The sequence below is a fragment of the Cryobacterium sp. M96 genome (genome assembly GCF_002929845.1).
Taxonomy (GTDB): domain Bacteria; phylum Actinomycetota; class Actinomycetes; order Actinomycetales; family Microbacteriaceae; genus Cryobacterium; species Cryobacterium sandaracinum.
In genome coordinates this window covers 168,263-224,144 of the sequence record NZ_PJJS01000054.1, presented here as the reverse complement: position 1 = coordinate 224,144, position 55,882 = coordinate 168,263, and the positions used below count along the sequence as shown (strand labels likewise).

55 protein-coding genes, 2 tRNA genes and 1 riboswitch (2 of these 58 cut by a window edge) are annotated in these 55,882 nt (G+C 68.1%); of the genes, 21 read left to right on the top strand and 36 right to left on the bottom strand.

Going from position 1 to position 55,882, the window contains the following annotated elements; all coding sequences use genetic code 11:
* Positions 1–163 carry the start of a hypothetical protein gene (locus tag CXY79_RS15150; protein WP_104103304.1) on the bottom strand. The gene continues 515 nt to the left of window position 1, outside the view, so 163 of the gene's 678 nt are visible here — the first part of the coding sequence; the start codon lies at positions 161–163; the stop codon falls past the left edge of the window.
* Between the two features lie 78 nt (positions 164–241).
* Here CXY79_RS15150 and CXY79_RS15145 point away from each other — a divergent pair, with 78 nt between their 5' ends.
* Together CXY79_RS15145 and CXY79_RS15140 are read left to right on the top strand one after the other, a co-directional pair.
* Positions 242–1,117, top strand: coding sequence for an acyl-CoA thioesterase II (locus CXY79_RS15145; RefSeq protein WP_233191540.1), 876 nt, complete (start codon positions 242–244; stop codon positions 1,115–1,117).
* A 63-nt stretch (positions 1,118–1,180) separates the two neighbouring features.
* Positions 1,181–1,594, top strand: coding sequence for a ubiquinol-cytochrome c reductase iron-sulfur subunit (locus CXY79_RS15140; protein WP_104103301.1), 414 nt, complete (start codon positions 1,181–1,183; stop codon positions 1,592–1,594).
* Between the two features lie 22 nt (positions 1,595–1,616).
* Here the strand turns inward: CXY79_RS15140 and CXY79_RS15135 are convergent, their stop codons facing one another.
* The 5 genes from CXY79_RS15135 to msrA all read right to left on the bottom strand — a co-directional run bounded on the left by CXY79_RS15135 (position 1,617) and on the right by msrA (position 5,901).
* Positions 1,617–2,111 carry a thioesterase family protein gene (locus tag CXY79_RS15135; protein WP_104103299.1) on the bottom strand — a complete coding sequence of 165 codons (495 nt, stop codon included), beginning with the start codon at positions 2,109–2,111 and terminating at the stop codon, positions 1,617–1,619.
* 8 nt (positions 2,112–2,119) lie between these two features.
* Positions 2,120–3,802, bottom strand: a complete 1,683-nt coding sequence (gene ettA / locus CXY79_RS15130; protein ID WP_104103296.1) for an energy-dependent translational throttle protein EttA — start codon at positions 3,800–3,802, stop codon at positions 2,120–2,122.
* Positions 3,803–3,807: 5 nt separating this feature from the next.
* On the bottom strand, positions 3,808–4,341 hold the full coding sequence (locus CXY79_RS15125; protein ID WP_233191539.1) for a hypothetical protein: 534 nt from the start codon (positions 4,339–4,341) through the stop codon (positions 3,808–3,810).
* 123 nt (positions 4,342–4,464) lie between these two features.
* Complete coding sequence (locus CXY79_RS15120) at positions 4,465–4,947, bottom strand: single-stranded DNA-binding protein (protein ID WP_104103293.1); 483 nt, start codon at positions 4,945–4,947, stop codon at positions 4,465–4,467.
* Between the two features lie 432 nt (positions 4,948–5,379).
* A complete protein-coding gene (gene msrA / locus CXY79_RS15115; protein WP_104103290.1) occupies positions 5,380–5,901 on the bottom strand; it encodes a peptide-methionine (S)-S-oxide reductase MsrA in 522 nt (173 codons plus the stop codon).
* A 17-nt stretch (positions 5,902–5,918) separates the two neighbouring features.
* Between msrA and CXY79_RS15110 the strand changes: the two genes are divergently transcribed.
* The 4 genes from CXY79_RS15110 to CXY79_RS15090 all read left to right on the top strand — a co-directional run bounded on the left by CXY79_RS15110 (position 5,919) and on the right by CXY79_RS15090 (position 8,976).
* Positions 5,919–6,926: an aldo/keto reductase gene (locus CXY79_RS15110; RefSeq protein WP_104103287.1), complete on the top strand. Its 1,008-nt coding sequence runs from the start codon at positions 5,919–5,921 to the stop codon at positions 6,924–6,926.
* Between the two features lie 5 nt (positions 6,927–6,931).
* On the top strand, positions 6,932–7,888 hold the full coding sequence (locus CXY79_RS15800) for a DMT family transporter (protein WP_158250310.1): 957 nt from the start codon (positions 6,932–6,934) through the stop codon (positions 7,886–7,888).
* Between the two features lie 76 nt (positions 7,889–7,964).
* The gene (locus CXY79_RS15095) at positions 7,965–8,204 is read left to right on the top strand and encodes a DNA mismatch repair protein (protein WP_104103281.1); all 240 of its coding nucleotides are present in this window, start codon (positions 7,965–7,967) and stop codon (positions 8,202–8,204) included.
* A 73-nt stretch (positions 8,205–8,277) separates the two neighbouring features.
* Positions 8,278–8,976, top strand: coding sequence for a hypothetical protein (locus CXY79_RS15090; protein ID WP_104103279.1), 699 nt, complete (start codon positions 8,278–8,280; stop codon positions 8,974–8,976).
* A 64-nt stretch (positions 8,977–9,040) separates the two neighbouring features.
* On the opposite strand, the gene nadE is transcribed toward CXY79_RS15090, so the two are convergent.
* The 3 genes from nadE to CXY79_RS15075 form a co-directional block, all read right to left on the bottom strand.
* A complete protein-coding gene (gene nadE, locus CXY79_RS15085) occupies positions 9,041–9,862 on the bottom strand; it encodes an ammonia-dependent NAD(+) synthetase (protein ID WP_104103276.1) in 822 nt (273 codons plus the stop codon).
* Between the two features lie 55 nt (positions 9,863–9,917).
* Positions 9,918–9,990 (bottom strand) — tRNA-Arg (locus CXY79_RS15080).
* 41 nt (positions 9,991–10,031) lie between these two features.
* Positions 10,032–10,292 carry a thioredoxin family protein gene (locus CXY79_RS15075; RefSeq protein WP_104103273.1) on the bottom strand — a complete coding sequence of 87 codons (261 nt, stop codon included), beginning with the start codon at positions 10,290–10,292 and terminating at the stop codon, positions 10,032–10,034.
* A 91-nt stretch (positions 10,293–10,383) separates the two neighbouring features.
* Here CXY79_RS15075 and orn point away from each other — a divergent pair, with 91 nt between their 5' ends.
* From orn to CXY79_RS15050, 5 genes are all read left to right on the top strand, one after another.
* On the top strand, positions 10,384–11,004 hold the full coding sequence (orn, locus tag CXY79_RS15070) for an oligoribonuclease (protein WP_104103271.1): 621 nt from the start codon (positions 10,384–10,386) through the stop codon (positions 11,002–11,004).
* A 42-nt stretch (positions 11,005–11,046) separates the two neighbouring features.
* Positions 11,047–11,122 (top strand) — tRNA-His (locus CXY79_RS15065).
* A gap of 160 nt (positions 11,123–11,282) precedes the next feature.
* Entirely contained in the window at positions 11,283–12,167 is an 885-nt protein-coding gene (locus CXY79_RS15060) for an ABC transporter substrate-binding protein (protein ID WP_158250309.1), read from the top strand.
* 42 nt (positions 12,168–12,209) lie between these two features.
* Positions 12,210–12,560, top strand: a complete 351-nt coding sequence (locus tag CXY79_RS15055; protein WP_104103265.1) for a metallopeptidase family protein — start codon at positions 12,210–12,212, stop codon at positions 12,558–12,560.
* A gap of 23 nt (positions 12,561–12,583) precedes the next feature.
* Complete coding sequence (locus CXY79_RS15050; RefSeq protein WP_104103261.1) at positions 12,584–13,885, top strand: D-alanyl-D-alanine carboxypeptidase family protein; 1,302 nt, start codon at positions 12,584–12,586, stop codon at positions 13,883–13,885.
* Between the two features lie 44 nt (positions 13,886–13,929).
* Here CXY79_RS15050 and CXY79_RS15045 read toward each other — a convergent pair whose 3' ends face one another.
* From CXY79_RS15045 to CXY79_RS15025, 5 genes are read right to left on the bottom strand one after another with little or no spacing between them, the layout of a single operon-like run.
* Positions 13,930–14,190, bottom strand: a complete 261-nt coding sequence (locus CXY79_RS15045; protein ID WP_104103259.1) for a hypothetical protein — start codon at positions 14,188–14,190, stop codon at positions 13,930–13,932.
* Positions 14,191–14,217: 27 nt separating this feature from the next.
* Positions 14,218–14,841, bottom strand: coding sequence for an ATP-binding protein (locus CXY79_RS15040; protein ID WP_233191538.1), 624 nt, complete (start codon positions 14,839–14,841; stop codon positions 14,218–14,220).
* The gene (locus CXY79_RS15035) at positions 14,828–15,610 is read right to left on the bottom strand and encodes an energy-coupling factor transporter transmembrane protein EcfT (protein ID WP_104103257.1); all 783 of its coding nucleotides are present in this window, start codon (positions 15,608–15,610) and stop codon (positions 14,828–14,830) included. Before CXY79_RS15035 ends, CXY79_RS15040 begins: the two co-directional genes overlap by 14 nt.
* Positions 15,607–17,130, bottom strand: a complete 1,524-nt coding sequence (locus tag CXY79_RS15030; protein WP_104103254.1) for an ABC transporter ATP-binding protein — start codon at positions 17,128–17,130, stop codon at positions 15,607–15,609. Before CXY79_RS15030 ends, CXY79_RS15035 begins: the two co-directional genes overlap by 4 nt.
* Before the next feature lie 10 nt (positions 17,131–17,140).
* Positions 17,141–17,773 (bottom strand): ECF transporter S component, encoded by a 633-nt coding sequence (locus tag CXY79_RS15025; protein WP_104103251.1) that lies wholly within the window; start codon positions 17,771–17,773, stop codon positions 17,141–17,143.
* A gap of 37 nt (positions 17,774–17,810) precedes the next feature.
* A riboswitch (TPP riboswitch) is annotated at positions 17,811–17,920 on the bottom strand.
* A gap of 360 nt (positions 17,921–18,280) precedes the next feature.
* Between CXY79_RS15025 and nhaA the strand changes: the two genes are divergently transcribed.
* Positions 18,281–19,654: a Na+/H+ antiporter NhaA gene (gene nhaA / locus CXY79_RS15020; RefSeq protein WP_104103249.1), complete on the top strand. Its 1,374-nt coding sequence runs from the start codon at positions 18,281–18,283 to the stop codon at positions 19,652–19,654.
* 440 nt (positions 19,655–20,094) lie between these two features.
* On the opposite strand, the gene CXY79_RS15015 is transcribed toward nhaA, so the two are convergent.
* Together CXY79_RS15015 and CXY79_RS15010 are read right to left on the bottom strand one after the other, a co-directional pair.
* A complete protein-coding gene (locus tag CXY79_RS15015; protein WP_104103246.1) occupies positions 20,095–20,427 on the bottom strand; it encodes a hypothetical protein in 333 nt (110 codons plus the stop codon).
* Between the two features lie 54 nt (positions 20,428–20,481).
* Positions 20,482–21,852 carry a DNA polymerase IV gene (locus tag CXY79_RS15010; RefSeq protein ID WP_104103243.1) on the bottom strand — a complete coding sequence of 457 codons (1,371 nt, stop codon included), beginning with the start codon at positions 21,850–21,852 and terminating at the stop codon, positions 20,482–20,484.
* Positions 21,853–21,882: 30 nt separating this feature from the next.
* Here CXY79_RS15010 and CXY79_RS15005 point away from each other — a divergent pair, with 30 nt between their 5' ends.
* A complete protein-coding gene (locus CXY79_RS15005; RefSeq protein WP_104103241.1) occupies positions 21,883–22,446 on the top strand; it encodes a TIGR03086 family metal-binding protein in 564 nt (187 codons plus the stop codon).
* A 562-nt stretch (positions 22,447–23,008) separates the two neighbouring features.
* Here the strand turns inward: CXY79_RS15005 and CXY79_RS14995 are convergent.
* From CXY79_RS14995 to CXY79_RS14970, 7 genes are all read right to left on the bottom strand, one after another.
* On the bottom strand, positions 23,009–23,173 hold the full coding sequence (locus CXY79_RS14995; protein ID WP_199186771.1) for a hypothetical protein: 165 nt from the start codon (positions 23,171–23,173) through the stop codon (positions 23,009–23,011).
* Between the two features lie 534 nt (positions 23,174–23,707).
* A complete protein-coding gene (locus CXY79_RS14990) occupies positions 23,708–24,724 on the bottom strand; it encodes a VIT1/CCC1 transporter family protein (protein WP_369828004.1) in 1,017 nt (338 codons plus the stop codon).
* An 86-nt stretch (positions 24,725–24,810) separates the two neighbouring features.
* Positions 24,811–25,125: a hypothetical protein gene (locus CXY79_RS15795; protein ID WP_134400921.1), complete on the bottom strand. Its 315-nt coding sequence runs from the start codon at positions 25,123–25,125 to the stop codon at positions 24,811–24,813.
* Positions 25,125–26,630, bottom strand: a complete 1,506-nt coding sequence (gene gatB / locus CXY79_RS14985; protein ID WP_104103236.1) for an Asp-tRNA(Asn)/Glu-tRNA(Gln) amidotransferase subunit GatB — start codon at positions 26,628–26,630, stop codon at positions 25,125–25,127. Before gatB ends, CXY79_RS15795 begins: the two co-directional genes overlap by 1 nt.
* Positions 26,630–28,204: an Asp-tRNA(Asn)/Glu-tRNA(Gln) amidotransferase subunit GatA gene (gatA, locus tag CXY79_RS14980; RefSeq protein ID WP_104103234.1), complete on the bottom strand. Its 1,575-nt coding sequence runs from the start codon at positions 28,202–28,204 to the stop codon at positions 26,630–26,632. The genes gatB and gatA overlap by 1 nt, the downstream gene beginning before the upstream one ends.
* Positions 28,205–28,207: 3 nt before the next feature.
* Positions 28,208–28,504 carry an Asp-tRNA(Asn)/Glu-tRNA(Gln) amidotransferase subunit GatC gene (gene gatC / locus CXY79_RS14975; RefSeq protein ID WP_166784587.1) on the bottom strand — a complete coding sequence of 99 codons (297 nt, stop codon included), beginning with the start codon at positions 28,502–28,504 and terminating at the stop codon, positions 28,208–28,210.
* A 38-nt stretch (positions 28,505–28,542) separates the two neighbouring features.
* Entirely contained in the window at positions 28,543–29,871 is a 1,329-nt protein-coding gene (locus CXY79_RS14970; RefSeq protein WP_104103231.1) for an alpha/beta hydrolase, read from the bottom strand.
* Positions 29,872–30,169: 298 nt separating this feature from the next.
* Here CXY79_RS14970 and CXY79_RS14965 point away from each other — a divergent pair, with 298 nt between their 5' ends.
* Together CXY79_RS14965 and CXY79_RS14960 are read left to right on the top strand one after the other, a co-directional pair.
* Positions 30,170–30,715: a PadR family transcriptional regulator gene (locus CXY79_RS14965; RefSeq protein ID WP_104103228.1), complete on the top strand. Its 546-nt coding sequence runs from the start codon at positions 30,170–30,172 to the stop codon at positions 30,713–30,715.
* Positions 30,712–31,506 (top strand): alpha/beta fold hydrolase, encoded by a 795-nt coding sequence (locus CXY79_RS14960; RefSeq protein WP_104103225.1) that lies wholly within the window; start codon positions 30,712–30,714, stop codon positions 31,504–31,506. Before CXY79_RS14965 ends, CXY79_RS14960 begins: the two co-directional genes overlap by 4 nt.
* A gap of 1 nt (position 31,507) precedes the next feature.
* On the opposite strand, the gene ligA is transcribed toward CXY79_RS14960, so the two are convergent.
* From ligA to CXY79_RS14935, 5 genes are all read right to left on the bottom strand, one after another.
* Positions 31,508–33,793: an NAD-dependent DNA ligase LigA gene (gene ligA / locus CXY79_RS14955; protein WP_104103549.1), complete on the bottom strand. Its 2,286-nt coding sequence runs from the start codon at positions 33,791–33,793 to the stop codon at positions 31,508–31,510.
* Complete coding sequence (gene mnmA, locus CXY79_RS14950; protein WP_134374238.1) at positions 33,786–34,955, bottom strand: tRNA 2-thiouridine(34) synthase MnmA; 1,170 nt, start codon at positions 34,953–34,955, stop codon at positions 33,786–33,788. The genes ligA and mnmA overlap by 8 nt, the downstream gene beginning before the upstream one ends.
* 155 nt (positions 34,956–35,110) lie before the next feature.
* Positions 35,111–35,350 carry a hypothetical protein gene (locus tag CXY79_RS14945; RefSeq protein WP_104103220.1) on the bottom strand — a complete coding sequence of 80 codons (240 nt, stop codon included), beginning with the start codon at positions 35,348–35,350 and terminating at the stop codon, positions 35,111–35,113.
* Positions 35,350–35,682, bottom strand: coding sequence for a winged helix-turn-helix domain-containing protein (locus CXY79_RS14940; protein WP_233191536.1), 333 nt, complete (start codon positions 35,680–35,682; stop codon positions 35,350–35,352). The genes CXY79_RS14945 and CXY79_RS14940 overlap by 1 nt, the downstream gene beginning before the upstream one ends.
* Before the next feature lie 127 nt (positions 35,683–35,809).
* The gene (locus tag CXY79_RS14935) at positions 35,810–36,994 is read right to left on the bottom strand and encodes a cysteine desulfurase family protein (protein ID WP_104103217.1); all 1,185 of its coding nucleotides are present in this window, start codon (positions 36,992–36,994) and stop codon (positions 35,810–35,812) included.
* Positions 36,995–37,089: 95 nt separating this feature from the next.
* Between CXY79_RS14935 and glgX the strand changes: the two genes are divergently transcribed.
* Complete coding sequence (gene glgX / locus CXY79_RS14930; protein WP_104103214.1) at positions 37,090–39,132, top strand: glycogen debranching protein GlgX; 2,043 nt, start codon at positions 37,090–37,092, stop codon at positions 39,130–39,132.
* Positions 39,133–39,178: 46 nt separating this feature from the next.
* A complete protein-coding gene (ybaK, locus tag CXY79_RS14925) occupies positions 39,179–39,673 on the top strand; it encodes a Cys-tRNA(Pro) deacylase (RefSeq protein WP_198411422.1) in 495 nt (164 codons plus the stop codon).
* A gap of 58 nt (positions 39,674–39,731) precedes the next feature.
* On the opposite strand, the gene glgP is transcribed toward ybaK, so the two are convergent.
* The gene (gene glgP / locus CXY79_RS14920; RefSeq protein ID WP_104103207.1) at positions 39,732–42,305 is read right to left on the bottom strand and encodes an alpha-glucan family phosphorylase; all 2,574 of its coding nucleotides are present in this window, start codon (positions 42,303–42,305) and stop codon (positions 39,732–39,734) included.
* Positions 42,306–42,385: 80 nt separating this feature from the next.
* On the opposite strand from glgP, the gene CXY79_RS14915 reads away from it, so the two are divergent.
* Both CXY79_RS14915 and glgB read left to right on the top strand, forming a co-directional pair.
* On the top strand, positions 42,386–44,461 hold the full coding sequence (locus CXY79_RS14915) for a maltotransferase domain-containing protein (RefSeq protein WP_174843138.1): 2,076 nt from the start codon (positions 42,386–42,388) through the stop codon (positions 44,459–44,461).
* A complete protein-coding gene (gene glgB / locus CXY79_RS14910; protein WP_104103204.1) occupies positions 44,458–46,803 on the top strand; it encodes a 1,4-alpha-glucan branching protein GlgB in 2,346 nt (781 codons plus the stop codon). Before CXY79_RS14915 ends, glgB begins: the two co-directional genes overlap by 4 nt.
* Before the next feature lie 203 nt (positions 46,804–47,006).
* Here glgB and CXY79_RS14905 read toward each other — a convergent pair whose 3' ends face one another.
* Entirely contained in the window at positions 47,007–48,008 is a 1,002-nt protein-coding gene (locus CXY79_RS14905) for a tetratricopeptide repeat protein (RefSeq protein ID WP_104103201.1), read from the bottom strand.
* Positions 48,005–49,828 (bottom strand): hypothetical protein, encoded by a 1,824-nt coding sequence (locus CXY79_RS16090; RefSeq protein WP_158250307.1) that lies wholly within the window; start codon positions 49,826–49,828, stop codon positions 48,005–48,007. The genes CXY79_RS14905 and CXY79_RS16090 overlap by 4 nt, the downstream gene beginning before the upstream one ends.
* A gap of 230 nt (positions 49,829–50,058) precedes the next feature.
* Here CXY79_RS16090 and CXY79_RS14895 point away from each other — a divergent pair, with 230 nt between their 5' ends.
* Both CXY79_RS14895 and CXY79_RS14890 read left to right on the top strand, forming a co-directional pair.
* Positions 50,059–51,681 carry a hypothetical protein gene (locus CXY79_RS14895; protein WP_104103195.1) on the top strand — a complete coding sequence of 541 codons (1,623 nt, stop codon included), beginning with the start codon at positions 50,059–50,061 and terminating at the stop codon, positions 51,679–51,681.
* 20 nt (positions 51,682–51,701) lie between these two features.
* On the top strand, positions 51,702–52,751 hold the full coding sequence (locus CXY79_RS14890; protein WP_104103192.1) for an AI-2E family transporter: 1,050 nt from the start codon (positions 51,702–51,704) through the stop codon (positions 52,749–52,751).
* 12 nt (positions 52,752–52,763) lie between these two features.
* On the opposite strand, the gene CXY79_RS14885 is transcribed toward CXY79_RS14890, so the two are convergent.
* The 5 genes from CXY79_RS14885 to CXY79_RS14865 form a co-directional block, all read right to left on the bottom strand.
* Positions 52,764–53,492, bottom strand: coding sequence for an alpha/beta hydrolase (locus tag CXY79_RS14885; protein WP_104103189.1), 729 nt, complete (start codon positions 53,490–53,492; stop codon positions 52,764–52,766).
* Between the two features lie 28 nt (positions 53,493–53,520).
* Positions 53,521–53,817: a hypothetical protein gene (locus tag CXY79_RS14880; protein ID WP_104103184.1), complete on the bottom strand. Its 297-nt coding sequence runs from the start codon at positions 53,815–53,817 to the stop codon at positions 53,521–53,523.
* 39 nt (positions 53,818–53,856) lie between these two features.
* Positions 53,857–54,465, bottom strand: coding sequence for a lytic transglycosylase domain-containing protein (locus CXY79_RS14875; RefSeq protein ID WP_104103181.1), 609 nt, complete (start codon positions 54,463–54,465; stop codon positions 53,857–53,859).
* A 140-nt stretch (positions 54,466–54,605) separates the two neighbouring features.
* The gene (locus CXY79_RS14870; protein ID WP_104103179.1) at positions 54,606–55,154 is read right to left on the bottom strand and encodes a DivIVA domain-containing protein; all 549 of its coding nucleotides are present in this window, start codon (positions 55,152–55,154) and stop codon (positions 54,606–54,608) included.
* 46 nt (positions 55,155–55,200) lie between these two features.
* Positions 55,201–55,882, bottom strand: partial view of a phosphatidate cytidylyltransferase gene (locus tag CXY79_RS14865; protein WP_233191535.1) — the 3' portion only. Its footprint extends 314 nt past the window's final position; the window shows 682 of its 996 coding nt (coding positions 315–996); its start codon lies beyond the right edge, outside the window; it ends in the stop codon at positions 55,201–55,203.

Sequence of the window (55,882 nt, the reverse complement as noted above, 5' to 3'; positions counted from 1 at the left end):
AGTCGAGGAGACCGCGCGGGTAGAGGATCGCGGTGTAGACAGCGAGCACCCCCGCGGCCTGAATGAGGCGCACGGAACCGTCCTCCACCCGGCTAGCGCGGGAGAGGTAGACCTGGAGGTCGCGAAGGGACAGGGACTCTGGGAGAGAAAATGACTTACTCATCTGCTCCTAAACTACCAAGGTACGGCGCGCGTCACACCGGTGCGCGCGTCTGCTCCGCCACGCGCCTGAGGAGGCCACATGGACTTGCCGATGGAGGGCCTTCTAACCGCCCTGGACCTCACCGACACGGGCGCCCGCACCAGCGAGGACATCTTTACCGGGCCGTCGCAGTGGATGCCGCTCGGCCGCGTTTTCGGCGGGCAGGTGCTCGCCCAGTCACTGGTCGCCGCGATGCGCACGGTTCCCGACGACCGCCATGTGCACTCGATGCACGGCTATTTCCTGCGCCCCGGCGACGTGGGCCAGCCGATCACCTTCTCCGTCGATCGCATCCACGACGGCCGCTCCTTCTCCACCCGCCGCACGCAGGCCTATCAGGACGGGCATCCGATCCTGTCGATGATCGCCTCGTTCCAGGACGGTGATGAAGGCCTCGAGCACCAGATCGAGATGCCAACCGATATGCCCGACCCGGAGTCCTTGCCGACGGCGGCGGATGCTTTGGCCCAGGTCGACCACTCCATCGCCCGCTACTGGGCGAACGAGCGTCCGTTCGACATGCGGCACCTGCCGTCGCCGATCTACCTCAAGGTGGACGGCGAGCACACCTCTCGCCAGGCCGTGTGGATGAAGACCATGGGCCCGTTGCCCGACGACCCTGACCTGCACCGCGCCGCGCTGGCATACGCCAGCGACTACTCGATCATGGAGCCTGTCATGCGTCGCCACGGCGTGGCCTGGGCCACACCCGGGCTCAAGGTTGCGAGCCTGGACCACGCCATGTGGTTCCACCGCTTCGGCCGGGTCGACGAGTGGATGCTCTACGTACAGGATTCCCCGACCGCCCAGGGTGGACGCGGGCTCTCCACCGGCAGCATCTACAGCCGGGCGGGCCTGCTTCTCGCCACGGTCGCGCAGGAGGGCATGCTGCGCGTGCCCACGAACGCAGAGTAGCCTCTCTCACATGCTCTGAGCGTCTCTGAGCATCTCTGAACGCCCGCCCGATCGAGGAGAACCATGACGAACGCCACCGACATCTCCCGCCGCACCGCGCTCCTGCTCGGCACCGCTGGCACCGCCGTCGCACTGGTCGGCTGCAGCACCGACGGCGCCGCAGATTCCGGCACCGGCAACATTGGCCCGGTGGAGTTAGCCAAGCTCGCCGACATCCCCGTGGGCGGTTCGATCGAGGCCTCCCTCGATGGCAAGCCCATCCTGATCAGCCAGCCCACGGCCGGCACCGTGGTGGCGTTCAGCGCGATCTGCACCCACCAGGGCTGCGTGGTCAAAGCGGTAAAGGACGAGTTCGACTGCCCCTGCCACGGCTCGAAGTTCGACCGTGCCACCGGCGAGGCCCTCGCCGGACCGGCGACCGAACCGCTGGCGTCGGTGAAGGTCACCGTCACCGGCGACGCCGTCACCGCCGGCTGAGGCGGACTGCGTCCGGGCCGGCCTACTCAGCCGGCAGGGACGCGCGCCGGGTGAATCGGATGGGTTCGTCTACGTATGGAGCCCAAGCGGCGCGCTCGACCTCGTTGATCTTGCGCGGCCGCTCGGTCGCGGCGTCCACCAACACGATTGTGGTGCTCGCCTGCGCGAAGAGAACCGCTGGCTCCAGGCCGATCGGAGTCCAGACCTCGTAGCAGACCTCGAGGCTGGCGCCACCGAGCTTGCCGAGCCAGAGACGGATGTCCAGAGGCTGCCTCAGATACGGAATCGGAGCCAGATACTCGGCCTCCATCCGCGCGATCAGGGTCAGCGTCGCCGCGCCCGGGCGCCCGTCCAGCACGGCGGTGCCGGCGAACGCCCCGGGGCCGTCGCCGTCTTCATCCGGCCAGAACGCCTGGATGCGCGCATCCTCGAGCACACGCAACAACTCGGCGTTGTTGACGTGGCCGTAGGCGTCCAGATCCGACCAGCGCAACTTCACCGGCACGCGCAGCTTCACCGCGGGTCCTAGTCGCGGGTCAGCTTGCGGTACGCGGACCGGTGCGGTTTCGCGGCATCCGGGCCAAGGCGTTCGATCTTGTTCTGCTCGTACGACTCGAAGTTGCCCTCGAACCAGTACCAGTTCGCCGGGTCTTCGTCGGTGCCCTCATAGGAGAGGATGTGCGTGGCGATTCGGTCAAGGAACCACCGGTCGTGGGTGATGACCACGGCGCAGCCGGGGAATTCAAGGAGCGCGTTCTCGAGCGAGCCGAGGGTTTCGACGTCCAGGTCGTTGGTGGGCTCGTCGAGCAGCAGCAGGTTGCCGCCCTGCTTGAGGGTGAGCGCCAGGTTGAGGCGGTTGCGCTCACCACCGGAGAGCACGCCGGCCTTCTTCTGCTGGTCGGGACCCTTGAAGCCGAATGTGGACACGTAGGCCCGCGACGGGATCTCGGTCTTGCCGACCTGGATATAGTCCTGGCCGTCGGAGACGACCTCCCAAAGCGACTTGTTCGGGTCGATGCCCGCGCGGCTCTGGTCGACGTAGGAGATGTCGACCGTCTCGCCGATCTTCAGTTCACCCAGGTCCAGTGGCTCGAGTCCGACAATCGTCTTGAACAGCGTGGTCTTGCCCACGCCGTTGGGGCCGATGATGCCGACGATGCCGTTGCGCGGGAGGGTGAAGGAGAGATCCTCGATGAGGACCCGGTCGCCGAAGCCCTTCTTGACCTTCTTGGCGTCGATGACCTGGGCACCGAGGCGCGGGCCGACGGGAATCTGGATCTCTTCGAAGTCAAGCTTGCGGGTGCTTTCGGCCGCTGCCGCCATCTCTTCGTAGCGGGCGAGACGCGCCTTCGACTTTGCCTGGCGGCCCTTCGCATTCGAGCGCACCCATTCGAGCTCGTCCGCGAGGCGCTTGGCCATCTTCGCGTCCTTCTTGCCCGCGATGAGCAACCGTTCCTGCTTCTTCTCGAGGTAGGTCGAGTAGTTGCCCTCGTAGGGGTACAGGTGGCCGCGGTCGACTTCGGCGATCCACTCGGCCACGTGGTCGAGGAAGTACCGGTCGTGGGTGACGGCGAGAACGGCGCCGGGGTACTGGGCCAGGTGCTGCTCGAGCCAGAGCACGCTTTCGGCGTCGAGATGGTTGGTGGGCTCGTCAAGGAGGAGCAGGTCGGGCTTCTGCAGCAGCAGCTTGGTCAGCGCCACGCGGCGCTTCTCACCGCCGGAGAGGTCGGCGACGGAGTAATCGCCCGGCGGGGTGCGGAGGGCGTCCATGGCCTGCTCCAGCTGGGAATCGAGGTCCCAGGCGTCGGCGGCGTCGATGGCCTCCTGCAGCGTGCCCATTTCGGCCAGCAGTGCGTCGAAGTCCGCGTCGGGTTCGCCGAGCGCGAGGCTGATCTCGTTGAACCGGTCGACCTTGGCCTTGATCGGGCCGACGCCCTCCTGCACATTCTCGAGGACCGTCTTGGTCTCGTCGAGTTCGGGCTCCTGCATCAGGATGCCGACCGAGTAGCCGGGCGAGAGCTTCGCCTCGCCGTTGCTGGGGGTGTCCAGCCCGGCCATGATCTTCAGGATCGTGGATTTTCCGGCGCCGTTCGGCCCCACGATACCGATTTTGGCGCCGGGGAAGAACGACATGGTGACGTCGTCGAGGATCAGTTTGTCGCCGACCGCCTTGCGAGCGCGGACCATCGTGTAGATAAATTCAGCCATAGTGCTTACCAGTCTATTTGCCGCGTGGCCCCGACCAGACACGTTCCGGATGCGAGGATCGCCGTGACCGCGCTGTGGTACCCGCCCGTGGCCGGTCCGTTCTGCCCGATCAGGCATTCGCCGTTGAACCGAACGGAGAACTGGATAGAGTCCGCTGGGAGGTCGATGTTGGTCTCGTCGAAGGTAACCTCCATTTGGGCCCGGTCGAAGCCGGAGGCCCCCAGCGCGTCCACGAATGCCCGCCCGCCGGCATTCTCGTCAGCGGTGACGACCGCCGTGGCGACGCTGTCGAAGTAGGCCAGGTTCGCCGCGGCATCCTTCTCCGGCTGTAGCTGCGGCGCGGGTATGGGCGCCGCGCTCGCGGTCGGACGAGCCGACGCCGACGCCGTGGCCGTGCTCGAGGGAGTCGCGGCCGGTGCCGCCGAGCAGGCCGCGAGGCTGACCGTGACGGCCAGCCCGAGCAGCAACGCGCTACCGGTGCGTGGGGAACGGATGCCGGTTCGACGTCTCCGGGTTTCCCGATCTGATGGTGCCGGCACGTGGTCCTTCCGCGACCGCGGTGCGGTCAGACCTCTGAGTCTGCCAGATGCCCCGTGTCCCCGAGAGTCTATTCCGGTCACTGTCCCGGTGACTGTGCCGGACACTGTGCCGAGTTGCCGCCATCAGGAATCGACCCCGACTAGCGCCGCGGACTCTGCCTCGTCGCGCATCGGGGGTGCGTCGTCAGTATCGGCAGGTAGGAAGCCGTCCGTGGGCTCGGTCGGATGTGGCGCCGACGCTGCGCCGGGCGGCGGCGAGCGCGTGTAGACGGTGCTGCACCAGGCCAGGTCGTGCCCGACGGTCTCTGCCTCGACCTCGACCGAGGTACCGTTGCGGTCGGCATTTTCCCACGGCCGGATGCGCAACCGCCCCGCCACGACTACGTGCTCACCCTTCTGCACCGAGCGCTCCACGTTGTGGGCGAGCTGCCGGAAGGAGGACACCGTGTACCAGTTGGTCTCGGCGTCAACCCAGGTCTGTTTCACACGGTCAAAGCGACGCTGGCTTGATGCCAGCCGAAACGACGTGATGGCCAGCCCCGAACTGGTCACGAGGTGACGGGGCGTGGTGGCCACGATTCCGGTCACGGTGATGCTGTCGCTCATTACGGTCTCCCTCATCCTGTGAGCCCCGGACGAATGCCCGGAACACGCGACCTGGAGCGACGGCTCGTGCCCGTCTCCGCCGCCCCAGATCGCGTACTCCGAGTGTGCGGCGGCAGGACGACGCGCGGCCGCGGCATCCGGAACCTGTGCCGAATGACCGCCCCCCGCAGCTGGGGAGGGCTGGGCTCGCTTCTGACGGAGAGGGTCCGGGTGCGCGCCGCGGTCGGTGTCGAACCAATTCGACGGAGATTCTCCTGTGAAAGCGCTCTTTCCCAGTTTCTAGTGCCGCTTTGGGCAAAATCTCCGTCGAATTCGTTTGGCTCCGGGTTTCCGCACGGCGGTCTCGGCGGCGCTGGCACGGCAGCTAGAAAACCCGTTCATTTCGCCGCGCTGGGCGATACTCGCCGCCTACGAATACACGAACTCGCGCTGCTAGAGGAGGTATTCGGCGTGGGACTTGCGGATCTTGTTCACCTTGGGCAGCGCGACGGCCATGCAGTAGCCCTGACCTGGGTTTTTGGCGAAGAAGTCTTGGTGGTGGTCCTCGGCCACGAAGTATTCGCCGAGCGGATCGATCGTGGTGACGACGCCGCCGCCCCACCATTCGGCGGCGCGAGTGCGAGCGGTTTCGAAGAGCCGCTTCTGCGCGTCGTCGGCATAGAACATCGCCGACCGGTACTGGGTGCCCACGTCGGCGCCCTGGCGGTTCAGCTGGGTCGGGTCGTGCAGCGAGAAGAACACGTCGAGGATGACGCTGGCCGGGATGACCTCCGGGTCGAACGTCACGGCGATGGCCTCGGCGTGGCCGGTACGGCCCGTGCACACCGACTCATACGTTGGCCGTTGAGCCCCTCCCCCGGTATACCCGGAAACCACCTCGCTCACGCCACGCAGCACCCGATACACGGCATCGAGACACCAGAAACATCCACCTGCGACCACAAAAGTTTGCACACCCCTAGAGTAACGGCATGACCTTCGTGCCAGCTCCGAACCGCTATGCCGACATGACCTACCGACGCGTCGGACGGAGCGGCCTCAAACTGCCGGCGCTGTCTCTCGGCCTCTGGCACAACTTCGGCCACGAGCGCCCGATCGAGACCCAACGCGCCATCCTGCGCCGTGCCTTCGACCTGGGGGTCACCCACTTCGACCTGGCCAACAACTATGGTCCTCCTCCCGGAGCCGCCGAGACCAACTTCGGCCGCATCTTCGCCGAAGATTTCCGGGCCTACCGCGACGAGATGATCATTTCCAGCAAGGCCGGCTACGACATGTGGCCGGGCCCCTACGGCGACTTCGGTTCTCGCAAGTACCTGCTCTCCTCCCTCGACGCGAGCCTGGGCCGGCTCGGCGTCGACTACGTCGACATCTTCTACTCCCACCGGCCGGACCCGGAGACTCCCATCGAGGAGACCATGGGCACGCTGGCGTCGGCGGTGCAGCAGGGAAAGGCCCTCTATGTCGGCATCTCCAGCTACACCCCCGAGCAGACGCGGGCCGCGGCGGCGGCGCTGGCCGAGCACAAGATCCCCCTCCTGATCCACCAGCCGCGTTACTCGATGTTCGACCGCCACATCGAAGACGGGCTCTTCCCCGTGCTCGACGAGCTCGGCATGGGCAGCATCGTCTTCTCGCCGCTCGCACAGGGACTTCTCACCGACCGCTACCTGGACGGCACCGTTCCGGCAGGCTCGCGGGTCGCGACGAGCGATTTCCTGTCGGAAGACGTTCTCACCGACACCTACCAGGGCCGTGCCCGCGCCCTGAACGAGATTGCCGCCGCGCGCGGCCAGACGCTGGCCCAGCTGGCGGTCACCTGGATCCTGCGCCAGCCGTCGGTGACCAGCGTGCTGGTCGGCGCGAGCAGCCTGAACCAGCTCGAGCAGACCGTGGCGGCCCTGGATGCCCCGCCTCTCACCCAGATCGAAATCGACGAGATCGAACCGTACGCCGTGCACGGCACCGGTCTGGGCTGAGCGAAGTGGGCTATCTCTACGCTCTCCTCGCGTCGCTGCTTTTCGGCCTCAACGGCAGCACCACCAAGGTGATCGTGGATGCGGGCCTGTCCCCGGCTCAGCTGACCTTCTTCCGGGTCACGGTCGTCGCCCTCCTGGCCGGCGGTCTGTTGCTCGTGACCAACCGGCGGGCGTTCCGCATCAGCCTGCGCCAGCTCGCGGTAATGGCCATCCTGGGGGTGGCCGGGGTCGCCCTGATCCAGTGGTTCTACGCAGTGGCGATCAGTCTGCTGCCGGTGGGCATCGCGCTCATGCTCGAGTACACCGGGGTGCTGATCGTCGCCCTGGTCGCCCGGTTCGTCTTCAAGGAGCGGGTCAAATCCCGCATCTGGCTGGCCATCGGCTGCGTTCTGATCGGCATGGCCGTCGTCGCCCAGATCTGGGCCAGCACCCTCTCTGAACTGGGTGTGCTGGCGGGAATCCTCGCCGCAATCTGCCTGGCAGTGTATTTCCTGGTCGGGGAGCGGCAGGTCGCCGCGACCTCGCCACTGGCCGTGTCGTTCTGGTCCATGCTTTTCGCCAGCGCGTTCTGGCTCGTGTTCAGCGCCTGGTGGCAGGTCGAGCCGCAGACCCTGGTTCAGGATGTCGCGTTGAACGGCAACCTCGGGGCGGTGTCTCTCCCGCTGTGGCTGCTGACGCTGTGGAACGGCGTGTTCGGCTCCTTCGCCCCGTATCTGTTCTCGTACATGGCGCTCGGCCGACTGACTGCCACGGCGGCCGGCATCGTGTCTGCCTCGGAGGTGATCTTCGCCTTCGCGTTCGCGTTCCACTGGCTCGGCGAGTCCCTCGACGGGCTGCAGATGGCGGGGGTGGTCCTTGTGCTCGCGGGCATCGTCGTCGCCCAGACCGCACGTCCGAACCGGGTTGTGGACCTCGACCTGGCCAGCCAGGACATGGTTTTGCTGAACGGACCTCTGCGGTAGCGCCGAAACCACTGTCGGTGGCTCTCCGTAGCCTGAGGGGACCCTCACCCGCGTACGGTCGATCTCGGAGAATTCCATGTCCACACCAGCGTCCCCACTTCCCCGACTGCCGGTCATCCGCGGTCTGCAGTTTGTTCCCGTGAAAGACGGCCTCTGGCGGGTCTCGAACCGGTCCGGCATGGTGCTCGGGCACATCGAGCGGCGCACCGAGGTCGACGGCGACCACTTCGCTGCGCGGCGCCTGCTCGCCGCCACCCGCACAATGAACGTCGGTTCGTTCTGGCGCATTGACGACGCGGCCGACTGCTTCCGCTGACTGCGCGCACCTCCCCGCAGGGCACGCCGCGCCGCTCCCGGAGATCGGGACGAGACGCCGGTAAAGTGCGCTCATGCAGTGGTGGAATAGTTTCGTATCCTGGCTCACGGCAGCCAGCAATCAGTCCATGGTTTTCAGCGCCGTGGTGCTCATCGTCTCGATCGTCGTCGCCAGCCTTCTGGCGGCGGTGATCTCCCGCGGGGCGATCAAACGCCTCTTGGCGCAGAACGACCGGGCTCTCAAGGCGGCCGTGATCGGCACCCTCGTGGATGCCGCGACCGAGGCATCCGTCTGGAACTCGCTCACGCCGCAGGAGCAGGTCATGGCGGACCGCGCGGTGGGCCAGGCCGACGTGCAGCTGCGCCTCCTGCCGATCAAGGGTTCGGGCGTCGCCGCGAACTGGGCCGCGCATCAACTCGCTGAGCTCAAGCGCACCTCGGCCACGTTCGGGTACCAGCTCGAGCCCGCGCTGCTCGAGTTCCGCGACCGCCTGGTCGAATGGCAGGACAAGCCGGGCCGCACCCGCAAGATCTTCCAGAGCGACCTCGACCGGTGGAAGGTCTCCAAGAACAGCACCGAGAAGAACCTCCTCGCCGAGCAGGATGCCTGGACCGCCCAGCAGCACCACGACCAGTTCACCGCCGCGCCGGCCGCGCCCGTGCCTGCCCCGCTACAATATGCGTCTGGAACGGCCTCGGCGTCGACGGAGACCCAGCGCCTCCTCGACGACGTGCAGGCACTGGAAGTGCGCCCCACCCCGCTCCAGAGCTAGACGTCCGTGAGCCGCCGCCGCGCTCCCGAGCGAGGCGGCGGCGGCGGCTCACAGCTCTCACGAGTCAGCGCCACCACTCGTCGAACATCGATGCCGGGACCTGGCGCTTGTGCTCGGTGCCGAGGTAGCGGTTCTCGATCGTCTCGGCGACGAGATCGTCGACGGGCAGCCCTTCCAGGAAGTCGTCGATCTGCTCGTACCGCAACCCCAGGTTGGCCTCGTCGGTCTGGCCGGGGTTGTCGTCGAGAAGGTCGGCAGTCGGCGCCTTGAGGTATAACCGGTCCGGCGCCCCCAGCTCGACCAGAAGCGCTCGCCCCTGACGCTTGGTCAGTCCGGTCAGCGGCAGGATGTCCGTGCCGCCGTCGCCGTACTTGGTGAAGAATCCCGTGACCGCCTCGGCGGCGTGGTCGGTGCCCACGACCAGCAGGCCGGCCGAGCCGGCGAGGGCATACTGGGCGACCATGCGCACCCGGGCCTTGACGTTTCCCTTGTCGAAGTCCGGCAGCGGGCGGCCCGTCGCATCGGCGAATTCCGCTTCGATACCGTCGACGGCCCGCTTGATGTCGAAGGTGACGGTCGACGCAGGACGAATGAATTCCAGGGCGAGCTGCGCGTCCTCCTCGTCCCGCTGCACCCGGTACGGCAGGCGCACGGCCTGGAAGATGGCCGAATGTCCCGCCTCGGCGAGCTGCTCCACGGCCAGCTGACACAGACGGCCGGCCAGGCTGGAATCCTGACCCCCGCTGATGCCGAGCACGAGGCCCTGTGCCCCCGTTCGGACCAGGTAGTCCGCGAGGAACTGCACTCTGCGGCGAACCTCGGAGGATGCATCGATATGGGGGGACACGTTCAGCTCCGCGATGATTCGCGCCTGTAGTTCTCGCATTTCCCGAATCTACCAAACCGAGGGTAGAGCAACAGGATTCACGGGTGTTGTGCGGTGCCCCCGGTAGGAATCGAACCTACGACAAGCGGATTAGAAGGCCGCTGCTCTATCCACTGAGCTACGGGGGCGAAGAACGATCAACAATACCGCAGACCCGGCCCGCCGGCGCTCAAACGGCCTTCGCGGCCGCCACGAGCACCTGGGCGAGTGTCGGCACACCCGTGGCCCGGAAGACCTCGATCCCGGCCGCGTCCCGGATGATCACCGTGGGGGTGATCCGGATGCCGTCGGCCTCGGCTTCCGCGACGTCCCGCACCACGTCGAGCTCACGCACGGTCGCCTGGGGCACGAGGCGTTCGACCTCGGCCAGGACTGCCCGGGTCTGCATGCAGGGCTCACAGAAGGCGGAGGAGAAGTACGTCAATTCCATGCGAGGTAGTCTACGGAGCGAACGTCTCAGTCGCACCGCTGCCGGGATCAGCGCAACAGGGCCGGTCGGCGTCCGCCGTTAGACTCGGCACATGAAAAAAAGTAGTGACCGGTTGGTGTGGATTGACTGCGAGATGACCGGTTTGGACATTGATTCCGACGAGTTGGTGGAGATCGCTGTAGTGATCACCGATTACGACCTGAACATCATCGACCCGGGACTCGACCTCATCATCAAGCCGAATCAGGCGTCGCTGGAGAACATGAACGACTTCGTGCGCAACATGCACGAGACCAGCGGGCTGATCAACGAGATCCCGAACGGAATCAGCGCCGCCGAGGCCGAGACCCTGGTGCTGGAATACGTACTGCAGTTCATCCCGGCCGAGCAGAGGGCTCCGCTGGCGGGAAATTCCATCGGCACCGACCGGGCCTTCCTGATGAAATTCATGCCTCGCCTCGACGCCCAGCTGCACTACCGCAACGTCGACGTGTCCTCGATCAAGGAACTCGCACGCCGCTGGTACCCGCGGGTTTACTTTAACGCCCCCGCGAAAGACGGCGGACACCGCGCCCTGGCTGACATCCTCGAATCCATCCGCGAACTGGCGTACTACCGCCAAACCGTGTTCGTGGCCGACCCCGGGCCGTCCAGCCAACAGGCGAAGAACAGCGCGGCCGAAGCCGTGAACATTTTCGCTGCGAACATGTAATACACTTGTCAAGTTGCCTTCTCTGTGAGAAAGCAGCGCATGGTGGGTATAGCTCAGCTGGTAGAGCATCCGGTTGTGGTCCGGAAGGCCGCGGGTTCAAGCCCCGTTACTCACCCCAATTGAAACACGCAGAAACAGTCCATCGAACGCGCGACCGGGCCCTCGGATTCGGCCGCGCGTTCGCATTTCCGGCATCGAAACGCCGCACCGAAATGGTGTCCTCGCCTCGGCCTCCCCGCGGTCCAACGGCGTCCGGGACAGCTGAAAGGGATCTCTCCATGCGTGCTCGTTTCGCCCTCCCCGCCGTCGCTGCGGTGGCCGCCCTCCTGCTCACCGGCTGCGTCGACAACACTGTGCCGGTTCCCGGAGCCGACGCCACCGCGCCCGCCAAGACCGTGACCGAAGATGCCGCCGCCTCGGCGCTGCTCCCGGAGAAGGTCCGCGCCTCCGACACGCTCGTGATCGGAACGAGCCCGAATTACTCCCCCAACGAGTTCAAGGACGATTCCGGCAACCCGATCGGCTGGGGAGTCGAACTCGGCGCCGCGGTTGCCGCGAAGTTGGGTCTGACCGCCGACTACAAGGTCGCGAATTTCGACACCATCATCCCGAGCATCATCGGCGGCGAGATGGACCTGGGAAACTCGTCCTTCACCGTCAACCTGAAGCGCCAGGAGCAGGTCGACTTCGTCAACTACTACACGGCCGGCATCCAGTGGGCCTCCGCCACCGGCACCACCGTCGACCCCGACGACGCCTGCGGCCTGAAGATCGCCGTGCAGTCCACCACCTACGAGGACACCGACGAAATCCCGGCCAAGAGCGCCGCCTGCGTCGCCGCCGGAAAGCCCCCGATCGACAAGCTCAAGTTCGACACCCAGGACCTGGCCACGAACGCCACTGTGCTCGGCCAGGCCGACGCCTTCAGCGCAGACTCCCCGGTCACCCTCTACGCGATCCAGCAGACCGCGGGCAAGCTGCAGAAGGCCGGCACCTCCTTCGACGAGGCACCGTACGGCATGGCCGTGGCGAAGGACTCCGGGATGGCAGCGGCCGTGCAGGCTGCCCTGCAGTCCATGGTCGACGACGGCTCCTACGGCGAGATCCTCAAGACCTGGGGCGTCACCGACGGCGGCCTGAGCACCATCACGATCAACGGCTGACCGGCTCCCTGAGAGGCTGAACGAATGTGAGATGCTGAACGGATGCCGCAGCCGACTCACGAGGAGTTCGAGCGTCTCGTCGTCGACGAGCTCGACCTCCTGCCCGACGACATGGTCGACGGCCTGGACAACGTGATCTTCGTGGTCGAGGACCGACCCGAAGACGGCACGATGGACACCCTCGGGCTCTATGACGGGGTTGCCCTGACGGAGCGCGGGCAGTACGGCTTCGGTGAGATGCCGGACCGGATCGTGCTCTACCGGGAGCCGCTGCTGGACCTCTGCGCGGATCTCGAGGAGTTGCGCGACCAGGTGCACATCACTCTGGTGCATGAGATCGCCCATTTCTACGGCATCGACGACGACAGGCTGCACGACCTCGGCTGGGGATGACCAACCACCGTTAGCCTTGCGTCATGAGTAGATCCCGGCCTGCCCGCGTCATCGGCGCCACGGTCGGCGCCCTCGTCATCCTGTCCGTCGGCGTCTACGGGCCGGCCACCCTACTGGGGCCGTTGCCTGAGGCCACCGCCACGCTGGTCACGCCGGCGGCCGGCGAGTCGGTTCCGTTCCCGCCCGCGCTGCCGGCCACCGGCGGCAGCGCCGTCATCGGCCTGGCCACGGTCACACCCGATCCGGCCTTCCCGGAGACGACGGCGCTGGACGCCGACGCTCTCGCCACCACCCTGCCTCTCGCCGTGGCCGGCACGGCCGAACCGCTGCCGATGGCCGCGGCGACGAAGATCGTGACCGCCCTGGTCGTGCTCGACGCGAAACCGCTGACCCTTGGTGAGACGGGGCCTCAGATCCCGATCACGGCCGCGGATTACCAGGACTACATCGACTACGGCAATTCCGGTGCCCGCACCGTCGTGGTCTTCCCGGGCGAACTGTGGACCGAGACCGAGCTGCTCCAGGCGATGATCCTCGGCTCCAGCAACAATCACGCCGACACGCTGGCGCGTTGGGCCTTCGGCTCCCTCGACGCCTACAGCGCCGCCGCCAACGCCTGGCTGGGCAAGCAGGGCCTCGACGGCACTCGTGTCGCCGACGCCACCGGGCTCAACGACGAAAGCGTCGGAACGGCCACCGACCTTGCCCGGCTGGCCGGCCTGGCCGCCGCCGACCCGGTGATCGGTGCCATCCTCTCCCAGCCGGCCTCCGCCCTGGTGGGCCAGCGCGGCGTGGACAACACCACGGCGTTCCTGGCCGAGGAGGGCGTCACCGGCATCACCCGCAGCTACACGGACGGGGCGGGCGTCTGTTTTCTCTTCACCGGTCAGGTGCAGGGCCCGGACTCGACCTACACCTTTGCCGGTGCCCTGCTCGGCGAACCCGATTACGACACCCTGACCAGTGACGTCACCGTCCTGATGGAGAGCGCCCGCGCCGGGGTACGCGAGCTGCCAACCCTCGCCCAGGGTGACGCCTACGTGGAGTTCAGCACACCGTGGGGGGCCGAGGCCTCCGGAACCGTGCGCACGGCCACGACGACGTACGGCTGGCTGGCCCAGGCGCCGGGCGACGCGGAGGTGATCCTGGAGACGGTGTCGACCGGCCGGGCGGGCAAGACCGTCGGCCGGGTCACGGTGGAGACCGGGGGCACCGAGGTGACGTCGACGCTGGTGCTCGACCGCACGATCAGCGCGCCGGGCCTCGGTTGGCGGCTCCTGCACCCCGTGCCGATGATCTCGGCGCTGATCGCCGCGGACCGCTAGCGGCGAAAGGCTGCCGCGACCGCCCGCCGGCTACTGGTCTGCGGCTACTCGCGCTCGCCGGTCGGCAGGAACGGGTCGCTCTCGCCCGCGTCGAACCGGTAGCGCACGTGCACGCGGCCCTGCACATCGCGCACGTCCTCCTCGTCGTACCAGAACAGCGTTTCGACCCCCTCGACGGCGGCCATCATGCTGACCCGGGCGTCATGTTTGCCCTGGATCAGCACCCGGGTGTCGACCTGGCCCGCGAGGGGACCGTCAATGAATTCCGCGGTGTAAACGACATTTTCAGCACCTTGATCAGCCATACCTCCAACCTAGTCCCGGGCACCGACTTACGGGCGACGGATGTCCGGGGTCCCGGCCAGCCGGATCGTCGCCTGCCGCTCGGGCGCCTCCCGCTCTCGGTAAGCGTCCCAGCCCGCTTCCCACTGGTCCCAGTGCGACCGGAACAGTTCGCCGTCCCGGGCGAGGGCCCGCTGCTTGCGGATGCGGTCGTCGGCGGCCAGCCAGACCCGGATGTCGCTGAGTGGCGCGTGGGCGGCCGCCAGGGTTCCGCAGCCCTCCACGATCAGCGGGCGGGCCGGGTCGACCGGGTGCCATTCTGCCGACTCGCGCCGCTCCCAGTCATAGCGCCGCCAGGCGGCGGGCCGGCCCAGTCTTCTCGGGGCGAGCACCTGTTCGCGCAGGTGCGTGACGGCGGCGTCCAGCCCCTGCCAGCCGGGGTAGATGTCGTCCAGCCGCACCAGGGTGGGCCGGAGCGGTCCCGGCCAGGCGACGACGAGCGCGTCGGCGAGGGTGCTCTTGCCGGCGCCGCTCGGCCCGTCGATGAGAACGACGGGCGCCACCCCGGCGGCGGCAAGGTCGCGGAGCACGGGGGCCAGCAGCATCCGTCGGTCACCGACCGGATCGGGGGCGGCCGGTTCGAGGGCGGCCGTGGGCAGATCAGGTGAGGACAAAGTTCCAGCTTCCCGTCGCCACGGAGACGCTCACCGAGAGCAGGGCCACGGCCAGACCGATGCCGACCAGGGCCACCTCGCGCCCCCGGAAGCTGGAGGGGCGGGCCCAGGTGCGCCGCACCGGGGCGCCGAACCCGCGGGCCTCCATCGCCGTCGCGAGTTTGCTGCCGCGCCGGATCGACAGCACCAGCAGGGCGAAGGCCTGGCTGAGCAGCCGGCGCAGGACGCCGCGGTCCGCGATGCCGCGGGCCCGCCGGGCCAGTTCGAGGGAGCGCCAGTCCTCGAGGAACAGGCCGACCAGGCGCAGCCCGGCCAGACCGCCAAGCACGAAGCGGGCCGGCAGTTTCACGACTTGGCCGAGGCCGTCGGCCAGGTCGGTGGGGTCGACGGTCACGAAGAGCACGACCGACGGCAGTCCGATGGCGAGGATGCGCAGGGTCGTGGCGATGGCCAGCTCGAGTGATCCCTCGGTCACGTTCACCAGCCCGAAAGACCAATAGACCGCCCCGGCCGCCTGCCCGTAGAGCAGGGTGGTGACGCCGGCGGTGGGTGCGGCGATCCAGACCGGCAGGGTGCGCACCGCGAAGGCCTTCAGGGACAGCCCGGCCCAGAAGAAGAGCACGAACTCGCAGGCGAGGGCGACGACTGCGGAGACCCAGTCGATGGTGAGGATGAGCACGCCCGCCAGCAGCAGCGCGGCGGCCAGCTTCGCGACCGGGTTGATCCGGAAGATGGCCTGGGTTCCCCGGGCAGGCGTCAGCACGCTCACCGGGACACCGCCGCCCGCGGCGTGACGCTGCGGCCGGCCCGCCCGGTCAGATGGTACTCCCGGTCAGCCAGGGCGACCACGAAGTCGGTGTCGTGCGAGACGGCGACCACCGCGGTGCCCTCCCGCAGGAGTTCGTCGAGCAGGGCCACGATCTCCCGCCAGGTGCGCAGGTCCTGGCCGAAGGTGGGCTCGTCGAGCATGAGCAGTCGTGGCTGGGTGGCCAGCACGGTGCCCACCGACAGCCGACGTTTCTCTCCGCCGGAGAGGGTGAACGGGTTCGCCTCGGCCAGGTGGTCCAGGCGCAGGCGCTGCAGCACCTCGTCGACCCGGGCATTGATGTTCGCCTCCGGCCGTTTGAGGGCGCGCGGCCCTACGGCGAGTTCGGCCCGCACGGTGGCGGCCACGAACTGGTGCTCCGGGCTCTGGAACACGGTGCCGATGCGGGTGAGCAGCTGGCGGGACTTCCAGCGGATCGGTTCCTCGTCGGCCCCGCCGGCGAACTCCGGGCTCGCGAGAACCGCTCCCCCGGCCGGTTTCAGCAGGCCGGCGAGGGTGAGCATCAGGGTCGATTTGCCGGCGCCGTTCGGTCCGGTGACTGCCAGAGCGGTGCCGGCGTGCACCGTGAGGTCGATGTCCCGGGCGAGCACGCCGACGCGCGTGCGCGCGACCGCGAGGCCGGGCGTGCGGAGCAGAGGGACCGAGCCGGGCGCCGACGCCGAGCTGGTCTCGCGCCGCGATGCAGTCAGGCCGTTGCCCCGCCCGGGCACCCAGACACCCGCGGCCGCGAGCCGTTCCCCCTGCCTGGTCAGCACGTCGTCGGGATGGCCGTCGGCCAGCACTCCCCCGGCCGCGTCGAGCACGATCACCCGGTTCACAAGGTTCTGCCAGACGGCGACCCGATGTTCGATCACGATGAACGTCGCCGCGGAGTTCTCGAGCACGCGGGCAACGGAATCGCGCACATCCAGCACGCCTCCAGGGTCGAGATTCGCTGTAGGTTCGTCGAGCAGCAGCAGCCCCGGCCGCATCGCCAGCACCCCAGCGAGGGCGAGGCGCTGCTTCTGTCCACCCGACAGCGACGACGTCGGATGGCTGAGCGGCAGGTTCAGGCCGACCATGTCCAGGGCGTCGCTCACCCGGCGCCAGATCTCTTCGCGGGGCACCCCCAGGTTCTCGCAGCCGAAGGCGACGTCGTCGCCCACCCGCGCCAGGATCACCTGGGAGTCAGGGTCCTGCAGCAGCAGCCCGGCCTGGCCGCGCGCTGCGGTCGGCTCGGCGCCGTTTACAAGCAGCTGACCGCGCTGCTCGCCCTCCTCGTCGCCGCCGAGAACCCCGGCGAGGGCGTGCAGCAGAGTGGATTTGCCGGCCCCGGAGGCGCCGAGCAGCAGCACGCGCTCGCCCGGCTCGATTCTCAGGTCGAGGCCGTTGACGGCCCAGCCCCGCCGCCCGGCATGCCGCCATCCCCAGCCGCGGGCCACGACGGACGCTCCCGAGACGGATGCCGCTGCTGCCGGTGTCATCGCCGTCCCCCTAGACCTGGGTGCGGTTCGATCGCCCGGCGGCGAACCGCGACAGTGCCCCGGTGCGGGCGAGGCCACGCATGGCCAGCCAGGACAGCAGTCCGGCCACGACAATGCCGGAGACGATCGAGGAGGCGGTGTAGATGGTGATGAAGGGAACGGCCGATCCGGGGTACCAGAGCAACAGGTCGTTGACGGCGAGGGCAAGGCCGGCACCCGCGCCGGCGAGCAGGGCCACGACGAGGCGGTAGTTGGCGTAGAAGAACAGCGCGAAGACCAGCTCCGCGCCGAGACCCTGCACCAGGCCGGAGACCAGGATGGTGGCTCCCCAGGCGGTGCCGCCGACCAGAGTCGACACGACCGCCGCCAGCAGCTCGGTGTAGAGCGCGGCGCCGGGTTTGCGGATGATGAGGCCGCCGAGCACGCCGGCGAACAGCCATCCGCCGCCCAGGAGAGCCTGCAGGCCCGGCAGCAGCGGGGTGAGCAGGCCGCTGAGCGGGTTGTACGCCTGGTTCCAGACGACGAAGATGAGCCCGCTGGCCACGCCGATGACACTGGCGATGACGATGTCGACGACCCGCCACCGGAAGTTACGCGGCTGGCGGGACGTGGTGGAGGTGAGAAGAGTTGTTGTAGCGTGCACTGGTCGTGCCCTTTCCGTAGATGGTTCCAGGGCACGGGAACGAGAAAATTTGCCTCCCTGCGCTGGCATGATCCAGATCAGGTTCGACGGTCGAAGCTTCAGAAGCTTCCTCTCAGCCCGGTTGACCGGACTCCCGTGTTCGATTCAAGTATAGACCTCGGCCTAGACTCGCGGGATGGAGTCCTCGCCTCGCCCCCGCATCACTGTCGGGCGCGAATGACGTTCACCGTTCCCCTGATCCTCGCCGGGCTGTTGCTTCTGTTGCTGCGCCACTTCATTTTGCGGCGACGACGGATGCGACGCGGGCTACCCGTGCGCGGACCCTGGCACATCCCCCGCAGCTGGCGGGAAGGGCCGGGCTCCCGCCAGCGGCTGGGACGCTGGCGGTGTAGCTGGCGCGGGCGGCGTTGACCGCCCGAACGCGGTACGCTCGACGTGGTGTGTCGGGAAGTCTGGTCGACAGCAATGTCCGTGTGCCACAAAATCCTGATTGACTGAGGCTCGTCCATGCCGAAACCATCACCTCTTCCTCCCACCCCGAAACTTAACGTCTTTCGCCGCAGCAGCTATCCCGAGTACCTGCACGTCTCGACGATCCTGCGCAAAGAGACCGTGGGCGGCGCTCTCCTGCTGGTGGCGACGGTTCTTGCGCTGACCCTGGCCAACACCGGGGCCTCCGATTTCTACTATGCGGTGCGGGACTTTCAGATCGGCTACGAGCCGTGGCACCTCAATCTGAGCCTCGGCGCGTGGGCCGCCGACGGACTCCTGGCGATCTTCTTCTTCATTGCCGGGCTCGAACTCAAGCGTGAGTTCGTCGCCGGCGATCTGCGCACCTTCAGCCGCGCGGTCGTCCCGGTCGCCGCGGCCGTCGGCGGCGTCATCGTTCCGGCTGTGATCTTCACCGCGATCGTGTTCAGCTCGGGGCCGGAAATGTTACGAGGCTGGGCCATCCCCACCGCCACCGACATCGCCTTCGCCGTGGCCGTGCTCGCCGTGATCGGCTCCAAACTGCCCAGCGCTCTGCGCATCTTCCTGCTGACCCTGGCCGTGGTCGACGACCTGCTCGCCATCGCCATCATCGCCTTCTTCTATTCCGGCGACCTCCAGCCTGTTCTGCTGCTGCTCGCCATCGTGCCGCTGAGCCTCTTCGCCTTTCTGGCGCATACGCACTCCTATCTGTTCGGCACCACCAGGTGGGCCGCGGGCGCCGTTCTGCTGCCGCTCGGCCTCGCCACCTGGGTTCTCGTGCACGGCTCCGGCATCCACGCCACGGTGGCCGGAGTGCTGCTCGGCTTCGCCGTGCCCGTGCTGCGCAGCCGACGTGGCGGCGGACCCGACGCCGGCCCGGGCCTGGCGCAGAACCTCGAGCACCGCATCCGCCCGCTCTCGGCCGGTTTCGCCGTGCCGGTGTTCGCGTTCTTCTCCGCCGGGGTCACGATCGGCGGCGTGTCAGGCCTGACAACGGCCCTCACCGACCCGGTCGCGATCGGAATCGTCGTCGCCCTGGTGGTGGGCAAGCCGGTTGGCATCATGCTCGCCACCTGGCTGGTCACCAAGACCACCCGGGGCGCCCTTGACCCGGACCTGGCCTGGGTGGATGTGATCGGCGTCGCCATGCTCGCCGGTGTCGGCTTCACGGTGTCGCTGCTGATCAGCGAGCTGGCTTTCGGGCAGGGTAGTCCGCACGACGAACACGCCAAGGTGGCTATCCTGACCGGTTCGCTGCTGGCGGCACTACTCGCGACCGTGGTGCTGCGGAGCCGCAACCGGCACTACGGGCGCATCGCCGCCAAAGAGGCGCTCGACGCCGACAACGACGGCGTCCCAGACGTGTTCGGGGCCGATCCGGCTCGCGACGAGCGGTTCGGCGGGCACTGACAGGGCCGGAGCGCACCCAGCCGCTCAACTCCCTCAGCCGGAGTGTCTGCTGGTCGTCACGGGCGGAACGCCGTGCCCGGCACCGAACCAATTCGACGGAGATTCATCGATCAACACCCGTTTTTGAGCCCAAATGCGCTGTTCAGGGCACAATCTCCGTCGAATTCGTTCGGGACGGATGTGCCGCAGGTCCGCGGACTCGAAAGACGCGGCGGTTAGAGCCTACGTTCATCCACCGCGTCGCTGTCCGCGGGAAAACGCGCGTCGGAATCGGGAACAAGCGCAACGGAGCCCGCGATCCGCGAACCCCCCTCAACCTCGGTTATGGAGACTCACTCATCGAGCTGGCCGGCGGGCACTGATAGCGCCGGAGCGCAGTCAGCAGCCCGACATCCTCAGTCGGAGTGGCTGGGCGACCGGGCGGCTGGGAGCCTTCGCTGCTAGCGTTTGAGCGCGCGGACTACGCGGGAGACCGCCTTGCCGGCCACCCAGAGGAACGGGATGCCGACCGCGAGCAACGAGATGACGTTGGGCTCGAAGCGCACCGTCGTGCCCGATTTGACGTAGGCGCCGATCGGCAGGGATGCCCCGCCGCCCCCGCCGCCGGACCCGCTGCCGGTGACGGCGGAGTCACCCTCGCCACCGCCGAAGCCGTAGTAGACGAGAGCAACGGGAATCAGGGTGACGCCGTCCACCTGGACCGGATCACCGTAGGCCGACCTGACGCCGGCGGTACGAGAGATATCTGCGAGCTTCTCTGGAAGGCTAGTCATGGATTCAGGCTACCCCCTGTCTGGTTTGCGGTTGCCTGATCAGAGGGGGCCTGATCAGGGTGTGTCCGGATCCAGCAGCGACGCCGGGCGCACCGTGCCGCGCCCGAACCTTGCGGTGACCGAGTCCACGGCCCGTTCGGCTCCCCGCCAGTCGTCGTCGGGGTCCCAGAGACCGGTGCCAGTGCCGTCGCCACCGCTGAGCTGCTCAACGCGCACGCCGATGAGGCGCACCCGGATGCCGGAGGCCGCCAGAGCCTCGAAGCTGGCAGCCACCTCCTCGTAGATCCGGCGTCCGACGCTGGTCGGTTCCGACAGGGTGCGGGAGCGGGTGACGGTGCTGAAGTCGGTGTAGCGCACCTTGAGCACCACGCAGCGGCCGACGAGGCCTGCGCGGCGCAGCCGGGCAGCCACCGCAACGGACTGCCGCAGCAGTTCGCTACGGAGCCGGGCGACATCCGTCACGTCGTATTCGAAGGTGACCTCGTGGCCGACACTTTTCTCCTCGTGCTCCACCGTGACCACCCGAGGGTCCCTCCCCCAGGCAAGCTCGTGCAGCTTGCGGCCCGACGCGTCGCCCACGCACTTCTGCAGCACCGCGAGCGGGGTGCGGGCGAGGTCACCGATCTGACGCAGGCCCTGCCCGAGAAGCGCCTGCTCGGTCGTGGCGCCGACCCCCCACAGGGTGCCGACGGGCAACGGATGCAGGAATGCGAGGGTCTCGTCGGCGGGGATCACGAGCAGGCCGTCGGGTTTCGCTCGGCCCGACGCCATCTTGGCGACGAACTTCGTGCTCGCCGCGCCGACCGAGCAGGTGAGCCCGGTTTCGGCCTTGACCCGGGCCCGGATCTTCGCGCCGATCTCGGCCGGGGTGCCGTGCAGGCGCCGGGCACCCGCCACGTCGAGGAAGGCCTCGTCGATGCCCAGCTGCTCGACCAGCGGCGTGAACTCTTCGAAGATGCGCATCACCCGGTCGGAGTATTCCTTGTACCGCCCCATGTGCGGTTCGAGCACCACCGCCTCCGGGCAGCGCCGCAGGGCGAGCGCCATGGGCATGGCCGAATTGACGCCGTAGCGCCGGGCCACGTAGTTCGCCGCCGTGACCACCGAGCGCCCGGACCGGTGCCCCACGATCACCGGGCGGTGCACCAGTTCGGGGTGATCGAGAAGTTCGACTGACGCGAAGAACGCGTCCAGGTCGATGTGGAGCAGGGTCGCGGTGCTGTCGTCGACCGCGCCTGTCGAGACCGTGCGATCGCTGCCGTCCTGCCTGCTCATGCGTCGTGCCTGCTCATGGAGAGACCCTAACCCGGACCGGCGACAGGCCGCGACCGATTCCGCGACGGGAGAACGTAAACAGCGCCGGGGCGGAATGCACGGTGACGGAATGCACGGTGACCGATGCCGGTTGTAGCGTTGCAGGGGCATCCGTTCCACCCGTTCTACCGAGGGAGTCCCATGACGCATGACTGGCTTGCGCTGCAGAAACAGGCCGCCGAAGAGTTCGGGGCCCGCGTCGACATGATCACCGACTGGGCCGCCGCCACACCGGACACCGAGTGGACCGTGACCGAGTTGGTGCGCCACGTGGTGCTGGAACAGCAGTGGGTCCCCGCGCTGCTGCGCGGCCTCTCGGTGCTCGACGCCCGGCGCTCACTCACCCCGCTGGGCCCGGACCTCGCGAAGGAATGGGCCATCTATTCGGCGCTGGCGGCCGCAGCCTGGGCAACGACCCCGGCCGACGCACCGGTGACCCTGTCGTATGACACGGTAGCGGCATCCGACTACCTGCGCGAGCAGGTCTCCGACGTCACGATCCATTCCTGGGACTTGGCGCGGGCAACGGCCGCCGACGAGTCCCTCGACCCGGCCCTGATCGAGGCGGTCTGGACGGTGTTCGAGCCCCAGCGGGACACCCTCGAGGCCAGCGGCCTCTTCGCCTCCCCGATACCATCCGACGAGAACGCGCCGCTGCAGACGCGGCTGCTCGCCCTGACCGGCCGGGATCCGCGCCGGCCGTAGCCCGCGGGCTGCACCTGCCAGGCGTGGGGCTAGCGGCTCTCCTTTTTCCGAGCCGGTAATGCGTTGGGCGATGTAGATCGAAACGATCGACACCAGCACCAGCACCAGCACCACGGCGATGACGTTGACGATCGGTACCTGGCTGGGGCGAAACAGGTTGTCCAGAATCCAGATCGGCAGGGTCTTGATGCCCGCCCCCGCGGTGAAGGTCGTCACCGTCTGGTAGAGCGAACCGGAGCACGGTGATGATGTTATCGAGCGTCCAGGACCGTGTGGTGGTGCCCGTGAAGCTGTCGACCGTCCACAGAGAGGTGATCAGCGGGGTGGCGAGGGCAACGAGGGCAACGAGGGCAACGAGGGCAACGATGTAGATCAGGCCGAGCCAGAGCAGAGGGGTGGACAGCATCAGCGTCAGGCGAAGCCGCGGATGCCGGCTCAGCGTGATCGAACCCCGCCGGGCGAGCGTGTCCCGGTGCGGCGGCACCGGCATCCGTTGCCCCGGCGACGCCGTGTCACCCGTCATGATTCCTCCGATTCGGCTCGGCCGGATGGGGATGCCGCGCTAACCCTTGATCTCCTGCCAGGCGGTCGTCCAGTCGGAGTAGTCGGTGCACTTCCCATCGGTGCGGCCGTCGAGGCAGTCCTCAATGGGAGTGGACCAGTACCAGATCTGCGCCGCGTACTCCTCGTCGCCGGCGTGGGAGATCTCGCACTGGTCGGGGCTCACCGTGAAGTCGCAGGGGCTCTGGTTGCCGCCCAGCCCGGAGCACCCGTCGCGGCCGTAGTCACTTACTTCGGAGATTGTCGCAACACGCCGCCCAGACCGGCGTTTCCCCAAAAATCTCCGTAATACCGTGAGGACGGATGCGGGTGGCGCGCCCCATCACGGATGCCCGAAGCAGGCCCCGCAGCGAGCACCACTCCTCCTCCGCAATATGAGTTTGATCGGGTTATCCACAGGGCGCTGACGGTCGCCGACCTGGGGCATCGAATGTCAGTGGGTACCCGTAACGTCTCCCTCATGAAGCCCATATATAGCGAGCAGTCCGAGACCCGGTGGAGCTTCGTGCCCCTGCCCGGCAGAACCCTGCAGTGGACCTCACCGACCGGGCGCACCCTCCTCAGCGAACCGGCCACGAACATCCGTGCACCGGAAAAAGGGCCGAATCGGAGCCGGCCGTGCGGCAGGCGCACACGAAGCAACCGGCGCCGTTCTGAGCGGAATTGCGGCCACCTCAAGCACGGCGGCTCGGGAGCAGCGTTAGGCGATCGAGGTTCCGAAGAGAAGACCCAGCAGATAGGTGACGCCGGCGGCACCGAAACCGATGATGAGCTGACGGATGGCGCGCCGCCAGGGCGGCCCGCCCGAGAGCAGCCCGACGATGGCGCCAGTGGCCAGCAGGGCGAGCCCCACGAGCACGGCTGCCGCGATGACCGCGGTGATCCCGTCGAGGCCGAACAGATACGGCAGCACCGGCAGGATCGCCCCGGAGGCGAAGAAGCAGAAGCTCGACGTGGCCGCTCCGATTCCCGTGCCGATGGCTTCGTGCTCGTCGACCGCCGGAGCCAGGCCGCCGGTCTTCTTGACGTCGACCGGGCCGGTCGCGATGGCCACCGTGCGCAGAACCTCGCGTGCATGGATCTCCGCTTTCTCCGGGGGCATCCCCTGCGCGCGATAGACCAGGGTCAGTTCGTTCGCAGCCAAATCGAGATGGGCCAGCACGTTCCGGGAGGCCGGATTCGGCGTTGAGGCTTCGAGCAGCTCACGCTGGGACCGTACCGAGACATATTCGCCGGCACCCATCGAGAGTGCCCCGGCGAGAAGACCGGCGATACCGGTGAAGAGGATCGTGGCGGCGGGCACTCCGGTGGCGCCGATGCCCAGCACCAGGGCCAGGTTGCTGACGAGGCCGTCGTTGATCCCGAAGACCGCGGCTCTGAACGTGCCAGCCAGCCGCTGCCGGCCGCGAGCGGCCAGCCCACGCACGACCTCCTCGTGGATGCGCTCGTCGGCGGCCATGGTGTCTGTGGCGTCGGCATCGGCGTCATACGGGGAGCGGGCCTCGGCACGCTGGGCGAGGGCAAGCACGAAAACCGATCCGAACCTGCGGGCCAGGAACCCCAGGAAACGGGTGCGGATCGCGCCCCGGTGTGGGGCTCCGACCTGGTCACCGAGAAGGTGCCGCCAGTGCTGTTCGTGGCGCCCCTCGGCGTCGGCCAGAGCCAGCAGGATCTCGCGTTCCTCGCCGCTACGGCGTCCGGCGAGGTCGCGGTACACCGTCGCTTCGGCCCGTTCGTCTGCCAGGTAGCGGCGCCAGCGACGGATGTCCCGCGCGGTGGCCGGGCGCTTCTGCTCCACGACGGTTACGCCTCGGGGGCGGCTTCGAGCGAACTCTGCGCCACCCGAGCCGACGCGTGCGGGCCAGAACCGTCGAGACCGTAGAAGGGTTCGTCGAATTCCACGATCCATACGGTTTCCCGTCCGGAAACGGGGGCGTACAGGGCCGCGCCCTGGAGTTCTCCGGCCGCCACAATCACGCCGCTCGGGTCTTCGGCGTCGGCGTCCGGATACCGACCACGGTCCAAGCGCACCACGACCTGCGCTCCCACACCGAGGGCACCCGGCTGGGAACCGGGGTACCCGTCGGCGGCAGGTTGGCGCGTGTTCCCGAGGCCCATTACTCGGCCGCTCCGGCACGCTCGAGCACGAGCTCGCGCACGCGCGCGGCATCCGCTTGTCCGCGCATGGCCTTCATAACGGCGCCGATCACGGCTCCGGCCGCCTGAACCTTGCCGTCGCGGATCTTGGCCAGAACATCGGGCTGGGCGGCCAGAGCCTCATCGATCGCCGCGATCAGCGCGCCATCGTCCGAGACGACCGCGAGACCGCGGGACTCGACGACCTCGAGCGGAGTGCCCTCGCCGCCGATGACGCCCTCGAGCACCTGCCGGGCCAGGCGGTCGGTGAGCGTTCCGGCCACGACGAGTTCGATCAGTGCGGCGACCTGCGCCGGCTGCACAAGCGAGTCGGCGGACACACCGGAGGCGTTCGCAAGGCGGGCAACCTCGCCGGTCCACCACTTGCGGGCGGCCTGGGCTGCGGCGCCGGCTGCGATGGTTGCCTCGACGACGTCGAGGAGGTCGGAGTTGACGACATCCTGAAATTCGAGGTTGGCGAAGCCCCATTCGGCCTGAAGCCGCTTGCGGCGGGCGGCCGGAGGCTCCGGCAGGGTGGCGCGGAGTTCTTCCACCCATTCCCGCGACGGGGCCACGGGAACGAGGTCGGGCTCCGGGAAGTACCGGTAGTCGTCGGCGTCGGACTTGGGCCGGCCGGCCGAAGTGATGCCGGTGTCCTCATGCCAGTGCCGGGTCTCCTGAGTGATGGTTCCACCGGCGTGCAGCAGGGCCGCCTGACGCTGGATCTCGTACCGCACGGCCCGCTCGACCGAACGCAGCGAGTTCACGTTCTTGGTCTCGGTGCGCGTACCGAGCACATTCGAGCCGCGCGGGCGCAGGGACACGTTCGCGTCGCAACGCACGTTGCCCTCTTCCATCCGGGCGTTGGAGACGCCGAGCGCTTTCACGATCTCGCGGATGGCGGCAACGTAGGTGCGGCCGATCTCGGGTGAGTCCGCCTCACCGCCCTCGATCATCTGGGTGACGATCTCGACCAGCGGCACTCCGCCGCGGTTGTAGTCGACCAGCGAGTAGTCGGCACCCTGGATGCGACCGGTCGCCCCACCCACGTGGGTGAGCTTGCCGGCGTCGTCCTCCATGTGGGCGCGCTCGATGTCGACCGTGACCAGGCGTCCGCTTTCGAGTTCGATCGTGAGCTGACCGTTGAACGCGATCGGCTCGTCGTACTGCGAAGTCTGGAAGTTCTTCGCGGTGTCCGGATAGAAGTAGTTCTTGCGGGCGAACCGCGAGTATTCCGCGATCTCACAGCCGAGGGCGAGCCCTAAACGGATGCTCGATTCGATGGCCTTCGCGTTCACCTGCGGCAGCCCTCCGGGCAGACCCAGGCAGGTGGGGCAGGTGTTGGTGTTGGCACCCTGGCCGAATTCGTTTGCGCAGCCGCAGAACATCTTTGTTTTGGTGTTGAGCTCGACGTGCACCTCAAAGCCGAGCACCGGCTCGAACAGCTCCAGGGCCTTGTCGTAGTCCATCAGTTCGGCCTTCTTCATCAGACGGCTCCCTCTGTGCTCGTGAACGCTGTGCTTGTGGCTGTGCCGGCGAACATTTCTCTCCGCGCCAGTTCCGGCGCCCGGCTGAGGAGGGTGTGCCCCCAGGATGCTTCGAGCAGCGCCTCGACGGCGGCTCCGAAGCTGTAGAGACGAGCATCCATTTTCGCGGGCGCCATGATCTGAAGGCCGACCGGCAGGCCGTCCTCGGGCGCGAGTCCCATCGGCAGGCTCATGCCGGGGACCCCGGCAAGGTTGGCCGGGATCGTGGTGACGTCGTTGAGGTACATGGCCATCGGGTCGGCCATCTTCTCGCCGAACTTGAACGCGGTGGTCGGCGCACTCGGCGACACCAGCACGTCGACCTTCGAGAAGGCCGCGTCGAAGTCGCGCTGGATCAGCGTGCGCACCTTCTGCGCACTGCCGTAGTAGGCGTCGTAGTAGCCGGCACTGAGGGCGTAGGTGCCGAGAATGATGCGGCGCTTGACCTCGGGGCCGAAGCCCGCGTCGCGCGTGGCCGCCATGACCCGTTCGCTGGTCAGCGGGCCGTCTTCCGGGTTGACCCGGATGCCGAAGCGCACCGAGTCGAAGCGCGCCAGGTTGCTCGACGCTTCCGCCGGGAGGATCAGATAGTAGGCAGCGATCGCATACTCGAAGCTGGGGGCGGAAATCTCGACGATCTCGGCGCCCGCCGCGGAAAGCAACGTGAGGGTCTCGGTGAAGCGCTGCGCAACTCCGGCCTGAAATCCGTCGCCGCTCAGCTCCTTGATCACGCCGACCCGCACCCCCGTGAGCGCCCCGTCGGCGAGGCCGGCGCGTGCGGCGGCCGCCATCGAGGGCCAGGTGTCCGTGAGCGACGTCGAGTCGAGCGGGTCGTGCCCGCCGATCACGTCGTGCAGCAGGGCGGCGTCGAGCACCGTGCGGGTCACCGGGCCGACCTGATCGAGCGAGGATGCGAGAGCGATCGAGCCGTAGCGGGACACACCGCCGTAGGTGGGCTTGACGCCGACCGAGCCGGTGACGGCGGCCGGCTGGCGGATCGAGCCGCCGGTGTCGCTGCCGAGCGCCAGCGGCGCCTCGAAGGAGCTGACCGCGGCCGCGGAGCCACCGCCGGAGCCGCCGGGGATCCGGTCGTAGTCCCACGGGTTGTGCGTCGGGCCGTAGGCGGAGAATTCGGTCGACGAGCCCATCGCGAACTCGTCCATGTTGGTCTTGCCGAGCAAAATCAGCCCGGCGTCGCGCACGCGCCTGACCACGGTGGCGTCGTACGGGGGGATCCAGCCCTCGAGGATCTTGGAACCGGCGGTCGAGGGCATGTCGATGGTGGCGAGCACGTCCTTGATGGCGATCGGAACCCCGGCGAGCGGCCCGAGCACCTCGCCGGCGGCACGCCGGGCGTCGACGCGGGCTGCGGCGGCGAGCGCGGCCTCACCGGCCACGTGGAGGAACGCGTGCACACCGGTGTCGACGGCCGCGATCTGGTCCAGGTGAGCCTGGGTCACCTCGACGGAGCTGATGGACCGTTCGACAAGCAGACCCGAGAGGTCGGCGGCGGACAGCTTGATCACGTTGGTCATGGATTACTCCTCGTCCAGGATTGCGGGCACGCGGAACTTGTCGCCGTCCCGGTCGGGAGCCCCGGAGAGCGCCTGTTCGACCGTGAGCGAGGGGACCACCGTGTCGGCGCGGAAGACATTGGTCAGCGGCATCGGGTGGCTCGTCGCCGGCACATCCGGCGTGGCCACTTCGGCTACCTTCGCGACCGAGTCAACGATCTGACCGAGTTCAGTCGTGAGGCGGGCGATCTCCTCCGAGCTGAGGTCGATCCGGGCAAGGTTGGCCAAATGGGCAACCTGCTCGGCCGTGATTTCAGACATGTTGCTCCGTACGATCGTCGAGGGTGGATTCCCCAATTCTATTCGGAGCCGTCGGTGACAAGATCCGCGTTGCCGGTTCCGATCAACGCCATGTTGTGCAGGGACTCGCTTCCAGCGTCGAAGTAGGCGTTGTGGCCGACCGATCCGTTCAGCCAGGAGCCGGTGATCCGATCGTTCCCGCCGGACACGCCGAGGGTGTTCGCGCCGTACGACTCCGCACCGGGATCGCTGCCGAAGAAAGCGCTGTTCACGGTCGGGTCCCAGTCGGCGCTGCCCACATAGACACTGCCCGGCGCGACGCTCAGGCTGGCGACGGACTGCACCTGGCTGCCCGGGGACCCCACCAGTACCAGGGCGTCCACCCCGAACGTGCCGCGGGCCAGCGCCGTGAGCGCCACGGTCGACCCGTACGAGTGCGCGAGCACCGAAACGAAGGGCCGACGCGTGCCTCGGTCGGCCGCGATGCCCAGAGCCGACTGCTCCAGGAAGTCGGCGCCGACCTCCGCGAGGCCCGTCCCGCCCACGGTGAACACAGTGGGGGCCTCGTAGCCGATCCAGGCGATCGTGGCGACGCCGGCGGCGCGGATGCCGCCGGTCTGGGCATGCCCGGACGGCGCCCCCCCGCGCAGCACCGCGATCTGTTCCGTGTACACGGCGTCTGCGGTGTCGGCCCAGTTGACGATCTGCTGCTCGACGGTGTAGTTCATGCCGGGTACCAGATAGGTGACGAATGCGGCGGTGTCCGGGTTGCCGAGGGCGATCGCGGCACGCCCGCCGCCTGCGGGGTCGAGGAGGATCAAGGAACGGCGCGGGGCGCCGTCGGGGGTGCTCAGTGCCGCCTTGACCTGGGTCAGGACGGCGAGTTCTCGGTTGAGCAGCGTGCGCTCGCTGTCGTCGGTCGCGTCGGCCAGCCGCTGGGTGACGTCGGCCAGGCTCTGCGTGAGGTAGCGGGCGTTGGCCCTGCCCCGCTCCCGGAAGGGGACACCCTCCAGGTTGCCCACGAGCTTGGGTGCGGCAGCCAGCAGCGACGACCGCTCGGAGGCGCCGAGTTCCGTCCAGAGGCCGGCCACCGCGGAGGCTGCGGGCGGCGCCGTCAACAGGGCGTCGACCTGGCCGGGGGACTGCTCCACGAACGCGGCCATGTCGGCCACGGAGAGAGTGGACAGCCCGGCCAGCAGGTTGGCTCCGGTCAGTCCCCGCACGGATTCGACGGTGGCGACCGTGGCGGACTTCGGCACGGATGCGATCGGCTGCGCGGACACCCGCGGGTCGCCGGCGCCGGGCCCCGCGACCGAGGTGCCGGTGCGCGCCGACAGGTTCAGCCACAACGGTTCCGCCGCGGCGGGTTCGGCGCCCCGGTTCGGCACCGGCTGGCCCTGGACTGTGGTGCTGAGAGCGTGCGCGCCAGAGGTCTCACTGACTCCATTGAGAGCCAGGGAGAGCGTTAGAACCGCCGCTTCTAACAGCAAACCTGGGCACGTCCCCTCACGAACACCGAGTAGCAAAACAACCCGGCCCCTAACAGACAAGCATTGCGTCTCCAGACTACTGAAACGGATGGTGCGGCCGTGCCCCCACAGTGGGTCTGGGAGACCCCCGATCGAGGGTCAATCGCGCCAAAGTTGATACTTGCATAAACCTATATAGGTGTGATCCAATATAAACATGTCGTTGAAAATCGCCCTCCTCGGGATCCTGGACCTCGCACCGATGACGGGATACGACCTCAAAAAGAGCATCGAGGCATCCGTCGCCCATTTCTGGTCCGCCGACCAATCCCAGATCTACCGCACGCTGGCGGCACTGGTCTCCGACGGTCTCGCCGACGTCGAGGTCATTCCGCAGGAGGGACGCCCCGACCGGCGCGAGCACCACATCACCTCGGCCGGCCGGACGGCCCTGGGCGACTGGCTGCGGGCGCCGCTGGAACCCGAAACCTCGCACGACGCGTTCCTGATGCGGCTGTTCTTCGTCGGCACCCTGGGGGTGCCGGCTACCCGGGCACTGCTGCGGGCGCGGCGCGGTCAGGCCACCGCGATGCTGGCCGCACTGCGTTCCGTCGCCGAGCAGGAGCAGGCCCACCGCGAGCCCGACGATCGTGCCCCGGACGACCTCGGACGCAGGCTGCGCTTCGCAACGCTGCGGAACGGAATCCTCCACGCCGAGGCGGAACTCGCGTGGCTGGTCGAGACGAAGGAGGCCCTCGGATGAGCCGTCCCCGCCAGCGCCTGAAATTCCGCTATCCCCTGCAGCACGGCGTTGACACCACGGGGACCGACACGATCATGTTCCTGCACGGCGGCAGCGTCGCGTCGTGGTCCTGGAGACCGCAGGTGGAGGGAATGCCAGACCGGCATCTGCTCACCCCCGACCTGCCCGGTTTCGGCGCCCGGGCCGGAGAGGACTGGCTTTCCCTCGGTCAGACCGCCGACGATGTGGCCGGCATCATCGCCGCTCACGCGTGCGGCGGCCGGGCCCATCTGGTGGGGCTGTCCCTGGGCGGCCTCGTGGCCACGCACGTCATGGCCCGGCACCCGGGACTGCTGCACTCCTGCCTGGTGTCCGGCGTGCCGCTCACCGGGGTGCACGGCACGGCCCGGTTCCTGAGCACGATGCAACTGCGGCTCTGGGACAGCCCCTGGTACTGGCGGGCCCAGGCGAAGGCTTTCGGCCTGCCCGCCGACGCGGTCGACCTGTTCGTGGAACACGGACTGAGCCTCCGAACCGACAACGCCCGGCGCGTCTTCGCCGAGGTGAACCGCGGCGGCGTCCCGGAGAGGCTGCAGGACTACCGCGGCCCCCTGCTGGCGGTGGCGGGCGAACGGGAGTCCCGCCTCGTCCGGGACAGCTTTCCCGCGCTGCTCGCCCATTTGCCGCAGACTCGCGCCTGGACCGCACCCGGCATGCACCATGTCTGGAGCATCGAGGATGTGAACCTGTTCACCCGGATGGTGCTCGGTTGGGTCGACGCGTCAGAGGTGCCGGGTGAGAAGAGCCGTTGAATCAAACCGGGTCAGTGTCGGCGTCGGCGTCGGCGTCGGCCGTCGTCTCGGCCAGGGACTCCGGGCCGCTCGTGACCAGCAGGTGGAATTCTGCGGCGTCGAGGATCCGCAGGCCGAGCGCCTCCGCCTTGGCCAGCTTCGACCCCGCGCCCGGACCGGCGGCCACGAAGTCGGTATTCTTCGACACGCTCCCGGCGGATTTGCCCCCGGCGGAAATGATCGCCTCCTGCGCCTCTTCCCGGGTGTAGCCCTCGATCGAGCCGGTGGCCACCACCATGAGCCCGGCCAGCACTCCCCCGGCCGCCGCAGCGGCTCCCGGACCGGGGTGTTCCGATATGCGGAACTGAACGCCGGCCACCGTCCACTGCTCCACGATGCCCTGGTGCCAGTCCACCTCGAACCACGCGATGATGGCGTCGGCGATGATGCCGCCCACCCCGTCGACCTCGGCGAGCTCCTCGCGGGACGCGGCCCGGATCAGCTCGAGAGAACCGAAGTGGCCGGCCAGGGCGCGCGCCGCCACCGGCCCGACGTGACGGATGTTGAGGGCCACCAGAAGCCGCCACAGCGGCTTGGTCTTCGCCAGCTCGATCTCGCGCAGGAGCTTCTGCGCACTCGACGACGGCTGCGGTCCCTCGACGCCCTTCTTCTTCTCGGCGGCCGTGGGGTTGCGCCGGAACGGCGTGCGCAGCCGCACGGAGCCGTCATCCTCTTCCTTGGCCAGCCCGGTCTCGGCGTCCCGCACGATGACCTCGATCGGCAGCAGGTCGTCGAGGGTGAGGTCGAACAGGCCGGCCTCGGTGGGCAGGGGCGGCTCCACCGGACGGGTGGGCTGGGTGAGAGCGGCGGCAGCCACCTCGCCGAGCACCTCGATGTCGAGGGCGCCGCGGGAGCCGATGTGCTCGACCCGGCCGCGCACCTGAGCCGGGCAGCTGCGCGCGTTCGGGCAGCGGAGGTCGATGTCGCCCTCCTTGGCCGGGGCGAGCGGCGTGCCGCACTCCGGGCAGTTCACCGGCATGACGAAGGCTCGCTCGGTGCCGTCGCGCAGCTCGACCACCGGGCCGAGCACCTCGGGGATGACGTCGCCGGCCTTGCGCAGCACGACGATGTCGCCGATCAGGATGCCCTTGGCTTGGACCACGTCCTGGTTGTGCAGGGTGGCCTGGCGCACCTCGGAACCGGCGACCCGCACCTTCTTCATGACGGCGAACGGCGTGGCCCGGCCGGTCCGGCCGACGCTGACGACGATGTCGAGCAGCCTGGTGTTGACCTGCTCGGGCGGGTACTTGTAGGCGATCGCCCAGCGCGGCGCCCGGCTGGTGGCACCGAGTTCGGCGTGCAGGGCCAGCTCGTCGACCTTGATCACGATGCCGTCGATCTCGTGGTCGACGCTGGCGCGGTGCTCGCCGTAGTAGGCGACGAAGTCCGCCGCGAGAGCCGCGGAGGGTTCCACCCGGTAGTAGCTGCTGGTAGGCAGACCCCAGCCCTGCAACAGCTCGTAGACCCCGGATTGGGACGCGACCGGCGGGGTGGACCACGCGCCGATGCCGTGCACCAGCATCCGGAGCCGGCCGAGCCTGGCCCGCATCAGGCGCAGCGGTTCCGCGGCCTTACCCTCGGCCTTCTGGCGCAGGGAGCCGGCCGCCGCGTTGCGCGGATTCGCGAAGACGCGTTCGCCGGCGGCGACCTGCTGCGCGTTGAGCTCGAGGAATTCGGCGACCGGGAAGAACACCTCACCGCGCACTTCCATCAGGGGCGGATGCCCGGTGCCCCGCAGTTTTCTCGGAATGCCGGGCACCAAGGCGACGTTCTCACTGACGTCCTCGCCGACCACCCCGTCGCCGCGGGTGGCGGCGCTGACCAGCACCCCCTGCTCGTAGCGCAGGTTGATCGCGAGTCCGTCGATTTTGAGCTCGCAGAGGTAGTGCACGGGTCGCCCGGCGTCCCGTTCGACCTTCGCGGCCCAGAGGCCGAATTCGTCGAGCGAGAAGACGTTGTCGAGGCTGAGCATGCGTTCGGCATGCTGCACCGGATCGAACAGGCTGGTCTCGGCGCGGCCGCCCACGGTCTGGGTGGGGCTGTCCTGACTGGCCAGCTCGGGGAATTCCCGCTCGAGCTCGGCGAGGCGGTGCACCAACGCGTCGTATTCCGCGTCGGTGATGACGGCCTCGTTGCGGTCGTAGTACGCGTCCCGGGCTTCCAGGATGCGCTGAGTCAGGTCGGAGACCTCGGCCGCGGCGACGTGCAGGGGCGCGTCTGCCGCCGGGTCGGGCGCCGGGCTATGCATCGACGGCGACCGCACTGACGGCACTAACCGTGCGATCGATGGTGCACTGCCCGAGCACGCGGGTGCCGAGGTAGACGACGGCGGTCTGCCCGGGCGCGACGCCGGTGAGCGGCTCGGCCGGGATGATCACGAGCTCGGTGGTGGCGCCGCTCCCGCGGCTCGCGCTGGTCTCGGCGGACGAGCCGGCCTTGAGCGGAACGACCTGGGCCACGGCGGGAACCGGGTCGGCGTGGGCGCGGATCTGCACGTCGCAGTCGAAGGCGATCTCCGGGTGCGCGGGGGCCACGCCGCACCAGGTGAACTTCGTGCCGGCGATCTTCTTGATCGCGAGCGCCTCTTTCGGCCCGACGATGACGGTGTTGGAGATCGGGCGCACCTCGAGCACGAACCGGGGCTTGCCGTCGGCGGCCGGGGTGCCGATCTGCAGCCCCTTGCGCTGCCCGACGGTGAACGCGGCCGCCCCGTCGTGCGTGCCGAGGGTGTTGCCGTCCCGGTCGAGGATGTCCCCGGTCGCCGGCGGCACGCGCTCGGCCAGCCAGCCTCGGGTGTCGCCGTCGGGGATGAAGCAGATGTCGTAGGAGTCGGGCTTGTTCGCCACCGAGAAACCGCGCGCCGCGGCCTCCGCTCGCACCTCGGCCTTGGACGGCGTCGCGCCGAGCGGGAACATCGAGTGCGCCAGTTGGTCCTGGGTGAGCACGCCGAGCACATAGGACTGGTCCTTGGCCCAGGCGCTGGCGCGGTGCAGCTCGCGGTTGCCGTCGGCATCCGTCACGATCGTGGCGTAGTGACCGGTGGCGACGGCATCGAAGCCCAGGTCGAGGGCCTTTTCGAGCAGGGCGGCGAACTTGATGCGCTCGTTGCAGCGCATGCAGGGGTTCGGGGTGCGGCCAGCGGCGTATTCGGCGATGAAGTCGTCGACCACGTCGAGCTTGAACCGCTCGGAGAAGTCCCAGACGTAGTACGGGATGCCGATGATGTTGGCCGCCCGCTGGGCATCCATCGAGTCCTCGACCGTGCAGCAGCCGCGGCTGCCGGTGCGCAGGGTTCCGGGCATCCGGCTGAGGGCCAGGTGCACCCCGACCACCTCGTGTCCCGCCTCGACCATGCGGGCTGCGGCGACGGCGGAGTCCACCCCACCGCTCATTGCTGCCAAAACCTTCACTTGACGAGTGTAATCGGGTGAGCGCCCCCGCGCAGCCCTCGCGCAGCCCCCGCGCAGCCCTCGCGCAGCCCTCGCGCAGCTCCCGCGCAACGAAACGATGGGCCGGGACGAGCGACGACAGACGCCCGCGGCACCAGCCAGGGCCAGGGCCGGTGTCAGGGGATATCGGTCAGGGTTCGCTCAATCGAGGCGAGGCGAAGCTCCAGCAGGGCGAGCCGGTCGAGCACGGCCTGGTTGCTCGCGGTGCTCTGCTCGACGAGGCCGCGCAGGTCCGCCGCTTCGGCGAACTCCGCCTGCTTCTCGCGCGACCGCAGCACGGCCGCCACGATGCTCGATGTGACGCCGGCGATAATGCCGACAATGGCGATCCAGGCGAACCAGGGAATGTTGTCCATCAATGTGTGCTTTCTGTGTCGGCTGCGACCGCCGCAACGATGCGTGCGACGTTGGTGGTGACCTCGAACGAAACGACCTCGAAAAATTTCAGGGCCTTGCCGTCGTCGGAGAGTTCGAGGTGCCCGGTCACGTAACCGGCCGATTCGAGTCGTTGCAGGTGCATGTACAGCAGGGCCCGGGACATCCCCAGCCGGCGGGCGAGCTCACTCACATGGAGGGACTCCTCCGCCAGCAGGGCGATGATGCGGAACCGGTGCGGGTTGGCGAGGGCGGACAGCCGGGCGATCTCCTCGTCGAGCGTCATCGTGCCCACGCTCCCCTCGACATCCATCTACCTGCAATAAATACCTTACACGTGTAGGCCCAAGCCGTCCAGCACCGCCACGTCAGCCGCGCGGCAGCTGCGCCGCGGGTGAGGAGCGACGACGTGCAGCAGAGCACGGATGCCGCGGCGCGGCTCAGCGGCCCGGCATCCGGTCGGCCAGGCCGGCCCGGGCCGCCCGGACGTGGGCGGCCGGGAGAGCGGCGAGCAGAGCGTCGACGTCGGCCTCGGTGTTGGTGCGGCCGAGGGTGATCCGCAGGGCGCCGCGCGCCTCCACTTCGCTGCGGCCCATGGCGCGCAGCACGTGGGAGGGCTCGGCCACGCCCGCCTGGCAGGCAGACCCCGTGGACACCGAGATGCCCGCCACGTCGAGCAGGAACAGGAGCGAGTCACCCTCGCAGCCCGGGAAGCTGAAATGCGCGGTGCCCGGCAGATGGTTTTGCGGGTCCGGGTCGCCGTTCACCACAACGGAGGGTACGGCCGAAGAGACGCCGACGACGAGTCGCTCGCGCAGCGCGGAGATCCGCGCGTTCTCCGCTGGAAGGTCGTGCAGGGCGTTTGCCGCGACCGCGAATGCCACGGCCGCCGCGACGTCCTGGGTGCCGCTGCGTACCTGACGCTGCTGCCCGCCGCCGTGCAGCAGCGGCTCGACCGTGGCCCGGCGCGAGAGGGCGAGCGCCCCGATCCCCACCGGGCCGCCGATCTTGTGTGCCGAGACGCTGAGCGCGGCCACGCCGGCCTGGCTGAGGGCGTGGAAATCGATCGGAACGTGGCCGTACGCCGCCACCGCGTCGACGTGCACCGGGATGCCGTGCGCCGCGGCGAGCGCGGCCACCTCGGCGACCGGCTGCAGGGTTCCGACCTCGTTGTTGGCGCTGAGACAGGTGATCAGGGCGATGTCGTCGGGGTTCGCGGCGATGGATTGGGCAACCGCTGCCAGGTCGATCCGGCCGACGGCGTCCAGCGGCAGCCACTCGACTACGGCTCCCTCGTGCCGATCGAGCCACTCGACCGTGTCCATGGTGGCGTGGTGCTCGCCTCCGGGAACGAGGATGCGGGTGCGCGGCTGCCTGGCCCAGAACAGCCCCTTGATGCCGAGGTTGATCGCCTCGGTGCCGCCGCCGGTGAAGACTACCTCGATCGGGTCGCAGCCGAGGCTGGCAGCGACCTGCTCGCGGGCCTCCTCGAGCATCCGTTTTGCGTTCTGACCCTGGCTGTGAACGGATGCGGGATTGCCCACCACCCCCATCGCCCGAACGTAGGCGTCAATGGCTTCGGGCAGCATGGGGGTGGTTGCCGCATGGTCCAGATAGATCGCCATCTCGCTCCTTTCGCGCTCGCTCGAGTTTCGCCAGGTCCCACCGGCGGGTCTCCTGGTGGTAAATCACGGCTTCTGTACTCATTACTCTAGAACGCATGACCCCGCCTGATCCCCTGCGCAGCCTCGGCGTGCGAGTCACGACCCACGGCGGCGAACTCCGCGTGTGGTCGGAGACCGCCGACGCCATCGACCTGTGCATCTTCGACGCCACCGACCCCCACTGGATCATCAAGACCGTGCCCATGGTCAAGGATGAGCACGGCGTCTGGTCCGGACACTCCCGAACCCTCTCCCCCGGACGCCGCTACGGCATCCGCGTCTCTGGTCCCACCGCCCCCCGCAACTCCTTCCACCCCGAGAAGACACTGATCGAACCCTATTCCCGGGGACTCGTGCGGGTCGGCCCCGACCAGTGGCAGTCTTCCGTAGTCGACGGCGATTTCGACTGGGCCGGTTCGGTCAAACCGAGGATCGCCCTGGACCACACCGTGGTCTACGAGGCCCACGTTCGCGGCCTCACCAACCTCAGCCCCTCGGTGCCGGCGAACCTCCGCGGCACCTATGCGGGCCTTGCCCACGAGTCGACCATCGGCTACCTGAAGAACCTCGGCGTGACCAGCGTCGAACTGTTGCCGGTGCAGGCGTTCGTGTCCGAGCAGCGCCTGATAAAGCAGGGTCTGAGCAATTATTGGGGTTACAACACCTTCAACTTCTTTTCACCGCACGCCGACTACGCCACCCAGAAGTCCCAGGCCGCCGGTCCCGAAGCGGTGCTCCGGGAATTCAAGGGCATGGTCAAGCTCCTACACGAGGCCGGCCTCGAGGTCATCCTCGACGTGGTCTACAACCACACCGCCGAGGAGGGCCCGAACGGCCCCGTCAGCAGCCTCCGCGGCATCGACAACGCCGCCTACTACCGGCAGAACAGCGCCGGCGGATACATCGACGTCACGGGTTGCGGCAACACCCTGAACGTCTCCCACGACGTTCCCCGCCGACTCGTGCTCGACTCGCTGCGCTACTGGGCGAACGAGGTGCAGATCGACGGTTTCCGCTTCGACCTGTCCGCCACGCTCGCCCGGGACGAGAACGTCGACTTCCAGGCGGACAGCCCGCTGCTCGCCTCGATCACGGCCGACCCGGAACTCTCGACGGTCAAGCTGATCGCCGAGCCCTGGGACATCGGGATGGGCGGCTGGCAGACCGGCAATTTCCCGGACGGCTGGACCGAGTGGAACGACCGCTACCGCGACCGCATGCGGTCGTTCTGGCTGACCGACCTGGCGGCCGCCCGCGACGGGCACGCCGGGAGCGGGATCGGGCGCTTTGCGACCCGCCTCGCAGGTTCCGCGAACACCTTCTCCCGGGAGCGCGGCCCGCTCGCCTCGCTCAACTTCATCACGGCCCACGACGGTTTCACGATGGCCGATTTGACCTCGTACAACGTCAAGCACAACGTCGGCAACGGGGAGTCGAACCGCGACGGCACCGACTCCAACAACTCGTTCAATCACGGCGCGGAGGGTCCGACCCGGGACCGGGACATCCTGACCGCCCGGCGCAAGGCCATGCGCAACCTGCTCGCGACCCTGCTGCTGTCGGCCGGCGTGCCGATGATCACCGCGGGCGACGAATTCGGTCGCAGCCAGCGCGGCAACAACAACGCCTACTGCCACGACAGTGAGCTCACCTGGTTGAATTGGGACCTCGACGACTGGCAGGAGGACCTGCACCGGGTGACTCGGCGCCTGCTCCAGCTGCGCCGCGAGAACCCGGCGCTGCGCCCGGTACGGTTCGGACGCCCCGGTGAGACGACCCTCAGCGCCAGCGAAATGAACTGGTACAACGCGGAGGGCCGGTCCATGTCCGAGGACGACTGGCACTCGTCCGGTGAGCGCACTCTGCAGTACCTGGCGGCGAGCACCCCGGAGCACGAGGATTTCAACCGTATCCTGCTGATCGTGCAGGGCCGTGAGGAGGAGGTGACGGTGACGCTGCCCCTGCACACGGGCGTCACCTCGTACTCGCTGCTCTGGGATTCCAGCCACGACGACCTGAGCGACGCCGTCATCGAGCACGCCCCCGGCGACCGGTTCCTCGTACCGGCCGCCTCGATGCAGCTGCTCCGGGCGCACTGAGCGTGGGCAACCGGACCATGGGCAACCGGACCGGGGGCCGCTGACCGTGGCCAAACGGGTGGAGGGAAGCGCCGGTACTCCGGCGACGGTAGCGCTGGTGCGCGCCGGCATCCCGTTCACCCCGCACGCCTACCCGCACGAGGCGTCGTCGACGAGTTTCGGCCTGGAAGCGGCGGAGAAACTCGACGTCGCCGCCGGCCGGGTGTTCAAGACTCTGCTGACGGATGTCGACGGCCGGCTGGTCGTCGGCGTCGTGCCGGTCACCGGCCAGCTCGACCTCAAGGCTTTGGCCACCGCCGTGGGTGCAAAGAGGGCCGTGATGGCAGACCCGTCGCTCGCCGAGCGCAAGACCGGCTACGTGGTGGGCGGTATCAGCCCGATCGGCCAGAAGAGCCGGCTCACGACCGTGGTCGACGAGAGCGCCCTGACGTTCGACACCGTCTTCGTCTCCGGCGGGCGCCGCGGTTTCGACATCGAGCTGACGCCGGCCGATCTGGCCCGGGCCGCCTCCGCGGTCTTCGCGGCGATCGCGCGCCCGTAACCGCACGAAAAAACACCTCCGTCGGAACGAAGGTGCTTTTTCGTGAGGCCGGTCAGCGCTAGCCGGCGACGGCGATCAGACCCATCTCGGCGGGGCTCACCAGAAGCGCGTTGTGCGGCACGACCCGCACCGTGTAGCCGAATGCGCCACCACGGTCGAGTTCTATCGTGCCGGTGAAGAGCGTCGGCGTACTGGCATCCGTCGCACCGGTCCCCAACGGTTCCGTATTGAGCGGCAGGGTGTTGACGTCACTCAGGTCGTCATTGGTGAGGCTCTTGCCGTAGACGACCTCGACGGTGACGTCCTCGGGCGCAAGACCGTTCAGCTGCACGTGTGCGCGGAGGTGCAGTGCGTCGCCGACCTGCGGCACCGGGGCGACGCCGCCGGATTCGACGTGGGTCACGGCGACGCCGGGCCAGGCCGAGACGATCCGCCCCTTCCAGGCGGCCAATTCCCGGGCGGCCCGGTAGTTGTTCTCGGACAGGCGGGCCGCGGCTGTGCCGGCAGGCCGGTACAGCTCCTGCACGTACTGGCGCACCATCCGACCGGCGTTGAGTTCCGGTGAGAGCTTCGCGAGCGTCTGCCGAATCGAGGAGACCCAGCGTTCGGGCACTCCGTCGGCGTTGCGGTCGTAGAACTTCGGTGCGACCTGATGCTCGATCAGCTCGTACAGCGCGTCCGCCTCGAGCCGGTCACGTTCGGCCGCGTCACCGGCGGCGTCTGCGGTGGGGATCGCCCAACCGTTGTTGCCGTCGTAGTATTCCGGCCACCAGCCGTCGAGGATCGACAGGTTGAGGGCGCCGTTGAGGGCCGCCTTCATGCCGGACGTGCCGCACGCCTCGAGCGGGCGCAGCGGATTGTTGAGCCAGACATCCGTGCCTGGGTACATCAGCTGGGCCATACCGATGTTGTAGTCGGGCAGGAACGCGATCTTGGTGCGCAGCGCCGGGTCGGCCGCGAACTGCACGATCCTCTGGATCAGGCGCTTGCCCTCCTCGTCGGCCGGATGCGATTTGCCTGCGATTACGATTTGGATCGGGTGTTCGGAGTGCAGCAGCAGCGCGCGCAACCGCTCGGGGTCGTGCAGCATCAGGGTCAGACGTTTGTAGGTCGGCACGCGGCGGGCGAACCCGATCGTGAGAACGTTCGGGTCGAAGACCCGCCCGATCCAGGACGGCACGATGCCGCCCGGGTTCTGGCCCTCCCAGGCCGCGGCGATCCGTCGGCGGGCGTCCTCGACGAACTGCAGGCGCATCTGGCCGCGCACCTGCCACAGGTCCGTGTCGGACACGGCGGGCGACGCCCAATCGGCGTCGGACGTGTCGCTGGTGCCCAGACGGCTCTGCGCGAGCGCGAGAAGGGCCGGGTCGGTCCACGTGGGGGCGTGCACACCGTTCGTGATCGAGGCGATCGGCACGTCGTCGGCGTCGAAACCTGGCCATAGACCCTTGAACATCACCCGGCTGACCTCGCCGTGCAGCTTCGAGACGCCGTTGGCGCGCTGCCCCAGTCGCAGGCCCATCAGGGCCATGTTGAAGACGTCCGGGTTGCCATCCTGGAAGTTCTCCGCGCCGAGGGCGAGGAGGTCGTCGACGGCGACGCCCGGAAGCAGGTCAGTCTCGAAGTAGCGCCGCACCAGGCTGCGCTCGAACCGGTCGATGCCGGCGGCGACCGGCGTGTGGGTCGTGAACACCGTTCCGGCCCGGGCCACCTGCAGCGCCTCCGAAAAACTGAGCCCCTCGCCGATCAGGCTGGAGATGCGCTCGAGGCCGAGAAAACCGGCGTGACCCTCGTTGGTGTGGAACACCTCAGGGTCGGCCTGGCCGTTGAGGCTGCTCCACTTCTTCACGGCGCGCGCGCCGCCGATGCCGAGCAGCAGCTCCTGCAGCAGACGGTGTTCGCCGCCGCCGCCGTACAGGCGGTCGGTGACCAGTCGCAGGTCGTCGGTGTTCTCGGGGATGTCGGTGTCGAGCATCAAGAGCCGGATGCGACCGACCATCGCCTGCCAGACCCGCGCGTGCAGGGTCCGGTCGTCGGGAAGTGCGAGGGAGACCTGCACGGGCGAGCCGTCGGCCCGGCGCAGCACCGACAGCGGCAGGCCGTCGGGGTCGAGCAGCGGGTAGCTCTCCAGCTGCCAGCCGTCGGGTGAGATGGCCTGGCTGAAGTACCCGGCACGGTAGAACAGGCCAACACCGACCAGCGGCACGCCAAGGTCCGAGGCGCTCTTCAGGTGATCGCCGGCGAGGATGCCGAGGCCGCCCGAGTACTGCGGCAACGCGGCGGCGATGCCGAACTCCGGGGAGAAATAGGCGATGGATGCCGGCTTGTCGCCCTCGAGCCCCTGGTACCAGCGGGGCTTCTCGAGGTACTCGCGCAGTTCGTCGCGGGTGGCGTTCGCCCACGCCACGTAGTCGTTGTCCTGGGCGAGGGCTTCGAGGCGGGCCGTGTCGACGGCCCCCAGCAACGCGACCGGGTCGGTACCGCTCTCACGCCACAATTTAGGGGCGATGTGCTCGAACAACTGGCGGGTCGGCTCATGCCAGGACCAGCGCAGGTTGCCGGCAAGCTCGTCGAGCGCGGCGAGCGACTCGGGCAGCACGGTTCGGACGGTAAATTTGCGGATCGCTTTCACATCCTCAGCCTAGGCGCGGGGCGTGTCCGGCGGGTGAATAGAGGCAGCATTACACCCCCAATCCGCGCTACGGTCAGTAGGTGGCTAAGACAGTAAAACGCACAGGCGCGGCTCCTGAAACCCTCGGCGCGGTTCAGGAAGTCCAGACGACAGACCCGGCAGAACCCCGGATCGGCCGTATCCCGATCCTCGATCTGTCCCCTCAGCTGAACGACGACCTCTGGCCCGCGAAGGCGTTCGTGGGCGAAGCGGTTCCGTTCGCCGCGACCGCGTTCAGGGAGGGACACGACCTCATCGGCGTCATGCTGCTGCTGACCGCTCCCGATGGAACCGAGTCGCAGCATCCGATGTCCCTGAACTCCCCCGGCACCGACCGCTGGGAGACGCTCGTCACCCTCGGAACCCAGGGCCGCTGGACCTACCGCGTGCGCGCCTACGCCGACGACTGGGCCACCTGGCGGCACAACGCCTCGCTGAAGATCCCCGCCGAGGTCGATGTGGAACTCATGTTCCTGATCGGCTCTGAGCTGCTCATCCGAGAGAGCGCCGTCAAGACCCGCCCTCTGAACGAGCGGCGCACGTTCACCGCGGCCGCGAAGTCCCTCGTCGACCCGGCCAAGTCCGTCGCCGCCCGCTTCGATGTGCTCAGCAGCCCGAAGCTGGCTGCCGCGGCCGCCGTGCGCCCGATGGCCAGCCTCGAATCGGTCTCGGAATCCCGGACCGTGCTGGTCGAACGCACCCGGGCCGGCGTCGGCTCCTGGTACGAGTTCTTCCCTCGGTCGGAGGGCGCCGTGAAGCGCGCCGAAGGCTCCTGGCAGAGCGGCACCTTCCGCACCGCGGCTAACCGGCTTCCGGCCGTCGCCGCGATGGGCTTCAACGTGCTCTACCTGCCGCCGATCCACCCGATCGGCCTGGCTTTCCGCAAGGGACCCAACAACACCCTCAACGCCGGACCGAACGACCCCGGCTCGCCCTGGGCGATCGGGTCGGCGGACGGCGGCCACGACGCCATCCACCCGGACCTCGGCACCGTCGCCGACTTCCAGTTCTTTCTTGCGGTCGCTCGCGAGAACGGCCTCGAGGTCGCGCTCGACCTGGCCCTGCAGGCGTCGCCCGACCACCCCTGGGTCACCGAGCACCCGGAGTGGTTCACCACGCTGCCCGACGGGTCCATCGCCTACGCCGAGAACCCGCCGAAGAAGTATCAGGACATCTACCCGGTCAACTTCGACAACGACCCTCTGGGTATCCGCGCCGAGGTGCTGCGGATCGTGCGGTACTGGATCGGAGTGGGCGTCAATATCTTCCGGGTCGACAACCCGCACACGAAGCCGCTCGATTTCTGGGAGTGGCTGATTTTCGAGATCAACGCCGAATTCCCCGATGTCTTCTTCCTCGCCGAGGCCTTCACCCGGCCGGCCCTGCTGCAGGGCCTGGGCAAGGTGGGGTTCCAGCAGTCGTACACCTACTTCACCTGGCGCAACACGAAGCAGGAACTTGCGGAATTCTTCGATGGCCTCGCCCACGAGACCGCCGACTTCCTGCGACCGAACCTGTTCGTGAACACTCCCGACATCCTCTCCGAGTATCTGCAGTTCGGCGGCCCGGCGGCGTTCAAGATCCGGGCGGCCCTCGCGGCCACCGCGGCGCCGACCTGGGGCGTGTACACGGGCTTCGACCTGTTTGAGTGCGTGGCCCGGCCCGGCGCCGAGGAGAACATCGACAACGAGAAGTACCAGTACCGGCCGCGTGACTTCGCGGGCGCCGAAGCGGCCGGCGCGTCCCTGGCGCCCTACCTCACCCTCCTCAACCGCATCCGCGCCGAGCACCCGGCCCTCGGGCAGCTGCGCAACCTCGATCTCCACGAGAGCGAAGACGAGGGGATCCTCGTCTACAGCAAATTCCTCGACGCGCCGTTCACAGGCAGCGGGCACTCGGACGCGTTGATCATCGTCGCCAACGTCGACCCCCACTCCGTGCGCCAAACCGTCGTGCACCTCGACGTCGCCCGGTTCGGTCTGCCGTACGGCTCCGTGTTCGAGGTCGAGGACCTGATCACCGGTGCCATCTGGACCTGGTCGGCCGACAACTTCGTGCGCCTCAACGCATTCACCGAACCGGTGCACATCCTGCACGTGAAAGGACCAGCTCAATGAAGCACGCACAGGGAGGTCCGGCGGCCAAAAGGGCCGCAGACAAAAAGACCGCTGACAGGAAGACCCTGGACAAGGCGGGCGCCGCCCAGCCTCAGGGAACCGTCAAGGCGAGCGTGCCGAAGCCTGCCGGAGCGCTGCACTCCCCCGCGCCGTTCGAGCTGCCGGTCATCGCCGACCACGTCCTCCAGGCCGTCTCCACCGGCAGCTACTACAACCCGCACGAGGTCCTCGGCCAGCACCTGATCGAGCAGGCCGGTATCGCGGACCCGCTCACCGTCATCCGTGCCCTCCGCCCGCTCGCGACCGAGGTCTTCGCCGTGCTGCCCACGGGCGCGCATGTGGAGCTGGCTCACCTGGGCCACGGTATCTGGCAGGGCGTGAGCGCTCTCGGCCTTCAGGACTACCTGCTGGAGGCCCGCTACAGCGACGCCCCCACCTGGATCGTCGATGACCCCTATCGCTACCTGCCCACCCTCGGCGAGCTCGACCTGCACCTTCTCGGCGAGGGTCGACACGAACGCCTGTGGGATGTTCTCGGCGCCCACTACCGGCCGAACGCGGGCCCGCTCGGCACCACGTCTGGCACATCCTTCGCCGTGTGGGCCCCGCATGCCCGGGCCGTCCGCGTGATCGGCGACTTCAACGCCTGGACCGGCACGCTGCACGCCATGCGCAACATGGGCAGCACCGGGGTCTGGGAGTTGTTCGTGCCCGGGCTGACCGCCGGCTCCAACTACAAGTTCGAGCTGATGACCCGCTCGGGCGACTGGGTGCGTAAGGCCGACCCGATGGCCCGCTACACCGAGATCCCGCCCAAGACGGCCTCCATCATCGGTGAGACCAGCTACGAGTGGGCGGATGCCCGCTGGCTCACCGACCGTTCGGCCACCGACCCCCACAACCGGGCCATGAGCATCTACGAGATGCACGTCGGGTCGTGGCGTCCGGGGCTGAGCTACCGCGACCTCGCCGACCAGCTGATCGACTATCTGAACGAACTGGCGTTCACGCACGTGGAGTTCATGCCGCTCACCGAGCATCCGTTCGGCGGCTCGTGGGGCTACCAGGTCACCGGCTACTACGCGCCGACGAGCCGGTTCGGCCACCCCGACGACCTGCGCTACCTGATCGACCGGCTGCACCAGGCCGGCATCGGCGTCTTGATGGACTGGGTGCCCGGGCACTTCCCGAAGGACGACTTTGCGCTGGCCCGCTTCGACGGCGAAGCGCTGTATGAGCATCCCGACCCTCGCCGCGGCGAGCAGATGGACTGGGGCACCTACGTCTTCGACTTCGGCCAGAAGCAGGTTCGCAACTTTCTGGTCGCGAACGCCCTCTACTGGCTCGAGGAGTTCCACATCGACGGGCTGCGGGTCGACGCCGTGGCCTCGATGCTCTACCTGGACTACTCCCGCGAAGACGGTCAGTGGGAGCCGAACATCCACGGCGGCAACGAGAACCTCGAGGCGATCAGCCTGTTGCAGGAGATCACGGCCACCGCCTACAAGCGCAATCCCGGAGCGGTCATGATCGCCGAGGAGTCCACTAACTGGGGTGGGGTCACGGCGCAGACCAGTGCCGGTGGTCTCGGGTTCGGTTTCAAATGGAACATGGGCTGGATGCACGACACGCTGGAGTACATGCAGGTCGACCCGATGTACCGGGCGCACCACCACAACCAGATCACGTTCTCATTCGTCTACGCGTTCAGCGAGAATTTCCTGTTGCCGATCAGCCACGACGAGGTCGTGCACGGCAAGGGCTCGCTGGTCGCGAAGATGCCCGGTGACTCCTGGCAGCAGCTCGCCAACGTGCGCGCCTACCTCGCCTTCATGTGGGCGCACCCCGGCAAGCAACTTCTGTTCATGGGCCAGGAATTCGGGCAGCGCTCTGAGTGGAGCGAAGAGCGCGGCCTGGACTGGTGGACCCTCGACCAGCCGGCTCACCGCGGCCTGTTCACGCTTGTCGGTCAACTGAACCGGGTGTACCGGTCGAACCCGAGCCTTTGGGCTAAGGACAACGACCCGAGCGGCTTCGAGCTGCTCGAGGGCGGCGCGGCCGCCCAGAACGTGGTCTCGTTCCTGCGCTGGGACACCGACGGCAACCCCATTGCCTGCCTGTTCAACTTCTCCGGGGCGCCGCACAACGGTTACCAGGTCGGCCTGCCGTTCGCCGGGGTGTGGGAAGAGATTCTGAACACGGATGCCGCGGACTTCGGCGGCTCCGGGGTCGGAAACCTGGGTGCCGTGACCGCGCTCGACGTGCCGTGGGCCGGACGCCCGGCATCCGCTGTGGTGACCCTGCCCCCGCTGGCCGGTCTCTGGCTGCGCCTGCAACGCTGACCCGCTTCGCCCCAGTTCGCGAGAGCGCGGAAATGGCCCCGTCAAAACGCCGACGGGGCCATTTTTTTGCCACTTCGGACGCGTGGGCCTGAGCGACTCCATTCCAAACGAATTCGACGGAGATTTTGCCGAAATCAGCTCCAGACACCACTAAAAAGCGGTTCTAGACCAAAATCTCCGTTGAATTGGTTCGACGCCGTCGTCTAGTACAGCAGCGCGGTGAGGCGGGAGCGGGTGGGCGGCACCCGCGGGTCGTCTTGGCCGATGACCTCGAACATCTCCAGGATGCGCTCGCGGATCAGGTTGCGGCCGGCCGGCTCCTGCGCGGGAAAGAGGGCGAGCAGCCGATCGAAGGCATCCTCGATGTGACCGCCGGAGAGGTCGAGGTCGGCGACCGCGAGCTGCGTTAGCAGGTCGTCGGGCGCGGCCGCGGCGGCTGAGCGGATCTCGGCCATGGTCTTGCCGTGCAACCGGGCCAGGAGGCTCACCTGGGCCAGGCCGGCGACGGCCATCTGGTCCCGGGGGTCCCGCGCCAGCGCGGTCTTGTAGAGAGCGATCGCCGCGTCATAGTCTCCGCGGTCGATGGCGTCGTAGGCCTCTTGGTGCAGCGGCGGCAGCTCGGGTTCTCCGGAGGCCGGCGCCTCCGCTTCGGCGTCGCCGGAGGCCTCCGGGGCGGCCGCCATGGCGGTGACGCCGTGCTGCGCCGCGAGCTCGAAGACCCGGTGCAGAACCTCGCGCACCTGGCCCTCAGGCAGTGCGCCACTGAACAGCTGCACCGGCTGACCGCCGATCACGGCGGCCACGGTCGGGATCGATTGCGCCTGGAAGGCCTGGGTGAGCTGCGGGTTCGAGTCCACGTCGACCTTGGCCAGCACGAACTGGCCGGCGTATTCCAGGACGAGCTTTTCCAGGATCGGCGTGAGCTGCTTGCACGGCTCACACCATTCGGCCCAGAGGTCCACGATGACCGGAACACTCATCGAGAGTTCCAGTATTTCGCCGAAATTCGCATCCGTGCCCTCGAGCACGAGGCTGGGTACCGCGACCGGACCCGCCGCGGGTGTACCGGGCACGCCCGGCGCCGGCGGTGCGCCCGGCGCCGGCGGTGCGCCCGCGGCCGGCGCCGGTGGACGGTTCACCAGCGTAGACAGGTCGACGGCTCCGCGCAGGTTCATGCCGGACAGGGACGGGGGGACAACACTCATGGAAGCTCCGTTGATGAGATCAGACCCTGGGAGAAACCAAGGAAGACGATTTTTTCGTTCGAACCGGCGGCCGGAACATGGAACAGGAGCTGGTCGCCGTAGGTGCTGGTGATGCCCTTGGCCGTGGCGGTGATGCCGGAGAGGGCCTTGCTGGCACCCTCGGGGCTCACGGTCGCGCCGGCATCCACCGGTTTCACCGTCTCGGTCTCGGTCAGGCTCACGGCGACGATACTGCCGGAGTCGTTGGTCGCCAATGCCACGGTGCGCCCGGTGCCGGCGGCCGCACCGAATTCGATCGACGCCGTCGAGGGCAGGCCGGCCTGGCGTGAGGTCTTCAGTTCGGTGACCTGGGTGCGGAAGCTGTCGCCCTCCGCCTCGAACAGGGCGTAGGAGGGGCTGGCCTCCCCCAGCTGGAGCACGTCGGCGTAGGCCGCGGCGACCTGGTCGGGTGAGAGCAGGAGGAACGTGGAGTCGGGTGCAATGATCGGGGCGCCGATGGTCGCCGGGGCGACCTTGGGAACCGTGGCGGCCGCTTCAAGCTGAATCATGTATTCGACCAGGTAGTCGGCCCGCGGCGACTCCTGTCGCAGCACGAGGGCCGTCGGCGCGGCGGCAGTGTCAGCCTCGTCCTGGAGGACCGTCATGACGACGCGCGGCCAGGTGGAGGACTGCTGCGGCAGCGTGAGCCGGAGGGGTGACGTGGGCAGCGCCGGCAGCGCGGCGATGGCCGGGTCGGCCCCCCGGATCTTGTAGTTCGCCAGTCGCTTCTCCAGTGCCGGGCCGGTGAACCGGGTGGCGAGGATGTCGGCGTTGAGGTTCGCATCGGCATCCGCGGTCAGCGAGGCGATATCGGCCACGATGCGTTCGAGCTGCGGCACCGTCACGGCGGGCGGCGGCACGTCCTGGGCCGGGCCGGCGGTGTCGGTCGGAGTCGGCGTCCCGCTGGTGGCGGCGTCGGGAGCGGACGTGGCCGGCCAGAAATCGGCCGAGCAACCGCTGAGCACCAAACCGCTGACCAGGATCAGGGGCATGGCGACCATGGACCGAGCGATCGACTTACCGGATCCGTTGATCTGGCTCGGCTTGATGGCCTTCGGACGGGGCACGCGCGGGAGCCGGGGCATCCGTGGCCCGCGGGGCAGATTGCGGCGGGGGCCGCGGGAGCGGCGCAGGTGCAGGAGCGCCAGGAGGTAGATGATCAAGCCGATTAGGCCGACGGCCGCGCCGCCGACGATCAGCGGGCCTGCCCAGGGTGTGGAGTTGTCGGTGGGCCAGGACAGGCTGACATCTGTGGGCGCGGAGGCCGTGCCGTCGGAGGCCACGATCAGGGAGATGCCGTCGGGAACCTTGAGAGTGGTGGTCAGCGTGTTCTCAGCCGTGAACTCCTGCAGCCACAGGTCGGAGCCCTCCGGGTTGGTGACCGTCTCCGACTCAGCCGCGGAGTCCGCTGGCGCCGCAGAGCCGGACTCAGACTCGGCGGCCGATTCGGCCTCCGTAGCCGGATCGATGAGTGTGCTGCTGAGGGCGACCGTGTCCTTGTCCTTGCGGATGTCGACGAACGGTTCGTCTCCGAGCCACGCCTTGACGTCGTCGGTGCGCCCGTAGGCCAGGAAAACCGTGTCGGAACCGCTGACGGTGATCGTCTGGCTTCCCGGCACGGCGTTGAGAGCACTGGGCTCGACCACCGCGAAGCGGGCGTCCTCCACGGATGCGCTCAGGCTCACCGAGGCCGGATCGAGAAAAAGGGTCCGCTGGGCGATGCCGAGCACAATCATTGCCGCAGCAAGGACGAATGCCACTATGGCAAGAACAAAACGCACGTCAACCCTCCTGTGTCGCCGGCCGCTCATCGCGCACACGGGCACGTTGGACCCGGATGCGGGCCCGATCAGCAACAGACAGGACGTCTTACGATACTGGTTGCCCCTGAGAGGCACCTAATAATCCCTCGGGTTGGGACGCGCCAGTGCCTACTGAACAGACTAAAATTGTGGAGGCTTCCTTCGTCAGTCCGTAAACGGGGGTCAGAGGCCCATTTTGAGGAGACAGCGTGGCGAACGACGAAGCAGACTTCACCCAGGTATTCCGCGGCTACGACCGCGACGAAGTCGACAAGACCATCCAGGGACTGCGCCGCGACCTGATTCAGGCGAATACCCAGGGCACCGAGGCGAAGAAGGAAATCAAACGTCTCACCACCCAGATCGACGATCTGAACGCGGAAATCGAAGAGGTCGGCAGCCCCACGTTCTCCGGCCTCGGCACCAAGCTCGAGAACACCCTGCGCGTGGCGGAAGAGCAGTCGACGAGGGTGATCGCCCAGGCGGACATCGACGCCGAACGGCTGCGCGCCTCCGCAGCAAGCGAAGTGCAGACCCTGCTCCGCGAGGGCAAGGAGCAGGCCGAACGGGCACTGTCGGATGCCGCGGTCAAGGCCGGCCGCATCCTCAATGATGCCGTCGCTGAAGCCGACGACTTACTCGCCCGGGCCCACGAGGACTCCACCACGCTCACCCAGGACGCCGTGCACGAAGCGGCGGCCATCCGCGGAGCGGTGGCCACCGAGGCCGCCGAGCTGCGCGCAACCGTGAAGCGGGAAGTCGCCGCGATCCGCTCGGAAGCGGAGCGCGAGGCCGCCGAGGTTCGCGTGGTGGCCCAGCGGGAGGCGACCGAGGCCCGCGAGGTCGCGGCCGGGCTCACGAGCGAGACCGAGTTGACCCGCTCCGAAGTCGCCCACGAACTCGACCAGCAACGCGCCGACCTGGCCCGGGAAACCGAACAGGCTCGCATCGACCTCGCCGCCGAGACGGAACAGCACCGCATAGACCTCGCCCGGGAAACCGAACAGGCTCGCATCGACCTCGCCCACGAGACCGAGCAGGCCCGCAACCTTCTCGCGATCGAGATCGAGCAGGCGAAAACCGACCTCGAACGGGAGACGCTGCAGCAGCGCGCCGATTTGTCCGTTGAAAGCGAGCAGGCCCAGACCGACCTAGCCCGCGACCTCGAACGCCAGCGCGCCGACCTCAGCCGCGAGGTCGACAAGGCGCGCGTGGGCCTCGCGGCCGAGATCGAACAGTCACACGCCGACCTCGGTCGGGACAATGAGCAGACCCGCGCCGACTTCACCGCCGAAAGCGAGCAGCTGCGCATCGACCTGGAGAACCATCTGACGGCCACCCGCAAGCGGGGAGAGCACGAAGCCGCCAAGCTCAAGCGCGAGATCGATCAGACCAGGGCCGACCTCGACGTCGAGCTGAAGGCCCGGCGGGACGAAGCGGAGCAGGGCCAGCTGCAGCGCCACCAGGAGGCGGTGGCCCAGACGCAGAAGTTCGTCGCGGATGCCACCAAGCAGCTTGCCGAGACCAACCGGCGCACGGTCGAACTGCGCGCATTGAACGACCAGCTGGACGCCTCCGCCCGCGACGAGGTCAGGGCATCGAAGAAGGTTGCCGAGGAGTCGGCGGAACGTCTGGTGCGGGACGCCGAGACGCGGGCCGCCGCGCTGGCGACCGATGCCGAACTGCGCACGCGCGTGCTTGTGGCCGACGCGGAGGAGCGTCTGTCCCAGATTAGGATTGAGCGTGACGCCGTGGCCGGCTACTTCGAGAGCCTGCGCGGTCTGCTCACACAGGCGGAAAAGGTCGCCGCCAGCGACGACGACGAGCGCTGACACCAGCCGAGGGGATATCAGTGAAGATCCAGAATGCTTTTCGCGTCGGACTGATCGGCACCCTGGGCGTCGGCGTCGGCCTGCTCATCATCACGTCGGTGATCACTCTGCAAACGATCATCACCTACATCGGTGCGGCACTGTTCCTCGCGCTCGGGCTCGACCCGGCCATCTCCTGGCTGGAGAAGAAGAGGTTTCCCCGCTGGGCAGCCATGCTCACGGTGCTTGTTGCCGTGATCGGGGTTCTGACCGGAGTGATCTTCGCCGTCGTGCCGATCATCGTCAACCAGGTCTCCAACCTCTCCAAGGCCATCCCGGACCTGGTCACGTCGATCAACACCTCCACCTTTCTCGCCGATGTACAGAGGCAGTTTCCGGCTCTCCCGCTATCGAAAATCACAGAGTCGGTCACCGATTTCGTCGGCGGCAACATCACCAACATCACGAGCACGATCATCCAGTCCGGCCTCGCCATCGTCAGCGGACTTTTCGGCGCCCTGATCATCCTGATCCTCACGCTGTACTTCACGGCATCGCTGAACAGCATCAAGCAGGCCGTATACCAGCTGGTACCAGCCTCGAAGCGGGCTCGGTTCGCCGATCTCAGTGAGCAGATCACGACATCCGTCGGCCGATTCGTGATCGGCCAGGGAGCCCTGGCGCTCTGCAACGGCGTGCTCAGCTTCACCTTCCTGTCGATCATCGGCGCGCCGTTCCCGGCGCTGCTCGCGCTGATCGCGTTCCTGTTCTCGCTGATCCCCCTCGTGGGCACGATCTCCGGGTCGATCATCATCGTGCTGACCTGCCTGATCCCCGGAATCGGCAGCTCGACGTTCACAGCGTTGGTCGCCGCGATCTACTACCTGATCTACATGCAGGTAGAGGCCTACCTGCTCAGCCCCAACATCATGAACCGGGCCGTGTCCGTTCCCGGCGCCGTCGTTGTGGTCGCCGCTCTCGCGGGCGGCAGTCTGCTCGGCATCCTCGGCGCGCTGATCGCCATCCCCGTCGCCGCGGCAACCATCATGATCATCAAGCAGGTCGTGATCCCCCGACAGAACAAACTCTAGGCCGATCGGGTACTAGGCCGACGCAGTCCACTCCGTGGGCAGAGGCGCGGCGGCCGGGTTGACCACGGCGACGATCTCGTCGAGTACGCGGCGGGTGGCACTCTCCCCCACCCACAGGTGCTTCCCGCCCTCCACGGCGATGAGCCGGGTGTCCGGCACGCTCGCGAAGCGTTCCCGGGCCTCCTCGGGGCGGAGATAGTCGTCGAACTCGGGGATGACGGCCACCAGCCGCGCGTCCCGGCCGGTCCAGGCGGCCAGCTCGGCGTCAGAGGCCCGGTGCAGTGGCGGAGACAAGAGGATGGCACCCCGGATCGGGTGCTCCAGGCCGTACTTGATTGCAAGCTCCGTGCCGAACGACCAGCCGAGCAGCCAGGGATCGGGCAGCCCGCGCTCGGCGACGAACGCCATCGCGGCGGCAACGTCGAGGCGCTCATCGACGCCGCCGCCGAAGCTGCCGCCACTCGTGCCGCGCGGCGAGGTCGTGCCGCGAGTGTTGAAGCGCAGCACCGCCAGGTCGGCCAAGGCCGGCAGCCGCCCGGCCGCCTTGCGCAGGATGTGCGAGTCCATGAAGCCGCCGTGGGTGGGCAGCGGATGCAGCGTCACCAGCGTCGCCACCGGTGCCCGGCTCACGGGCGTGGCCAGTTCGCCGACCAAGGTCAGGCCGTCCGCGGTGTGCAGCTCGATCTGCTCGCGCACGGCCGGTAGCTCGACGCCGCCGCGAATTTCCACACTCGAAGTCATGGTTTCTCCCCTGGTGCCGCTTGGGCGGTTATTTGATCTTCCAGCAGTGCGAGTGCCAGTGGCGCCTCGCGGCAAGGTCGGATGCCTCACCCATGACGCCGTCGCCGCGCCAGGCGACCACGTGCGCGGTGCCGGGCGCAACCTCGCGGTGGCAACCGGGGCACACGTACGATTTCACGGCTTGCGGCCCCGGTACGGGTTGCACCGTCCAGAGGCCGTCGCGGCGGGTTTCCGTGCGTCGCCAGCCGGCACGCATCCGCTCAAGGCCGTCATCAGCGGCTCCCGGACCGGGCTTGCGGCCACGGGGTCGGTTGCTGCGGGCCATTGAGCCAGTCTACGTGCGAGCCTGGAAGAACAAGGAGCGCTAGTACCAGCCGACGTCGCCGGAGTGCGCCCAGGCGCCGCAGGGGGTGCCGTAGCGGCCCGAGATGTAGCCGAGGCCCCACTGGATCTGGGTCGCGGGGTTGGTCGCCCAGTCGTCGCCGGCGGTGGCCATCTTGGAGCCCGGCAGTGACTGCGGGATTCCGTAGGCACCGCTGGAGCTGTTCTCCGCATTGACGCGCCAGCCGGACTCCTTGTTCCAGAGCGACACGAGACAGTTGAACTGATCGTCGCCCCAGCCGCGGGCGGCCACCGCATCAGCGGCGATCGCCTGCGCCGAACCGGGGTCAGGAACGGCCGCCGACGGAGCCGAACTCGACGCGGACTTGGACGCGACGGGAGCGGCGACGGGAACGGGAACAGGCTTGGGTTTCTCGGTGACGGTGAAACTGTCACGCGTGAAGATGTTCGAGGCTGCCGCAGCGACCTGGATCTCCTGGGCTGCCTCACCGTTGAATCGGTCGCCAGCAACCTGGAAGTAGGGTGACGCCGTCGCGCCGGAATACGGGTCGACGATAGTGACGAGCACGAACGCCGCTGCGGCGGTGAAGGCGAAGAGGGGGACGCGCCCGCGCGAGCGGGACCTTCTCATTCTCACCTTGAAGGGCCTACCGGCGTGTTCGGATGCAATGATGTTCAGATGTCTACCCACGATTTGCCGATCCTATCGGAAATCCGACATAACAGCCAGATAACGGTGCCGATTGACCTCGACACGGCGCGCGGCGCAACTCAACGGACGGCCAGGATCACATCGACGACACTGTCCAGCACAACGTCGACCTGGGCTTCCCGGTAACCGCCGCGCTGGGGCCGGAACACGGCGCAGCGCACATCTTCCACCGTTATGGGGAGCCCGTCTTCGAAGTACCGGACGAGCTTGTGGGAGAACCGGTCGACATCCGCCCGGCTGTAGCCGACGCTGAGAACGCTCACCCGGTGGAAGCGGTGTCCGTCCTTCCGGCTGAGCCGGTTCACGAGCACCTGAGCGAGGTCATGCACCTCAGCGAGCCACGCCTCGGTGCCCTGCGCCTGCGCCGCACGGTCCCGGTCGCGCGTCGCGAAGGCGTCTTCGAGACGCTCGAGGGCCGCATCCACGTGCGCAGGCGAATATCCGCCCTTGTGCATGCTGAACGCGGTGTGACGGATGTCCTCGGCGGTCAACCCGACGCTGTCGTCGGTGGCGTCATACGCTTTTCGGGCGACAGCGAGGAACTCCTCCACCTGCGGAGCGCTGTAGCCGAGCGTCTTCTTGCCGGTCCGAGGGAAGGTGGAGGTCACCGGAACATTCTGCCTCACTGCCGCGCGCCTGACTAAACCGAGGCCGCTAAGCGAAAATCAGGTAGAGGGCGTACGCGGCTGCGGCCGACGGCAGGATCGAATCCAACCGGTCGAGGAGACCGCCGTGACCAGGCAGCCAGGAGCTCATGTCCTTGATGCCGAGGTCACGCTTGATCAGGGATTCGGCCAGGTCGCCGAAGGTCGCGGTGAACAAGATGACCACACCGAAGACGAGGCCGAACCACCAGGGCTGGTCGAGCATGAACACTGCCAGCAGCACGCCGATCCCGATACAGGCGACGCCGGCGCCAGCGAACCCTTCCCAGGTCTTCTTCGGGCTGATTGAGGGGACCATGCGGTGCTTGCCGAAGCTGAGGCCGGCGGCGTACGCCGCGGTGTCGGCTGAGATGACCAGCAGCAGGAAGGCGAGGGTCCACCACTGCCCGTCGGGCTGGGCGACCAGGAGCACAGAAAAGCTGCCGAGGAAGACGACGTAGGCCTGGATCAGGAAGCCACCACCGATGTCGCCGAGCACCTCCCGGGAGGGAGCGCGGTGGGCGCGCCGGACGAGAAAAGCCAGCCGCCACAGGGCGATCAATCCAATGCCGGCGAGCGTGCCCAGCCACTGGCCCGCCGCGCCGAGGTAGAACGCGGCAGGCACGACGCCCACGGATGCCAGGACGACCGGTACGCGCGGCACGTTACGTCCGGCGAGACGGAGAGCCTGA

What these genes read in the sequence shown, in the direction of transcription:
- CXY79_RS15145 (WP_233191540.1), top strand. Translation starts at nt 242, where the DNA reads ATGGACTTGCCGATGGAGGGCCTTCTAACCGCCCTGGACCTCACCGAC.
- CXY79_RS15140 (WP_104103301.1), top strand. Translation starts at nt 1,181, where the DNA reads ATGACGAACGCCACCGACATCTCCCGCCGCACCGCGCTCCTGCTCGGC.
- ettA (WP_104103296.1), bottom strand. Translation starts at nt 3,802, where the DNA reads ATGGCTGAATTTATCTACACGATGGTCCGCGCTCGCAAGGCGGTCGGC.
- CXY79_RS15120 (WP_104103293.1), bottom strand. Translation starts at nt 4,947, where the DNA reads ATGAGCGACAGCATCACCGTGACCGGAATCGTGGCCACCACGCCCCGT.
- CXY79_RS15110 (WP_104103287.1), top strand. Translation starts at nt 5,919, where the DNA reads ATGACCTTCGTGCCAGCTCCGAACCGCTATGCCGACATGACCTACCGA.
- CXY79_RS15095 (WP_104103281.1), top strand. Translation starts at nt 7,965, where the DNA reads ATGTCCACACCAGCGTCCCCACTTCCCCGACTGCCGGTCATCCGCGGT.
- CXY79_RS15090 (WP_104103279.1), top strand. Translation starts at nt 8,278, where the DNA reads ATGCAGTGGTGGAATAGTTTCGTATCCTGGCTCACGGCAGCCAGCAAT.
- nadE (WP_104103276.1), bottom strand. Translation starts at nt 9,862, where the DNA reads ATGCGAGAACTACAGGCGCGAATCATCGCGGAGCTGAACGTGTCCCCC.
- CXY79_RS15075 (WP_104103273.1), bottom strand. Translation starts at nt 10,292, where the DNA reads ATGGAATTGACGTACTTCTCCTCCGCCTTCTGTGAGCCCTGCATGCAG.
- orn (WP_104103271.1), top strand. Translation starts at nt 10,384, where the DNA reads ATGAAAAAAAGTAGTGACCGGTTGGTGTGGATTGACTGCGAGATGACC.
- CXY79_RS15060 (WP_158250309.1), top strand. Translation starts at nt 11,283, where the DNA reads ATGCGTGCTCGTTTCGCCCTCCCCGCCGTCGCTGCGGTGGCCGCCCTC.
- CXY79_RS15055 (WP_104103265.1), top strand. Translation starts at nt 12,210, where the DNA reads ATGCCGCAGCCGACTCACGAGGAGTTCGAGCGTCTCGTCGTCGACGAG.
- CXY79_RS15050 (WP_104103261.1), top strand. Translation starts at nt 12,584, where the DNA reads ATGAGTAGATCCCGGCCTGCCCGCGTCATCGGCGCCACGGTCGGCGCC.
- CXY79_RS15045 (WP_104103259.1), bottom strand. Translation starts at nt 14,190, where the DNA reads ATGGCTGATCAAGGTGCTGAAAATGTCGTTTACACCGCGGAATTCATT.
- CXY79_RS15030 (WP_104103254.1), bottom strand. Translation starts at nt 17,130, where the DNA reads ATGACACCGGCAGCAGCGGCATCCGTCTCGGGAGCGTCCGTCGTGGCC.
- nhaA (WP_104103249.1), top strand. Translation starts at nt 18,281, where the DNA reads ATGCCGAAACCATCACCTCTTCCTCCCACCCCGAAACTTAACGTCTTT.
- CXY79_RS15015 (WP_104103246.1), bottom strand. Translation starts at nt 20,427, where the DNA reads ATGACTAGCCTTCCAGAGAAGCTCGCAGATATCTCTCGTACCGCCGGC.
- CXY79_RS15010 (WP_104103243.1), bottom strand. Translation starts at nt 21,852, where the DNA reads ATGCCCCTGCAACGCTACAACCGGCATCGGTCACCGTGCATTCCGTCA.
- CXY79_RS15005 (WP_104103241.1), top strand. Translation starts at nt 21,883, where the DNA reads ATGACGCATGACTGGCTTGCGCTGCAGAAACAGGCCGCCGAAGAGTTC.
- CXY79_RS15795 (WP_134400921.1), bottom strand. Translation starts at nt 25,125, where the DNA reads ATGGGCCTCGGGAACACGCGCCAACCTGCCGCCGACGGGTACCCCGGT.
- gatB (WP_104103236.1), bottom strand. Translation starts at nt 26,630, where the DNA reads ATGAAGAAGGCCGAACTGATGGACTACGACAAGGCCCTGGAGCTGTTC.
- gatA (WP_104103234.1), bottom strand. Translation starts at nt 28,204, where the DNA reads ATGACCAACGTGATCAAGCTGTCCGCCGCCGACCTCTCGGGTCTGCTT.
- gatC (WP_166784587.1), bottom strand. Translation starts at nt 28,504, where the DNA reads ATGTCTGAAATCACGGCCGAGCAGGTTGCCCATTTGGCCAACCTTGCC.
- CXY79_RS14965 (WP_104103228.1), top strand. Translation starts at nt 30,170, where the DNA reads ATGTCGTTGAAAATCGCCCTCCTCGGGATCCTGGACCTCGCACCGATG.
- CXY79_RS14960 (WP_104103225.1), top strand. Translation starts at nt 30,712, where the DNA reads ATGAGCCGTCCCCGCCAGCGCCTGAAATTCCGCTATCCCCTGCAGCAC.
- ligA (WP_104103549.1), bottom strand. Translation starts at nt 33,793, where the DNA reads ATGCATAGCCCGGCGCCCGACCCGGCGGCAGACGCGCCCCTGCACGTC.
- CXY79_RS14945 (WP_104103220.1), bottom strand. Translation starts at nt 35,350, where the DNA reads ATGGACAACATTCCCTGGTTCGCCTGGATCGCCATTGTCGGCATTATC.
- CXY79_RS14940 (WP_233191536.1), bottom strand. Translation starts at nt 35,682, where the DNA reads ATGGATGTCGAGGGGAGCGTGGGCACGATGACGCTCGACGAGGAGATC.
- CXY79_RS14935 (WP_104103217.1), bottom strand. Translation starts at nt 36,994, where the DNA reads ATGGCGATCTATCTGGACCATGCGGCAACCACCCCCATGCTGCCCGAA.
- glgX (WP_104103214.1), top strand. Translation starts at nt 37,090, where the DNA reads ATGACCCCGCCTGATCCCCTGCGCAGCCTCGGCGTGCGAGTCACGACC.
- glgB (WP_104103204.1), top strand. Translation starts at nt 44,458, where the DNA reads ATGAAGCACGCACAGGGAGGTCCGGCGGCCAAAAGGGCCGCAGACAAA.
- CXY79_RS14905 (WP_104103201.1), bottom strand. Translation starts at nt 48,008, where the DNA reads ATGAGTGTTGTCCCCCCGTCCCTGTCCGGCATGAACCTGCGCGGAGCC.
- CXY79_RS14885 (WP_104103189.1), bottom strand. Translation starts at nt 53,492, where the DNA reads ATGACTTCGAGTGTGGAAATTCGCGGCGGCGTCGAGCTACCGGCCGTG.
- CXY79_RS14880 (WP_104103184.1), bottom strand. Translation starts at nt 53,817, where the DNA reads ATGGCCCGCAGCAACCGACCCCGTGGCCGCAAGCCCGGTCCGGGAGCC.
- CXY79_RS14875 (WP_104103181.1), bottom strand. Translation starts at nt 54,465, where the DNA reads ATGAGAAGGTCCCGCTCGCGCGGGCGCGTCCCCCTCTTCGCCTTCACC.